A 54341-nucleotide genomic window follows, 5' to 3' on the forward strand; every position below is an offset into this window, starting at 1 on the left:
GCAGGTCGCCGGGGAGCGAGTCGTCGGTCACCACGGCGACGACGCGCAGCGGCACCCGCTCCCCGTCGGCGAAGACCACCGGGAAGGGCCGGGCGGGCAGCGCCGTCGCCCCGGCCGCCGAGGCGGTGAGCACCACGGCGTCGTCGCCGCGCAGATCCGCCAGCGAGCCGGCGAGGACGGTGAGCGCCCGGTTCGCCGCGGTGAACGCCGCCGGTTCGACGCCGAGCGCGGTCAGCGGGCGGAACGCGTCCGACGGCGGGTCGGCGGCGACGAACACGGTGGTCGGCAGGACGGACGCACCGCCAGCCGCGGCGACCGCCGGGTCGGCGAGGCCGGGCGCCCGGTCGGGAAGGAGCACCCAGCCGGCGTTCACGGCGCTCATCCGGCCGGCCGCGTACACCGCGGTGGAGGTCTGCACCATCCCGGAGACCAGCACGGCGAAGGCGACGGTGAGCAGCACCGGCGCGGCGGTCGACGCGGTCCGCCGGGTGGCGGTCGCGGCGCCGGCGCGTACCAGCAGCCCGATGGCGCCGCCGCACCGCCGCACCGGCGGGTGGAGCAACCGGACGAGCGGCCCGACGAACACCGGCGCGAGCGCCGCGGCGCCGGTGACCAGCGCCATCACCGCGACCAGGGCGAACGAGGCCCCCTCCTGGGCGTCGGCGGAGGTGGCGGTGGCGAGCCCGAGGGCCGCGCCGGCGGCGACGAGCAGTGCGCCCGCCGTCGCCCGCGGCCGCCCGATCGGCCGCTGCTCCACGGCCGCCTCGCGCAGCGCCTCCAGCGGCCGTACCCGCGCGGCCCGCCGGGACGCCGCCCACACGGCCAGGAGCGCGATCACCGGCCCGGCCAGGAGCGCGGCCGCGACCGGCCAGCCGGTGTACCGGACCCGGAACGTCGCCGGCTCGAAGCCGACGTCGATCAGCAGCGGGCCCACGGCGGGGGCGAGCGCGGCCCCGGCCAGCAGCCCGACGACCGCCCCGCTGGCACCCACCACGAGAGCGTGCCGGTACAGCAGCCGACGGACCTGCCGGGGCGTGGCGCCGACGGCACGCAGCAACGCCAGTTCCCGGCGGCGCTGGGCGACGGTGTAGGCGAACGCCGCGGCGACCACGAAGACCGTGACGAAACCGGCGAGCGCGGCGGTGGCGGTGAGCACCTGCATCCCGATCCAGCGGGTCCGCGCGTCCGCCCGGGGCTCCAGCCGGCCCCGCTCGGCGCCGGTGAGGACCCGGCCGTCCGTGCCCACCACGGCACGGGCGGCGGCGGCGACCCGGTCGGGATCGGCGCCCGGTGCCAACACCAGACCGATGACGCCGACCCCGGGGGCCAGGGTGGCGGCGACCTCGTCCGCGACGTGCACGCCGGGCGCGTCGAGCAGGCCGGTGACCCGGTACGCCCGCGGCCCGCTCGCGGTCAGCAGGCTCACCGGGTCACCGGGGCGCAGGCTGAGCGCGGCGTCGACGACCACCTCCCCCGGCTGCCGGGGTGGTTCACCCGCCGTCAACCCCGGCCCGCCGAGGCGGGTGCTGGACCAGCCGTGCCCCTCGTGGGCGTCCTGCCGCTGACCGTCGGTGGCCGGCGGACGCCCGCCCACCAGCGGCTGGGCGTAGAACGTCCGGTCCGGCACGGCCGCCGCGACCCCGGGCAGCCCGGCCAACCGGGCGACGAGTTCGCTCGTCCGCGCCGACGACCAGGGCCGGCTGGGCGGGAAGGGGTCGGCCGGCGAGGACGCCTCCGGGCCGGCGACCACCACGCCGGCCCCGGCCAGCCGCTCCGGCGTCCGCGGCCGCCCGGACGCGAGCAGCAGCGTGCTCGCGAAGACCAGCGCGACACCGATCGCGACGGCCACGAACGCGCCGGCCGAGCGGCGGGCGGTCAGCACGACGGCTCCGGGGTGGCGTCCGCGATCCGGGCGGCGACGGACGCGGCGGTGAGCGGGCCGGCCAGTTCGTCGGCGAGGCGGCCGTCGGCGAGCAGCAGCACCCGGTCGGCGTACGCGGCCGCGGCGGGGTCGTGCGTCACCATGACGACGGTCTGCCCGTGCTCGTCGACCAGCGCCCGCAGCAGCCGCAGCACCTGCCGGGACGCGGCGCTGTCCAGCGCGCCGGTGGGCTCGTCGGCGAAGACCACCGCCGGCCGGGTGACGAGGGCCCGGGCGATGGCCACCCGCTGCTGCTCGCCCCCGGAGAGTTCGCTGGGCCGGTGCCGGGCCCGGTCGGCGAGCCCGACGGCGGCGAGCGCGGCGGCGACCTCCCGGTCGGCCGGCCGCCGGCCGGCCAGCCGCAGCGGCAGTTCGACGTTCTGCGCGGCGGTCAGCGAGGAGATCAGGTTGAACGCCTGGAACACGAAGCCGATCCGGTCCCGACGCAGCCGGGTCAGGTCGTCCTCGGCCAGCTCGTCGAGGCGGATCCCGTCGACGGTGACCACCCCCGCCACCGGTCGGTCCAGCCCGGCCGCGCAGTGCAGGAGCGTCGACTTGCCGGAACCGGACGGCCCCATCACCGCCGTGAACGTGCCGCCCGCGAAGCTGGTCGTCACCCCGTCCAGCGCCGTCACCCGCCGGCTGCCCGAGCCGTACACCGCCCGCAGGCCGGTCAGCGTCACCGTGTCTGTCGTCATGCGGCCACCGTGCCGGCTCGGCCGGGCCGCGCGCGTCGTGCCGGGGCCGGCACTTTCCGCCCCTTCCCCGGCCGTAGCCGGGCGCCGTCGCCGGCGCCGCCTCATCCCCGAGAATGACCTGCCCCGGGTGGACGCGCCACCGTCGACCGGCGGTTACCGTCTGACCGTGGGTTCCCTGCTTGCCCGGCGACTGCGGCCGGTGGACCTGTACCTGGTGGACGGTGCGCTGGCCGTGGTGGTCGGCGCGGCGCTCTGCGCGTACGCGGCCCTGGAGTCCCCGCTGCACGGTGGGGTCCGGGAACCGGTGTGGGCGTCGGTGCTCACCGGGCTGGTCATCGGACTGCCGGTGGCGGTGCGGCGGCGCTGGCCGGTCGCGGTAGCCGTGCTGGTGAGCCTGGCCGCCGCGGCGGCGCTGGTCACCGGCGTGATCCCCAACTTCGCGGCCGCCGCCCCGGCGTTCGCCATCGGACTGGCCTTCTACACGCTGGCCGTCGCCACGCCCCCGCTGCGGTCACTGGTGTGCGCCGTGGCCTGCCTGGCGGTGGTGAGCGTCGCGTTGGCGCTGACCGGCGGCGACCTCTGGTCCCGTACCGGCGCGGTCGGCTACGGCGCCGTCATGATCGCGCCGGGGTGGCTGGCGGGCTGGTCGGTCCGGGAGCGGCGGGCGCTCGCCGCCCGGCAGGGCGAGCAACGGGTGGTGCAGGCGGTCACCGAGGAACGGCTGCGCGTCGCCCGGGAGCTGCACGACGTGGTGGCCCACACGATGAGCCTGATCGTGGTGAAGGCGGCCGTGGCCAACCACGTCGCCGACGCCGAGCCGGGCGAGACCCGGGCCGCGCTGCGGGTGATCGAGGAGGCCGGCCGGGCCGCCCTGACCGACATCCGCCGGGTGCTCGGCGCGCTGCGCGAGGGCGCCGGGTACGCCCCGGCGCCCGGCCTCGACGAGTTGCCCCGGCTCGCCGAGCGCGCGGCGATCGGCGGGGTGGACGTGCACGTCGACGTGCGGCGCGACGTGCCGGACGCCGGCGCGGTGCCGGAGTCGGTGGGCCTGGCGGCGTACCGGATCGTGCAGGAGGCGGTCACCAACGTGGTGAAGCACGCCGCGCCGGCCGCCTGCCGGGCCACCGTCGTCGTCGCTCCCGACGAGGTACGCGTCGAGGTGGTCGACGACGGCCGGCGGCCGGTGCGGATGAGCGGGCACGGCCACGGGCTGACCGGCATGCGGGAGCGGGTGACGCTGCACGGCGGCGAGTTCTCCGCCGGCCCGCGCTCCGGTGGCGGGTTCGCGGTCAGCGCCCGCCTGCCGTACCGGGCGGTCGCGTGATCCGGGTCCTCATCGCCGACGACCAGGCACTGCTGCGCGGCAGCTTCCGGGTCCTGGTCGACCTCGACCCGGGCTGCACCACCGTGGCCGAGGCGGGCACCGGCGCCGAGGCGGTGGCGCTGACCGCCCGGCACCGCCCGGACGTGGTGCTGATGGACGTCCGGATGCCGGAGATGGACGGCATCGAGGCGACCCGGCGGATCTGCGCCGATCCCGCGACGGCCGGCAGCCGGGTGCTCATCCTGACCACGTTCGACCTGGACGAGTACGTGTACGGCGCGCTGCGCGCCGGGGCGAGCGGGTTCCTGCTCAAGGACACCCCGCCGGCCGAGCTGCTGGCCGGCATCCGGGTCGTGGCGGCGGGCGAGGGGTTGCTCGCGCCGACGGTCACCCGCCGGCTAATCGGCGAGTTCGCCCGCCGCGCCGAGCCGTCCCGGCCGCTGCCCCGCCGGCTCGACGGGGTGACCGACCGGGAGCGCGAGGTGCTCACCCTGATCGCCCGCGGTCTGTCCAACGTGGAGCTGGCCGCGCACCTGCACCTGAGCCTCGCGACCGTCAAGACGCACGTGGGCCGGCTGCTCACCAAACTCGCCGTACGCGACCGGGCCCAGCTGGTCATCGTCGCCTACGAGACCGGGCTGATCGCCCCGACCGGACGGGATCCCGGCTGACCGTACGGGTGGGCGGCACGGGTGCTTCCGACGGGCGGTCGGCTGCGTGGCCGGTCAAGCGACGACGGCGACGAGCAGCGGTACGGCGACGAGCGCCGAGCCGGCGAGGCTGGCCAGCCGCTTCCGGGGTGGCGCGCCGGAGATCGTCGGCAGTTCCCGCCAGCGGTACGCGGCCGCGACCAGCCCGGCGGCCGACAGCCCGACGCCGAACGGCCAGAGCCAGCCGGGCACCACCGACCAGTCTCCCAGCCGGTGACCGACGCCGAGGTAGAGCAGCGCCCATGCGGCGGTGGGCGCGAGGCTGAGCCGGTCGGGCATCCGGCGCACCGTCCGCAGCAGGCTCACCCCGCCGAGGAACGAGAAGCCGAGCGCCAGGGCGGCCCCGACCCAGCCGTCGAGCGGAATCCCCTCGTCGTCCACGGCGTCGCCGTCGATGCCGAGCAGGCGCAGCCCGATCGGGTCGACATCACGATCGGTGTTGCCGAGCACCACCACGCCCCGGCCGGTGGCCCGTTCGAAGCCCACGTACGCCCGGAACCCGCCGGTGCCGCCGTTGTGCCAGACGACCTCGTGGTCGCCGTACCGGGTGGTGAACCAGCCGTAGCCGACCCGGTTGCGGTCGTCCTCGGTGAACCGGGCGGTGGTGGCCTCGGCGCCCGGTGCGGTGCCGGCGAGCAGCGCCCCGACCAGCCGGGCCAGGTCCTCGGCGGTCGACCACACGCCGATGCCGGCCGGGGCGTACCCGCTGCCCAGCCAGGGGTCGGCGGCGCGACCGCCCGCCCTGGTGCCCGTCGCCCGACCGGCCGGTAGCCCGTCCGCGTCGGTGGCCACCACCGTCCGGTCCAGTCCCGTCGGGCGCAGCACCTCGCGGTCGAGCAGCGCCGGGTAGCTCGCGCCGGCCTGCGCGGCCAGCGCCTGACCGAGCAGCGCCATCCCGACGTTGGAGTAGTCCACCCGCCCGCGACCGTCTCCCGGCGTCTCGTGCGCGGCGGCGGAGACGATCCGGTCGGCGTCCCACCGGCCGTACGGGTTGCCGGCGGTGAGGTTGGCCCACCACATCCCGGGCAGGTCGGTGGGGCCGAGCGCCAGCCGGGGTAGGCCGGAGCGGTGGCTGGCCAGCTCGTCGAGGGTGACCTCGGCGGTCGGGCCGCCGAGGCGGGGCAGCGTGGCGCTCAGCGGGTCGTCGGCGCGGACCGCGCCGGCGGCGATCCGCCGGGCCAACAGCATGCCGGTGAGGCCCTTGGTGACCGAGCCGATCTCGAAGGGCGTGCCCGGCTCGACGGGCGCGCCACCGGGCTCCCGGTCGCCGAGCCCGGCGGTGCGAACCCGGCCGTCCGCCAGCACGGCCACCGCGAGGCCGCGCAGGCCCGCCGGGTCGGCCACCGCCGCGCGGACGGTGGCGGCCAGCTCGGCGTCGCCGGTGTGCCGCGCGGTCAGCCGCGGTACGGGAGGCCGCACGCCGAACCCGGCGAGGGTGGCGACGAGCCCGACGACGAGGGCGAGGGCGGTCGGCTTACGCATGAGGCTCCTTCGGTCGGGCGCCGGGAGCCGGCCGGCGGCGCCGATGGGGTGGCGGGTATCGCGCCGCGATGCTCAGGTGCGGGCGGCGGTGAGGATGGCGAGCAGTGGCACCACCCGGTCGCCGGGGACGGCGTACTGGCCGCGACCGGTGCTGCGCAGCCAGCCGGCGGCGGTCAACTGGCGCAGATGGTGGTGGAGCTGCCCGGTGGTGCCCAACCCCTCGATCTCGGCCAGTGCGGCGGTGGTGTGCCGGCCGCCGAGAATCTCGCGCAGCAGTCGCAGCCGGACAGGGTGCGCCAGGGCGGTCAGCGCGCCGGCCAGCTCGGTCCAGTCGGCGTCGAGCACGGCGTCGACCGGAAGGCCGTACTGCCAGTCGTGGTGCTGGCCGGCGAGCCGGACCGTGCCGGTGTAGAGCACCGCGCCGGAGCCGTCCGCCGGCACCAGCCGCTTGAGCCCGTGCAGCGCCCAGAAGGTGTCGCCCGAGGGCTCCGCCGGCTCGGCCACCGGTTGGTGCTGGACCAGCGCGGCGACCTGTGCCTCCAGCGCGGTGACCCGCTCCTCCAGATCCGCCATGCCTCGATACTACGAACTTACGTACTTACGTGCAAACGACGCCCCGGCCGAGCCGGCGGCGCGGTGGCGCTCAGCGCGCCACCGGCTCGGCCCACGGGTGGTTCAGGCCGCCGGGCGGCCGCCGGCGTCGGCGCGCAACCGGGCGTCGAGCGCGTCGAGATCGGGGACGAACCACACGTGGTCGGAGCGGTTCGACTCGTGGACGAGCGCGCGCAGGGCCGAGCTGGCCGCCAGGTGCCGCGAGATGTCGCCGACGACGGCCAGCCGCAGCCGGTAGTTGACGAACTTCTGCATGACCTCGCCGGCGAACCGGGTGCCGAGGGTGAAGAAGCTGTCGTCCAGCCGGCTCGCCGGCACGGCCACCACCTGGGCGCCGAGGAAGGCCGCCCCGATCAGGTCCAGCGCGTCCCGCTCGGTGGCGATCACCGGGCCGGCCGGGTCGCACACCAGCACCGGCACCCCGGCCCGCTGCTCGACGACGTCAGGCATCGCCGGCCTCCCCGGCGAGCAGGCCGTTGCCGCCGCCGAGCACGGCGTCGACCAGGCGCAGCAGCTCGGCCGTGGCGGCCGCGCCGCCGAGGATCACGATCTTCATGCGGTTCCGTTCCTCGTCGTGGACGGTCTGGACGCGCAGTGGCGGCCCGGCGTCGCGGCCGGTGTTCACCGCGGCGAGGACGAGCGTGCCGAGCCGGTCGGCCGCCGCCCGGTCGACGCCGTCGACCTGCACGATGCTCGACACCTCCACCGGCCCGACGCCGGCGGCCGGCTGCGGCCGGCCGGTCAGCGCGGCCAGGTCGGCGCGGGCGATCCGGTACTGCTTGCCGATCCGCACGGCCGTGAGCCGGCCGGTGCGGATGTAGCCGCGCACGGTGCGCACGTGCAGCCCGAGCAGGTCGGCCACCTGCTCGACCGAGTACATTTCCTCACTCATCGTTCCCCAACCTACCCGCGATAGGGAAGGAAAGGGAGTATTGAGCGACCCTCATGACCGAGGTCACTGGCGGAGCGGCCGGGACGGTGTGGGCGGCGGCTCCTAGGCTGACGGCACCCGTACTCCGAGGAGGTGCCATGGACCGCTACGTCGCCCTGCTGCGCGGGGTCAACGTGGGCAACGTCCGGATCGCGATGGCCGACCTGCGCCGGCTGGTCACCGATCTCGGGCACCAGGACGTCCGGACGTACCTGCAGAGCGGCAACGTGGTCTTCGGCAGCACCGTGCGCGACGCCGACGAACTGGCCCGGGGCATCGAGCGGGCGATCACCGGCGAGCTGGGGCTGACCGTGCCGGTGCTGGTGCGCAGTGCCCGGGAGCTGGCAGCGGTGGCCGGTGGCAACCCGTACGCCGGGCAGGAGGACGACCCGACGAAGCTGTTGGTGGCCTTCCTGGCGACCGCGCCCGCGCGGTCGGCGGTGGCCGCGCTGACCGTGCCCGGCGGCGAGCGGGTCGCTTACACCGTGACCGGGCGCGAGGTCTACCTGCACTACCCGGAGGGCGGCTACGGCCGCTCGAAGTTCACCAACGCCTACCTGGAGAAGAACCTGGGCGTGGTGGCCACCACCCGCAACTGGCGGTCGGTGCGGACCCTCGCCGAGCTCGCCGCCGGCTGAGCGGCGGGTGGGCGGCGGGTGGGCGGCCCCGTGCCCGCCCACCCGCGGCCGGCTCAGAAGTGGTAGGCGGTGCCGTACTCGGGCACCAGCACCCGGCTACGCGGCGACACCCGCCGGATGGTGGCGATGAACTCGTCGAGGCGCTTGCGGTCGTTCGGCGCCACCGGCACCGGGTTGCGCAGCTCGACCTCGAAGTTGTCGAAGTGCACCGGCACCACGACCTTCGGGTGGTCCAGCGCGGTGAGCAGCCGCTCCGCGTAGTCGGCGGTGGCGGTGCTGCTCGGCAGCGCCACCATGGCCACGTCCGGGGCGAGGCCGGTCAGGTTCCGTTCGACGAAGTCGCTCGCGCCCATGAAGAACACCGCCGGCCCGCCGTCGACCCGCAGCTGGTAGGCGAGGGTGTCGCCCTCGGGCAGGTCGGCGATGGTCGCCGGCTTCGGCGGCGGGCTGACCCGTATGCCCGGGAAGGCCATCGAGTACGACACGTTGCGGCTGTGCAGCGAACCGACCACCTCCACCGTGTGGTCGCCGAAGTCCAGCACCTCCCCACCCTTGACCGGGCTGAGCTGCCCGGACGGCACCCCGTACGCCAACCCGAGGTGGTACGCGGTCAGCGTGCCGAACACCTGCGCCCCGGTGCGGCCGGCGATGTACGGGACGTCCATGTAGTGGTCCCAGTGGGTGTGCGTGACGAACACCGTCGCGGCCCGGTCCACCAGCGCGTCGACCGCCGAGGTGTTGACCTCCAGCGACTTCGACTGGTTGAAGGCGCCCGTGAACAGCCCGGTGTCGAGGCGGCTCAGGTAGGGGTCGATCAGGACGGTCCGGTCGCCGATGTCGACCCGCCAGCCCGACGTACCCCACCAGCGGAAGCTGACCGGGCCGCGGCGCCGGCCGGCCGGGGCGGCGCCGACCGGCGCGGCGGCCGGCGGTGCGGCCTGCGCCGGTGCGGCCAGGGTGGCGCCGGCGAGCCCGGCGGTGGTGACCAGGGCGGTGCCGGCGGCGGCGTCGCGCAGGAAGCGGCGGCGGTCCAGGTTGGGCATGCGGAACTCTCCCCGTCGTGGTGCTGATCGGTCGGCCCCGAGCCAACCAGCGCCACCCGGGCCAGGTCCAAGATCGACGGCCGAAAGGCTCGATATCCGTCCGGATATCAGCCCAGGTCAGCGCCGGGGCAGCAAGGCGTTGCGGGCCGGAAAATCACTCCCCGCGCAGCGCCTCGACCGCCGTCCGGGCGGCCTCCCCCATGGCCAGGTCCACGTCGATCCGGCGGGTGGCGAGATCGGCCATCCGGGCGAAGACGGCGATCGCGTACCGGCCGCCGTCGGGGTACTCGGCGACGCCCGCCTCCAGGTGCAGCCCGGGCAGGGTGCCGGTCTTGCCGGCGACCCGGACGCCCGGCGGAAAGCCCGAGGCCAGCCGGGTCCAGAACAGCTGCCGCGACATCCACTCCCGGACCATCGCGCACGCCTGGGCCGGGCCGGCCTCGTCCCGCCAGATCAGGCCCAGCAGCCGGGTGATCTCCCGCGCCGTGCTGGCGGTGGTCTGCGCGGGATCGAAGACCCGCATCGCCCGGACCCGCTCGACCGGCAGGGTCGGGAAGATCCGGGCGAACTCCGCCTCGGTCCGCGCACCGACGTCGGCCAGCATCGACTCGGCGAGCTGCCGGGGGCCGCCGACGATCCGGGTGCGGGACAGCCCCAGCTCGGCGGCGAGCATCGGCAGCAGGTCCGGGCCGACCCGGCGCAGCAGCAGGTCGGCGGCGGTGTTGTCGCTCACCGACATGGCGAAGTAGGCCAGGTCGCGCAGCGAGACCTCGGCGTCGTCGGCACAGCCGGCGATCCCCCAGCCACCGAGCCGGTCCTCGGCGGTCACCAGCACCCGCTCGCGCGGGTCGAGCTGACCGGCGACCACCTGCCGGGCGAACTCCAGCACCAGCAGGATCTTGAAGATCGAGGCGATCACCACCTGCTCGTCGGCCCGGACCGCCACCTCCCGGCCGCCGTCGACCCGGGCGGACCCGCCCGGCCGGCCCCCGGCCAGCTCCACCACGTGCAGGTTGGCGGTGATGCCGAGCCGGTCGAAGATCCCGTCTATCCGCTCCCGCACCGTCACCCCTGGCACGGTAGTGGCCGTCCGGGCCGGGACGGGGCGGCGGGTGCGCTGCCGCCCCTGGCGTAGCCTGCGGCGGTGGACCTGCTCCGACACCTGCGGCACTTCGTGGTGGTCGCCGAGGAGCTGCACTTCGGGCGCGCGGCCGAGCTGCTGGGCATGGCACAGCCGCCGCTGAGCCAGTCGATCCAGCGGCTGGAACGGGAGCTGGGGGTCGAGCTGTTCGACCGGTCCCGCCGGCAGGTGCGGCTGACCACCGCGGGCGAGCTGCTGCTCGCCGAGGCCGAGGAGCTGCTGGCCGGCGAGCGCCGGCTGCGCAACGTGCTGCGCCAGGCGCGCGACGGCGTACTGGGCGTGCTGCGGGCCGGCGTGCCGCCGGAGACCCCGGCGGTCAGCCTGCGGGCGCTGCTGGACCGGCTGGCCGGCCGGGCGCCCGGGCTGGACGTCGAGCTGCACGAGCTGACCAGCGGCGAACAGGAGCGGATGCTCGCCGAGGGGCGGCTGGACGTGGGGTTGCTGCACCACCCGGTCGCCGCCGACGGGCTGCGCTTCGGCGCGGCGGTGGACGTACCGCTGGGGGTCCTGCTGCCGCGGACCTCGCCGCTGGCCCGCGCCCGGGAGGTGGAGCTGGCCGCGCTGGCCGGCCTGGACCTGGTGGCCGCGCCCCGGGCCACCGCGCCCGGCTGGCACGACCACCTGCTCGACGTCTGCCGCCGGCACGGATTCGCGCCGGCGCGGGTGCGCCCGGCCCGTAACCCGGAGTTCCTCTTCGGGCTGGTGCTGGCCGGCGGCGGGGTGGCCGTGGAGCCGGCCGCGCTGGGCCGCCGGGAGCCGCGGATCGCCTGGCGGCCGGTGGCCGGCGCCCCGCTGGTCAAGCGGACCTCGGCGGCGTGGCCGCGGCGGGCCGCGCACCCGGCCGCGCCGATGGTCGGGCAGCTCGCGGCCGAGGTGCTGGCCGCCGCCGACCCGCCGGCCCCACCGGCGGCGCCGGCGCCACGGCCCTGGCGGGTGCTCTTCGACGCCGCCGGCTGAGGCGCGGATCACCGGTGAGAAACGCCTGTCCCCGGGTACGCGGACAGGCGGCAGACGGTACGTGGAGGCGCATCCGCTACCCGGCGACGACCGGCGAAGGAGCCGCAATGGCGAACACCATCCCCGACATCACCCTGAACGACGGCAACACCATCCCCCAGTTCGGCTTCGGCGTGTTCCAGATCGAGCCGAAGGACACCGTGGCGGCGGTCCGCACCGCCCTCGAGGTCGGCTACCGGCACATCGACACCGCCGAGATGTACGGCAACGAGGCCGAGGTGGGGCAGGCGATCCGGGAGAGCGGGCTGGACCGGGGCGAGGTCTTCGTGACCAGCAAGCTGAGCAACGCCTTCCACCGCCCGGACGACGCCCGCAGGGCGTTCGAGTCGACGCTGGCCGCGCTGAAGACGGACTACATCGACCTGTTCCTGATCCACTGGCCGCTGCCCACCCGCTACGACGGCGACTTCGTCTCGACCTGGCGGACGCTGGAGGAGTTCCAGCGCGACGGGCGGGCCCGCTCGATCGGGGTGTCGAACTTCCAGGTGCCGCACCTGGAGCGGCTGGCCGCCGAGGCCCGGGTGGTGCCGGCGGTGAACCAGATCGAGGTGCACCCGTACTTCGGCAACGAGCAGGTGCGCGAGTACGACCGGACGCACAACGTCATCACCGAGGCGTGGTCGCCGATCGCGCAGGGCAAGGTGCTGGACGACCCGACGGTGGTCGACATCGCCCAGGAGGTCGGCCGGACCCCGGCCCAGGTGGTGCTCCGCTGGCACGTGCAGCGCGGCGACGTCGTCTTCCCGAAGTCGACCACGCCGGCCCGGATCGAGGAGAACTTCCGGATCTTCGACTTCGAGCTGGACGACGTGGCGATGGAGCGGATCACCGCGCTGGACAAGGGCCCGGCGGGACGGCAGGGGCCGGATCCGGACACCTTCGACTACCTCCCCGCGTAACGGGGCGGATCACGGCGGCGCTGATGGCAGGGGGGCCCGGACGGGCCCCCCTTTGTCGCTTTCATCCCCTGGGCGACCCGCGCGGTCGAGGAACGCCGGCGAGTCTGCGCCCAGCAACCGAAAGGATCGCGCCCCCGCGATGATGCGCCGCCGTACCCCGCTGCTGCTCCTGTCGATGCTAGCCCTGCTCGCCCCGACCGCGTGCGGGCCGGCCGAAGCCGAGACACCCCGCTGGTCCGCACCGGCGGAGTCGGCCTCGCCGAGCGCGCCGGCGCCGCGTCCCGCGCCGACCTCCACCGCCGAGGTCCGCAGCCGGGTGAAGGCGGCGATGTTGGACCTGGACAGCACGTTCCACCCGGAGACGGCGGAGTTCACCGAGGAGAACAGCGAGGCGTGGAAGCTGATCTCGCTGTGCCGGGACAGCCTGCCCTCCGACCGCAAGCGCACCGCCTACCGGGAGCGGGTCTGGGACGGCGAGACGGTCTGGATCCGGCAGTACGTGGTCGGCTACCTGAAGGTGCCCGGGCGCAAGCTCGCCGACGAACTGCGGTCCGTGCTCAAGACCTGCAAGAAGTACGAGGTGCCCAACGACGGGCGCACCTCGGAGATCGTCCGGCCGACGCCCCCGCCGGTGGCCGAGGGCCCGGACACCATCACCTTCTGCGAGAAGCTGATCGGCGAGGCCACCCGGCACCAGTGCACCCTGATGCTGGTCCGGGGCAACTTCGTGCTCCAGGTGGACGCCTCGGCGGACGAGGGCGACCTGGCCGCCGGCAGGGACCTGCTGGCCAAGCTGGCGCCGCTGGCCACCGCCGCCCTGGAGCGGGCCACCTGAGCCCCAGCCGCGCGGCGGTCGCCGAAGGCCGCCGCGCCCGCCGCGCGGTGTCGTTGAAGCGAAGTGGCGGCGGCGTGACCGGTCGCGCGGGGCCCGCCGGGGTGCGGCGTCCCATCGCGGGCCCGGCTCCGGTCAGGCGAGCCGCGCGGCCCGGCCGAGCAGGTACGTCCGCTCCACCGTGTTGTCCGTCAGCACGGCCGCCTCGCGGTACAGCGCGGCGGCACCGACCGCGTCGCCGGTCAGGTCGAGCAGGTGGGCGCGTACTGCCCGTTCCCGCTGCCGGGTCAGCTGCTCCTCGTCGAGCCGGTAGCGCCGGTTCAGGTCGTCGAGCAGCGCCAGCCCCCGGGCCGGCCCGTACGCCTGGGCGACCGCCACCACCCGGCTCAGCCGCACCGGCGCGGTCGGATTGAGCCGTTCCAGCCACAGGTACAGCGCCGCGATCTGCGGCCAGTCCGTCTGCTCCGGGGTCGCGGCCGCGGCGTGCACCGCGGCGATCGCCGCCTGCAACTGGTAGGGGCCGGTCTCGCGCCGGCGCCAGACGCTGTCGATCAGCTCGGTGCCCTCGCGGATCAACGCCCGGTCCCACCGCGTGCGGTCCTGCCGTTCCAGCGGCACCAGCTCGTGGTCGCCGCCGGTGCGGGCGGCCCGGCGCGACTCGGTGAGCAGCATCAACGCCAACAGGCCGGTCACCTCGGCGTCGTCCGGCAGCAGGCCACGGAGCATCCGGGTCAGCCGGATCGCCTCCCGGGTCAGGTCGACGCGGGCCAGGGCGTCCCCCGACGTGGCGGTGTAGCCCTCGTTGAAGACGAGGTAGAGCACCTGCGTCACGGCGGCCATCCGGCCGTCCCGGTCGGCGGCGGTCGGCAGGGTGAACCGGGCGCCGGCCCGGGCCAGTTGCTGCTTGGCCCGGCTGATCCGGGTGCCCATGGTGGCCTCGGTCGTGCCGTACGCGTGGGCGATCTCGGCGGTGGTCAGGCCACCCACCGCGCGCAGCGTGAGCGCCACCTGCGAGGTGGTGCTCAGCGCCGGGTGGCAGCAGAGCAGCAGCAGGGTGAGGCTGTCGTCGGTCTCCGGCCGGCCGTACGCCTGGCGGTCCGATTCCCGCATGGCCAGCTCGGTGATCCCCACGTCCCGTTCGCGCCGGCGCCGAGCCTGCTCGGCGCGGAGCAGGTCGACCATCCGCCGGTAGCCGACCCGGATCAACCAGCTGCGCGGATTCTCCGGCACGCCCTCGGCCGGCCAGATCCGGCTGGCGGCGAGCAGCGCCTCCTGCACCGCGTCCTCGGCGGTGTCGAAGTGGCCGAAGCGGCGCACCAGCGCGCCGAGCACCTGTGGCGCCTCGGTGCGCAACAGGTGCTCGACGTCCGGGGTCATGCCGGCTCCGCCGTCCGGCCGCCGCGCCAGCGCTCGGCATCGGGCCGGCGGCGTCGGTAGTGGTCGGTCATGCCGCGAAGTCCTCGCCCATGATCGGCCGGATCTCGATCGGCTCGCCGAGCGCCTCGACGATCCGGCTGGCGATCTCGACGGCGCGGTCATGACTGGCCACGTCGATCACGGCGAAGCTGGCCAGCACCTCCTTGAGTTCGGCGAACGGTCCGTCGGTCGCCACCACGCCGGTCGGCGTCCGGCGCACCGTGATGCTGACCGCCGGGTGCCCCAGCCCCTCGCTGGAGACAAACTCGCCGCTATCGATCAGCTCCTGCTCGAACCGTTGGTACGCGGCGAACGCGGCCATCGCCTCCTCGGACGGGTTCCCGGCGGTCGCGGCGTCCCAGGCGACCGCCGGGGTGTAGCCGAGCAGCAGGTACTTCATGTTGATCTCCTCTTCGACTGCCTGACAACGGTACGTAGGGTCAGCCGGCCCGGCGCAGCGACAGCGCGATCGCGGTCGTCCAGGCGAACGCGACCAGGCCGTTCACGGCGATCTGGATGCTCATGTGCTCCGGCGACACGGGCAGCAGCAGGACCACCGCGACGAGGCCGCTCAGCCCGGCCGCCCACCCGGCCCGACGCCGTACGCAGCGGACGGCCAGCACGATGGCGGCGACCGCCAGCGCGGTGAAGGCGGTCGCCGCCGCGGCCGAGTGCACCACGCTGTGCCAGGACATCCGGGCGACCGGCCCGTCCGGGGTGCCTACCGGGAATCCGTGCTCCGGATCCATGGTGAACACGCCGGCGACGACCAGCCCGGCACCGAAGATCCCGACGAGGATCGGCAGCAGGCGCCGGCCGATGCCCTCGGTGATGGTGCGGCGGATGCCGGCGGCCAGCGCCAGTCCACCGAGGCCGGCGAGTACGAAGGTGGCGATCTGGATCCAGCCGAGGCTGCCGGTGGCGAGTTGGCTGATCGGGTGCCGGGTGATGTCGAAGCCCTCGCGGGTGACCATCTGGGCGATCGCCGAGGCGAGGAAGAGCGGCCCGGCGAGGGCGCCGGCGAGCAGCAGACGACCGGACGGCTGGCGGACGGCGGGTACGGCGAGAACGGCCATGACTTTCCTCCCTGGTGGGTTCCTGCCGCTACCTCGGGGCCGGACCGGCGATCTCGACACCCCCTCGATGTGATCCAGGTCACCGTCGGTCGATGTCGAGAGGCGAAGGTGGCCGCCGAGGTACCGGCAAGCACTCACCAAGGAGGACGAGATGTCTGAGACCATCCAGCCGAGCGCCGAGCTGAAGGCCCTGGACCGCCTGGTCGGCACCTGGTCGGTGACCGGCGGCGCCGAGGGGACCGTGCGGTACGAGTGGATGCCGGGTGGCTTCTTCCTGTTCCAGCACGTCGAACTCACCCAGTTCGGCGAGCGGATCAGCGGCTTGGAGGTGATCGGGAACCTGCGCCCGTTCGGCGAGCCGGTCGGCGAGGACGTGGTGTCCCGGTTCTACGACTCGACCGGTAACACCCTCGACTACGTCTACGAACTCACCGGCGACACGCTGACCATCTGGGCCGGCGCGAAGGGCAGCCCGGCGTACTACGAGGGCCGGTTCGACGCCGCGGGGACCACGGTCACCGGCGCCTGGGTCTACCCCGGCGGGGGCGGATACAACTCGACCATGACCCGGGTCTGAGGCGTCGCCGCCCGGAGCCGGGCGGTGACGAACCGGAGCGGCCGGAGCGTGCGGACCCGCCCAGCGGGCCCCGCGCGCCGGCCGTTCCCGGCGTTCGGGCGCTCAGCCGGACACGTCGACGCGCTGGGCGAGCCGGTGGAAGGTCACCGCCGTGGGTGAGCCCGGTTCGGGGACGTAGACGATCAACCGCTGGTCGGTCTCCGGCACGTGCAGCACCCGGCACTCGAACTCCAGCAGCCCGAGGTCGGGGTGCGGCACCCGCTTGACGATCAGGCGGCGTTCCGCCACGTCGTGCTCGGCCCAGAGCCGCGCGAACCGGGGTGAGGTGCCGAGCAGCTCGGTGACCAGCTCGGCGAGGCCCCGGTCGCGGGGGTAGCGGCCGTAGGCGGCGCGCAGGTCGGCGATCGTGGTGCGGGCGAAGTGCACCACCTCCGGGTCGGCCCAGTGCGCGTCGTCGGACATCCGGAACATCCAGCGGACCATGTTGCGGTCGGCGGCGGGCACCGCCGCGAGATCCCCGACGAAGTACGTGGCCAGCCGGTTCCAGGCCAGGATCTGGTAGCTGGCGTCGACCAGGTACGCCGGGGTCTCGGTCATCGCGTCCATCAGGTGCCGCAGGCCGGCGGGAACCTCCCGGCTCGGCCCGGCGGCCGGGGGCGGAGCCACGCCGGCCACCCGGAACAGGTACTCGCGCTCGTCCCGGGTGAGCAGCAGCGCCCGGGCCAGCGCGGACAGCACCTGCCGGGACGGGTGCGGGCCGCGGCCCTGCTCCAGCCGGATGTAGTAGTCGACCGACATGCCGGCCAGCTGGGCCACCTCCTGCCGGCGCAGCCCCGGGGTGCGGCGGCGTACCCCGTCGGGGAGACCGACCTCGGCGGGGCGCAGCCGCTCCCGGCGGCTACGCAGGAACGCCGCCAGTTCCTCCCGGCGCAGGCAGTTTCTGGTCATGCCGTCAAGCTTGCCTCGGCCGGCGCCGCCGAGGGTGGTACCGCCGGTCCCAGCCTCGGCCGGTCTCTCCCGCCGGGCGGGCCGGGCCGGCACCGTCGAGGACATGACGAACATGATCGCCCTGGTCACCGGGGCCAACAAGGGAATCGGCTTCGAGACCGCCCGGCAGCTCGGTGCGCGCGGGATGACAGTGCTGGTGGGCGCGCGGGACGCCGAGCGGGGCCGGGCCGCGGAGCGGCGGCTGCGCGACGGCGGCGCGCAGGCCCGCTTCCTCTCGCTGGACGTGACCGACGAGGAGTCCGTGGCGACCGCCGCGAAGCTGGTGGCCGAGGAGTACGGCAAGCTCGACGTGCTGGTCAACAACGCCGGCATCGTGCTCGGCGACGGCGAGCGGGCGCTGCCCAGCGAGACCACCCTGGCGACGCTGCGCCGGGTGTACGAGACGAACGTCTTCGGCGTGGTGGCGGTCACCAACGCGCTGCTGCCGCTGCTGCTGCGGGCCCCCGCGGCGCGGATCGTCAACGTCTCCAGCGAGGTCGGCTCGATCGGCACCATCACCGACCCGGAGAGCTTCATCTGGCGGTTGACCTCGGTGCCGTACCCGTCGTCGAAGGCGGCGCTGAACATGGTCACCGCGATGTACGCCAAGGAGCTGCGGGACACCCCGGTCAAGGTGAACGCGGCCAACCCCGGCTACTGCGCCACCGACTTCAACGGGCACACCGGCTTCCGCAGCGCCGAGCAGGGCGCGGAGGTGAGCGTGCACCTGGCGACGCTGCCGGCGGACGGCCCGTCCGGCCAGCTCTGGGGGCACCTCGCCGACGGCGGCGGCGGGTACGGCGTTCTGCCCTGGTGAGGGGTTGACTTCGAGTGCGCTCCAGCAGCCAGGCTCGTCCCCGAGCGCCCGGAGGACGGGCCGCGTGAGAGGGGACTCCCGTGAGGTACCGCACCATCGGCACCGACCCGAACACCCGCCGCGAGGTGAGCGTGCTGAGCCTCGGCGCCATGCTGTTCGGCACCGCCACCGACGAGGCGACGTCGTTCGCCATCCTGGACCGGTACGTCGAGGCCGGCGGCACCTTCATCGACACCTCGAACAACTACGCCTTCTGGATGAACGGCGGGCAGGGCGGGGAGAGCGAGGAGCTGCTCGGCAGGTGGCGGCGCAGCCGCGGGGTCGGCGACGAGATCGTCGTCGCCACCAAGCTCGGTGCCCGGCCACTCGCCCCCGGCACCAGCTACGTCGACAACCCGGAGGGGCTGTCGGCCGCGGTGATCCGGGAGGCCGCGGAGCGCAGCCGGGAGCGGCTCGGCATGGCGAAGCTGGACCTGCTGTACGCGCACATCGAGGACCACCGGGTGCCGCTGCGGGAGACCGTGACGGCCTTCGCCGAGCTGGTCGCCGAGGGCACGGTCGGTTTGCTCGGGGTGAGCAACCACCGGGCGTGGCGGGTGGAGCGGGCCCGTAACCTAACCGCCGCGGCGGGGCTGCCCGGCTACGAGGTGCTCCAGTACCACCACACCTACCTGCAGCGGCGCGCCGATCTGCCGAGCGAGCTGGACCGGGACGGCGATGTGGGCGCGGTCGGTCCGGACCTGCTCTCCTACCTGCGGGCCGAGCCGGGGCTGGCCCTGGTGGCGTACTCGCCGCTGGTGCGGGGCGCCTACACCCGCCCGGACAAGCCGCTCGGCGCCGGGTACGACCTGCCGAGCGTTCCCGACCGGCTGGCGGCGCTGGAGGCGGTGGCGAAGGAGACCGGTGCGACGGTGAACCAGGTGGTGCTGGCCTGGCTGATCGACGCCGAGGTGCCGGCGATCCCGCTGGTCGGGGCGTCCTCGGTGGCCCAGCTGGACGAGTCGCTGGCCGCGGTGGACCTGGCGCTGAGCGCCGAGCAGCGGGCCCGCCTGGACGCGGCCCGGTAGCCGCCCCCGAGTGCCAGCCCGTTCGGTGATGTGGCATCATAGTGAGGCATACTCACTATGAAGGCAGGTAACGGTGTCGGACGGGGGCCGGTTGATCACCGCGCTGGACCGGGTGCTCGAACTGGTCGTGGTGCTCAGCGACGACATGAGCCGGGGGCTGGCCCGGGAGGGGTTGACCACCTCCCGGGCCACCCTGCTGTGGCAGTTGCGCCGCAGCGGCCCGGTCACCCAGCGCGACCTGGCCGACGCGCTCGGGGTCAGCCCCCGTACCGTCACCGGGTTGGTCGACGGCCTGGTCAGCACCGGCTTCGTCACCCGCGAGCCGCATCCCACCGACCGGCGCGCGTTCCTGGTCACCTTCACCGAGCACGGCGCCCGCACCATCGAGGCGATGGAGCGTGACCAGCGGGGCTTCGCCGACCTGCTCTTCGGCGGGATGCCCGCCGAGCGGCTGGACTGCTTCGTCGCCGGGCTGGACGACGTCCTCGGGCGGCTGCGCGAGCAGGGCCTCTCCCCCGAGATCCGCGAGGAGGACCAGTGATCGCCACGACGTGGAAGCTGCTGCGCTTCGCCGTCCGCTACGAGATCGGCATGTGGCGCAGCCTCTACCGGTGGATCTTCCGGCGGCCGGAGCGGCTGCGTCCCGGCGACCGGACGTTCGGCTACAGCGGCGCGGTGATGACGCTGATGTGGATCTTCATCATCCTCTCCGCGGTGGAGGTCCCGATCTTCGAGATGATCCTGCCCTGGGAACTCGTCAGCAACATCGTGCTCGGCCTCGGCATCTACGGCCTGTTCTGGATGTTCGGCCTGCTGGCCAGCCTCAAGGTGCACCCGCACGTGGTCGGCGCGGCGGGCATCCGGATCCGCAACGGGATCACCCTCGACCTGACAGTGCCCTGGTCGGCCATCGAGCGGCTACGGGTCAACCGGCGCTCGCTGCCACCGGAGGGCAGCGTCCAGGTGGAGCGCAGCGGCGACGACGTCACGGTGAGCCTCGGGATGGCCAACCAGACCAGCGTCGACCTGCTGCTGCGCGAGCCGATCACGGTGCCGACCCGCAAGGCGCGCGGCGAGCGGGTCACCGAACTGCGCTTCCACGCCGACGACCCGGAGGCGCTGGTCGAGGCGGCCACCGCCCACCTGGTGGCCGCCCGCCCCGACCCGTCGGGCCGGGCGGCGGCCTGAGGCGATGCCTTCCGGCGCGGGGGCCTGGACCGGTCCGCGCGCGCTCTCCCCGCCCGACGGGCGCTGGCGCGGGTCAGGCGGCCAGGTCGAGCCGCCAGTCGTTGGAGCGCATCAGGTGCCCGGGCGGGTACTCGAACTCGGTCTCGCCGAGCAGGGTGAAGCCGGCCTTGCGGCAGACCGCGTTCGACGGGGCGTTGTCGACCGACGGATAGGCGTGCGCCCAGCGGTGGGTGCGGCGGTCGCGGGCCACCGCCACCGCCGCGCGTACCGCCGCGGTCGCCAGCCCGCGCCCCTGGTGCCCGGGCAGGATCGCCCAGCCCAGCTCGTAGACCTGCTGGCCGTGCCATTCGCGTTCCCAGTAGCCGACGCTGCCCACCGTGGCGCCGTCGGGCAGCCCCACCGTGTACATGCAGCCCTTGCCGGTGTCGCCGAAGCGCACGTAGCGCTCGTGCCGGGCGAGGACCTGCTCGTCGGTCTCCGGGCCGCCGGTGTGCGCCCGGACCTCCGGCGCGTTGAGCCGCCGCAGCAGGTCGAGGTCGTCCTCGCGCCACGGCTCGATGCGGACATCGGTCATGGTGTCCCCCCGTTCCTCCGGGGAGCATTCAAACAGCCACCACCGACACCGCGGCGCCGGAACGCGGCGGCCGCGCGGGCCGCTAGATCGGATCTAGCGGGCGCCGGTCGCCCTCTCGCGCCTGACGGGTGGGACCGGAGCGGCCGGGAGGAGGAACCATGAGCCCACTGCGACTCGCCGTGATCATCGGCAGCACCCGCGAGGGGCGGGCGGGCGACCGGATCGCCCGCTGGTTCGTCGACCAGGCGGACCGGCACGACGGGCTGGCGGTCACCGTGGTCGACCTCGCCGACTTCGACTTTCCCGCCGGCTACCCGGCCGAGCCGACCCCGGCCATGCGGGCGTTCGCCGAGCAGGTCGGCCGGGCGGACGCGTTCGTCGTGGTCACCCCGGAGTACAACCACAGCTTCCCGGCCTCGTTGAAACAGGCGATCGACTACGCGTACGACGAGTGGCAGGCCAAGCCGGTCGGTTTCGTGTCGTACGGCTGTGGTTCCGTCGGCCTGCACGCGGTCGACCAGCTCCGGACGGTCTTCACCGCCCTGCACGCGGTCACGGTGCGCGACGTCGTCGGCGTCGACCTGCTCTGCGGCGAGCCGCCGCCGCTGGCCACCGACGAGCTGCGCCGCACCGCCCGGGTCCTGCTCGACCAGCTCTGCTGGTGGGGCCTGGCACTGCGCGACGGCCGCGCCGCGCGCCCGTACGTCTCCTGAAGAGTTCGCGAAGGAAGGTAGGGATCATGAGTAGACGCAGCACCGGCCCGGCCATCGAGGCCGAAGGGCTGGCCAAGTCGTTCGGGGACACCCGGGCGCTGGACGGGCTCGACCTGACAGTGCCCGCCGGCACCGTCTACGGGGTGCTCGGCCCGAACGGCGCCGGCAAGACCACCGCGGTACGGGTGCTGGCGACGCTGCTCCGCCCGGACGGCGGGCGGGCGCGGGTGTTCGGTCACGACGTCATCGCCGAGGCCGACGCGGTCCGGGCCCGGGTCAGCCTGACCGGCCAGTACGCCTCGGTGGACGAGGACCTGACCGGGCTGGAGAACCTGATCCTGCTCGGCCGGCTGCTCGGCCACCGGAAGCCGGCCGCCCGGCAGCGGGCGGAGAGCCTGCTCGCCGCGTTCGGGCTGACCGAGGCGGCCGACCGGCAGGTGAAGAAGTACTCCGGCGGCATGCGGCGGCGCATCGACATCGCCGCCAGCATCCTCAACACCCCGGATCTGCTCTTCCTCGACGAGCCGACCACCGGGCTGGACCCGCGCAGCCGCAACCAGGTGTGGGAGATCGTCCGGGCGGTGGTGGCGCACGGCACCACCGTGCTGCTGACCACGCAGTACCTCGACGAGGCCGACCAGCTGGCCGGCCGGATCGCGGTGGTCGACCACGGCCGGGTGATCGCGGAGGGCACCCCGGGCGAGCTGAAGGCGTCGGTCGGTTCCGGCACCGTCCACCTGCGACTGCGCGACGCGCACCAGCGGCCCGAGGCCGAGCGGCTGCTGCGGACGGCGCTCGACGTGCCGGTGCAGCTCGAACCGGACCCGGTGGCGCTGACCGCCCGGGTCGGTGGCGACGGCAGCGACCTCGACGCCAGTGAGCAGGCCGCGCGGGTCCTCGGCGACCTGGCTCGCGCCGGCATCGTGGTGGACAACTTCTCCCTCGGCCAGCCGAGCCTGGACGAGGTCTTCCTGGCCCTGACCGACCACCCCGCCGTGCCGGCCGACGAGCGGGACGAGCAGCTGGAGGCAGCCCGATGAGCAGCAACGCCACCACCACGACCGGGCCGGCCCCGACGGTCTACGTACCGTCGGCGGAGGCGCTGTCGACAGTCCTCGCGCCCGGCGCGCGGCCACCGCGACCGAGCCCGCTGTCGGCGTCCCTGACGTTCGGCTGGCGGGCGATGCTGAAGATCAAGCACGTGCCGGAGCAGCTGTTCGACGTGACGGCGTTCCCGATCATCATGGTGCTGATGTTCACCTACCTGTTCGGCGGCGCGCTCGCCGACAGCCCGCGGGACTACCTCCAGTTCTTCCTGCCCGGCATCATGGTGACCAGCGTCGTGATGATCACCATGTACACCGGGATCGGACTGAACACCGACATCGAGAAGGGCGTCTTCGACCGGTTCCGGACGCTGCCGGTCTGGCGGCCGGCCGCGCTGGTCGGCATGATCTTCGGTGATGTGCTGCGCTACGTGCTGGCCGCCGTGGTGATCCTCGGCGTCGGGCTGGTGCTGGGCTTCCGTCCCGACGGCGGGCTGCTCGGCGTGCTGGGCGGCATCGGCCTGCTGGTGGTCTTCTCGTTCGCGTTCTCCTGGGTGTGGACGTTCTTCGGGCTGGTCCTGCGCAGCGAGAAGTCGGTGATGGGGGTCAGCATGATGGTGCTGTTCCCGCTGACCTTCCTGAGCAACGTCTTCGTCGAGCCGGCCACCATGCCCGGCTGGTTGCAGGCGTTCGTGAAGGTCAACCCGATCACCCAGCTGGTCGCCTCGGTGCGCGCCGTGATGTCGGGGGCGTCGGACCCGTCGAGCACGATGTGGACGCTGGTGTGGAGCGCCGCGTTCGTGGTCGTCTTCGGCACCCTGACCATGTACCGGTACAACCGCCGCTGAGCAGCGCGTCGCCGACGGGCCCCGCCACCACCGTGGCGGGGCCCGTCGGCGGACGGCTACGAACCGACCGGGACGGTGGCGGTCTCGCCGTCGGGGGCGGTGACGCGTACCTCGGTGGCACCGGCGGGGAGCAGCGCCGCGTTCCGCCCGGCGTCCTGCCACCGCCCGGCGCCGACCCGGTAGCTCAGCGCCGCGCCCTCGGCGGCAATGAGGATCCCCTGCCCGTCGGGCAGCCGCAGCCGCACCGGCAGCGGCGCGGTCCAGTCGGCGAACCCGCTGGCCGCCGCTTGGAAGGGTGCGTCGCCGCGGGCGAGCAGGGCGATGACCCGAGCTGGGTCGTCGTCGTACTGGATGGTCCGCAGCAGCAGCCGCCGGCCGTCGGGGGTGGCCCCGTACACGGTCAGCACGGGCGAACTCCCGCCTCGGTGAGTGCCGCCGGCGTCGATGTACGCGGCGAGCGGGTCCCCCTCGTGCACCGTGTCGGCCTGCCCGGCGGGGTCGGGGCCCCACGCCCGGTCCGCGCCGGGCAACGTGTGGGTGAGCTGCGGCGGTTGCGGCCCGTCCTGCCCGTCGGGAAAGAGGCCGGTCGCCGCTCAGCAGGTAGGCGACCCGCAACAGCGTCACCGACCGGCTCCGGACGAAGTCGTCGAACTCCTCGCCCCGCGCGTCTCGCATCTGACCCCGTGGTCTCGTCAGTCAGCAAGACACCGCGCGGGTCCGCGAGGTTTACCCGTCCGCCGGATCGGCGATCGAGCGGACGCCGGCGACCCGGTCCTGCGCCTGGCTGCCGGAGATCCGGCTCCCTCGGGCAGCCGCACCTCCTGCCCGCCCCAGGCTGCCGCGAATCCTGCCGCCGGGGCAGCCGCGGATCCCGCCGGCTGGGTCAGAGGCGCCAGGGCACCGGTTCGGGTGGCAGGTAGCGGCAGGTGCCGCCGGTGGAGACGGTGTCGCGCAGGTGGGCGGCGAGCGCCGGGTGCCGGTCGTCGAGCTTGCGCAGCACGTCCCGGATCCGGGCGGTCACCGTCTTGCGGGCCCGCTCGGCCTCGTCGCCCAGGCGGCGGCTGCGCCCGGCCAGCCCGGCGGCGGCCCGCAACTCGGCGAGCAGCGCCGCCCGCTCGGCGTCGAGGGCGGCTACCTTCGGCTGGTCACCCCGCTCGGCGGCCCGGTCGATCTCGTCGTCGAGCCGGGCCAGGTGGCGCCGGTAGCGGGCCTTCGCCTCGTCGTCGAGGACCGGGTCGCCGCCCATCCGGCGGGCGGCGACCAGTTCCGGCCCGGCGGCCGGGTCCAGCAGTTCCACCGCGGGCACGTCGACGCCGGGCCGGCTCAGCAGCAGGTGCAGGTCGTGCAGGCCCTTGGCGTCGGGCAGGTGCACCACCGTGCCGGCGTAGCCGAGCTGCCAGACCGGGCCGTCGCGGCGGAACTCGTACGCCTCGACCGCCGGCGGCCCGACCGCGGACCCGGCCGGATCTGGACCCGGAGCCGGGGTGGAGGCGCCGGGCGAGGTGGAGGGCGCGCCGAACAGCGGGCCGCCCGGGGGAGACGACGCGCGGGCCGACGGCGCGGCCGGCGCGAGCGAGGCACCGGTCGTCGCCGTGACCGGTGCGCCGATCGGCCCGGCCACCTGGTGCATGCCGAGCGCGGCGGCGTCGTGGGCGGCCGCGGCGCGCAGCTCGCGGGCGGCCGCCGCGTCGCCGGGGCGGTCGCGCCCGGCCAGCGCGTCGGCCAGCGCGGCGCGGGCCAGCACGGACCACGGTCGGGCGCCCATCCGGTCGGCGGCGTCGCGGGCCGCGGCGAACCCGGCGACGGCGTCGTCCCACCGCTGCTGCGCGGCGTCGAGCAGGGCCAGCCAGTGGTCCACCGGGCCGCTGAGGTCGCAACCGAACAGGGCGGCCAGCCACTGCCCACGGTGCGGCGCCAGCGCCTCGCGCGCCTCGGCGCAGCGGCGCGGGTCGCCGGTCGCGGCCGCGACCTGCGCGCGCAGCCGCAGCCACAGCGGCGACACCGCCCGGGGGTAGGTGGTACCGGCCTCCTCGATGGTGGCGGTCAGCCGGAGCGCGGTCGCCGGGTCGCCGCGCTCGGCCGCGGTGATGGCCCGCACCAGTCGCAGGTAGGGGTGGCCGCCCGGGTCCAGCCCGTCGAGCAGGGCGTCGGCCTCGTCGAACCGCCCCTGCAACAGCAGCCACGACCAGCGGATGTGCTCGCCCATGAACGCGAAGTCGGCGTGCTCCCACTCGCTGAGGTCACCCAGCTCGGCGAAGTGTTCACCGGCCCGGGCGAAGTCGCCCCGGAACGCGGCGACGATGCCGCCGTCGATGTTGGCGGCGAACCGGTGCCGGGCGTCGCCCTCGCGGGCTCCGGTGACGAAGGCGGTGAGTTCGGTGTGGTAGCGCGGGTCGCCGAGTTCCAGCAGGGCGACCCAGCGCAGCGACGTCGCCCAGAGTTCGGTCTCCCGGTCGCCGGTGCGGCGGGCCACCTCGCGGATCTCGGCGGTGATCGGCGCCCGGGCGGCGGCCGTGCCCGGCCCCCAGCTGGTGTCGTGCCGGGCCCAGAGGCTGAAGGTGAGCGCCTCGTCGTCGTGGCCGAGCCGGGCGCGTGACTCGGTGGCGGTGATCAGATCGGTCACCAGCGTGCCGACCGGGAGGCCGTCCCCGGACTCGCCGATCAGCCGCCGGTACGCCTCCCGCAGCAGCGCCTCCGGGTCGGGCACCCGCTTGGTGCCGGCCAGGCAGGCGCGGTGGACGGTGAGGGCGACGCGGGCCAGCACCACCGGGTCGTCGACCGCCAGGGCCAGCTCGGCGGCCTCGGCGAAGAGGCGCAGGGCCTCGACGCCGTCACCGCCGTGGTGCTGCAACTCCCCCAGCTCGATCATGGTCTTCACCCGCTGCGCCGGGTCGGTGGCGACGTCCAGCGCCCGGCGGAAGTGGATGAGCGCCTCGTCCACGGCGAGCCGGCGGCCGGCGTCCCGGGCCGCGGCAACCAGCAACTCGGCGGCCCGGAACGGGTCGAGCCGGTCACCGGCGAGGTGGGCGTGCCGGGCCAGGTCGGCCGGGATCAGCCGCTCGGCGAGCGCCGCCGACCCGTCGACCGCCCGGACCACGGCGGCGTGCCGGGCCCGCCGGTCGTCGTCGGCGAGGCCGTCGTAGAGGGTCTCCCGGACCAGGTCGTGGGCGAAGGCGAACCGGCCCCCGCCCCGGGCCAGCACCAGCCGGGCGGTCACCGCCCGGTCGAGCAGCCGGTCGACCTGGGCGGCCGGGGTGGCGCCGCTGGCGGCCAGCACCTGCCGGTGGAACTCGCGGCCCAGCACGGCGGCGACGGTGAGCACCTCGACCACCGGGGCGGGCAGTTGGGCCAGCCGCCGCCGCACCGCCTCCCGTACGCCGGGGGCGATGGTGCTCGCCTGGCCGTCGGCGCGCCAGAGCCGGGCGGTCTGCTCGACGAAGAACGGGTTGCCGCCGGTGCGCCGGTGCACCTCGTCGACCAGGGCGGCGTCCGGCTCGCGGCCCGCGGTGCGGGTCATCAGCGCGCTGACCTCGTCGCGGGACAGGCCGGTGAGGGTGACAGTGGTGGCCTTCGCCACCAGCGGCATCAGCAGCGGGCGCAGCGGATGGTCGGCGGCCTCCACCTCGGCGTCGCGGTAGGTGCCGATCAGCAGCAGCCGTTCGAACCAGGTGTGCTGGGCGGCGAACTGGAGCAGCCGCATCGAGGCCGGGTCGGCCCAGTGCAGGTCGTCGAGGACGACCACCACGGGCCGGCGCTGGGAGACCGCGACCAGCGCGGTGGTGACCGCGTCGTGCAGGTCGAACTCGTCCCGGTCGCCGCGCCCGTCGCCGGCCACCTCGGCCAGCGCGCTGCCGCCGGCGCGCTCGATCGCCTCGCGGATCGCCCGGTCGGTCGTCTCGCCGAGCAGCGGGGCCAGCCCCCGCTCGGCCGCCTCGCGGGCCGCCGCCCAGTCGTCGGGCGAGCGGCGCAATCCGCGCAGCACCTGCACCCAGGGCCAGTAGCCGGGCGCGCTGTCGGAATCCCAGCAGGCGGCGCCGAGCACCAGCGCGCCGCGCTGGCGCGCCTCCTTCGCCGTCGCGGTGACCAGGGTCGTCTTGCCGATGCCCGGCTCGCCGGCGACCAGCACCAGACCGCCGTGGCTGGCGGCCGCCCGGTCGACCTCGGCGCGCAACAGACCCGCGGGGTGCTCCCGCCCGATGACGACCTCGCCGAACCGCGGCTCCATGACGCCCCGACGGTAGCCGAACCGTCGGACATCCCGCCGCTCTCCGACCGCGCTCCCCGCTGACCGGCAGCCGGTCGACCGGCACCGGCGCCACCGCGGCTCGGCTCGGCTACGCCCGTACCGCCGGCTGACCGGGCGGTGCGGGGGCGGCGGCCGGCTCCGAGCGCTCGGCCAGCGCGGCGCCGATCGCGGCGAGGACCGCGCAGCCGGCCGCCAGCAGGTACGCCGGTGCCGGCAGCCACGCCGCCGGCGTCATCCGCTCGCCCACCGCCTGCCCGGCCAGGATCGCGACGTTGACCAGGTGGAACGCCGTGAAGGCGAGCAGCAGCGCCACCACGACGCCGTGGTAGACCTGGCGCAGCCCGAGCGCCAGCGTGCCGGCGGCTGCCAGCAGCAGCACCGCCAGTGCGACGGTCACCAGCGCGAACAGCCGGTAGCGGCGCACCTCGGCCGGCTCCCAGTAGTCCGCCACGCCGGCGAGCAGCGCGGCCGCCGACGCCGCGGTCAGCGCGGCGGCCAGGACGACGATTACCACCGCGACGATCCGCGCCCACCGCCGCCGCACCGCCACGGTGAACGCGAGCAGCAGCCCGACGTACGCCGGCAGCGGCGCCAGTTCGAGGAAGTACTGGGTCAACGGATTCGGCGTGCCGGGCACCTCGGGCCCGACGTAGGTCAGGTCGAGGCCGATGACCACCTCGCCACGGTCGCCACGGAACCACGGCAGCAGGAACATCCCGAACGCCACGAGGGCGAACAGCACCAGACCCAGCCGACCGGCACGGCGCACACTGATCCCCGTCACGGCACAGACAGTAGTGAAACACGACGGATCGCGTGGACCCGTGCGGAGCGGCGGCGGCAGTCCGTGTCGGAGCTGTCGCTCGCCGTCGGCGGGCCGCGCCGGCGGATGCGTAGCGGGCGGCGTACCGGGTACGCGCCGCCCATGGGTAGCCACAAGGAGAACAAGCACGATCCGGGCGGCGAGTCGGCGCGCGGGCGGCGGCATCCGGGCAGCGGCGCGCGGGGCCACCAGGGTTCACCGGTGGAGCACTCCCCGAAGGCGCGGCACCTGCGCACCGCCACCGGGTCGGCCGGCAGCGAACGCGACCAGGGGCGCGCCAAGGTCGAGGGCCCGGACCGGGTCCAGCGCCAGGGCACGGGCTGAGCCCCGGGCGATCGATGCGCGGGGAGGTGATGGCGGGTGGCGATGTTCCTACTGAAGTCGACCTACACGGTCGAGGGGATCAAAGGGCTGACCGTCGACGGTGGCACCAAACGTGTCGAGGTCGTCCGGAAGATGATCGAAGGCGTCGGCGGGCGCATGGAGTCGATGTACTTCGGGTTCGGCGCGGACGACACCTATGTGGTGTGCGACCTGCCGGACACAAGACCGCCGCCGCGCTGGCCATCGACATCCGTGCGGCGGGCGGCGTGGACACCCGGGTCACCCCGATCCTGACCGCCGACGAGATCGACGAGGCGACCCGGGAACGGCTCGAATACCGGCCCCCGGGCCGGTGACCGGGTCCATCGCGATGTGCCGGCGGCTCGCCCCGCGACGGCGTCCAGCGCCGGGGCGATGACGGCGAAGGCCCGGTCGGTGAGGTCGGCGGGCTCTTCGGCGCCGTCGCTGTCGCTCCAGCGCTGCAGCACGGCGTCGAAGGCGCTCAGCGCCATCCCGACGGCCAGCTGCGGGTACAGGTCGCTGGCCGGGTCGCGCCCCAGCCGGCCGTCCAATGAAATCCGGCGGCCCGGTCACGCGCTGCTGCCGCTCCGGCCGGCCGGGTCACACCATGACGTTCCTCCCGCCGCCCCGCCCACCCGGCGGCTCGCCCACCGCGCTGCCGGGCGCCGGCACTGATCAGCCTGGGTACGCCTGCCACCTGGGGACGAGACAGAGCAACGGGTCCAGCTCGAACGGGGCACGCGCCAGCGAGATGCCCGGCCCACGGTGCGCGAACGTCAGACCGCCGAACTCGGCGAGGAAGCGTTCGGCCGCCTGGTGCATGACGAACCCGCCTGCCTCCAGCCGCGTCCGCCACGCCGTGATGTCCACCCGCCGACCTGGGCGCCACCCAGCGGCGAGCAGGACGCGCCGTGTCGCCCTTCGGTGGTCCACCATCAGCGTTGGTGAGAGGCAGGCAGGTCCGCGGACACGACGGTCTTCACACCCTCCCTGAGGCGACAGCGCGGACCCGGGCGGTCCGTCCCTACGGAAAACAGATCGGCATGCGTGCCGTGACGGCAGTCCGGGCCAGATCGACGAGGCGTTCCAGCAGGAACTCGCCGTCGACGTCGACGAAGGATTCGAGGAGTGATCGCGGCTGGTTCCCGTTGCGCCGTACGACGTCGGCCTGCCATCCGGACGCGACATCGACCGGAGGGAGCCGGGCGAACTCGTCCGCTATGCACAGCAACTCCTGCTCAAGCTGTGCCGCCTCCTCCGGGCCCCACGTCCCGTCGGAATCGTCATGGCCCATGAGCACCGGAAAGCGGCTTCCCCACGCACCGCCCTCGAGGTGGTCGGCGACGGTCTGACGGAGCCGGTTGAAATCCGCGTACGACCCGACCTCGACGCCGTCGGTCTCGTCGTCCACCCGGTCGTCGGCGAAGACGCAGAGGTACAGGCCCACTACGAGTCGACCCTCTCGATCCGCACGTACCGCCGGTGCTGCCGGACGAATTCCCGGAGGTCGTCGGAGGTCGTCGCCTGCCGCGGGACGCGGATGACCAGGCGTTCGCCGGACTCCTCGGCCATGAACGTGAGCAGCCGGATCTGATAGGTGAGGCGCAGATGAGAGACGCGCTTCAGCAGGTACGCCGTTCCGTCAACAGCAACATCGGGCCGCGATCCTCGCGCTACCTGACGCTTCGTGTACCGGACATCCACGACGTCAGCGCAGATCCCAGCTCAACCGATCGCCGGCGGCTTCCCGCACGCGTTCGAGCCGGTCAGGATCCTCCTCGATGATCGTCAGGATCTCGTAGGCGTAGCTTGACGAGCCCACGGACGCCCCGGCGAAGACCTCGGAGTACAGCAGCCACAGCCCGGTTGCGGCGGCCGAGCGGCATTCGCCGGGAAGGTCCCTGCCGAGCAGCGCGAGTTCGGCCGACTGGCTCTCCGCCGACACGATGAGCAGCAGCATCTCGAGGAACTTCAGGCGGGCCGGCGGTGCGACCCTGTCCGCCAGTGCCGCCAGCGCCACGGAGACCACCGGAAGCGCCGGCTCCAGCAGCACCTCGGGGGTCATGACGTGCCCCTCGAGCACCTCGAAGCGTGCGTCGTCCTCGGCCCGGGCCAACGCCAAGAGTTCCTCCGCGACGTGGGCGGCGCTCCCGCCGCAGCCGCACCGCAGAGCGTCCCAGTCGTTCCGTGCGATCTCGAGTTCAACGATCTCCGTCGACACTGCCGCCACGCCTCTCTTCGACACTGGTCGGCATCCTCGCACGACCCGACCGTCGACGGCCCGCCCTGCACGGCCCGCAGCCGTCAGCGTTTCCTGTGGTCTTCACCGCCGTGGCGGCGGCCCCTCCGGCCGCCTCCGACTCGGCGCCGGAGGGACCGGGCAGGGGCCGCCGCCGCGGCTCACCGGCTACTGCTCGATACCGTCAGTCTCCCCAGGACCCGCCGGGGGCACCGCGGGCCCCGGGCAGGAAGTTGGACCTCGGATAGTCGAGCTGGCACTTCACGCAGACGGGCATCGGTACCGCCTCCAGCGCGCCCTGCGCGCTCCTCCGGACGGTGACGGCTCCGGTGAAGAGGACCTCACTCGGGTTCCCGCCCAGCGCCAACAGGGCGTTTCCTTCGGCGCAGTAGGCGGCACACCCCGGCATCCCGCCCGAGGAGGCGAGGGCGGTCTGCCCGGTCCGGGTGTTCAGCGCACCCACGTAGGTCCGGCTGGACGTGGCTGCCGTCCGGCTGAACAGCGCGAAGGCGGGCAGCCGGCGTTCCAACTGGGCGAGGCTCTCGGCCTGGGTCAGACCGGGAGAGGGCGGCTGCACCTCGACCACGGGAGGCTTGTTACCCCCGGTGCCCCGTGACGACGGGACGCCGCCCGGCCGGGCCGCCACCGGCCGCGCCGAGCGGAGACGGGGGGTGAGGCCGCAGCGCCACCCGCGACCGGCCGGTGGGCGCGGCTCGCCCCCACCGGCCAGCTCCCCGGCTACCCGATCACGGTCAGGCGGTCGCGCAGATGGCGTACGCGGTGTTCGTCCAGTTGCCGGCGAACGCGTCCTCCTCGTACGCGCCGGAGAAGACGGAGGCCGGCGCGGCGGCCGGGCCGCCGCCGGGGCGGAAGTCGTCCACCACCGCCTCGCCGGTGACGCCGTTCAACTCGTAGCCGGCGCCGGTGAGCACCTTGCCGGCCGGGCAGGTGGCGGTGACGCTGTGGAAGTCGGTCGAGTTGCTGGCGCCGACCGCCGAGTTGCGCACCAGGCCGGCGAGCGGGTTGGCGCAGATCGCGTACGCCGTCGCGGACCAGTTGCCGGCGAACGCCTCCGCCTCGTACGCCCCCACGGTGACCGACGTCGGCGCGGTGACCGTGCCGCCGTTGGGCCGGAAGTCGTCCACCACTCCCTCGCCGGTGACGCCGGTCAGTTCGTAGCCGGTGCCGGTGAGCACCTTGCCGACCGGGCAGGTCGCGGTGACGCTGCGGAAGTCGGTGGAGTTGCTGGCGCTGGTCGCCGACACCCGCACCAGGCCGGCGACCGGGTTGGCGCAGATGGCGTACGCGGTCACCGACCAGTTGCCGGCGAACGCCTCCGCCTCGTACGCCCCGACCGTGACGGCCGTCGGCGCGGTGGCCGCGCCGCCGTTTGGTCGGAAGTCGTCGACGACCGCTTCGCCGGTCGCCCCGTTGATCTCGTAGCCCGCGCCGGTGAGCACCTTGCCGGCCGGACAGGTGGCGGTGACGCTGCGGAAGTCGGTGGAGTTGCTGGCACTGGTCGCGGAGATCCGGACCAGGCCGGGGACCGCGGCGGAGGCCGGGGCGGCCGGGAGGACCGCGGTGGCGACGGCGAGGCCGACGGTGAGGCTGAGGGCACGGGGGCCGAACCGGCGGGAGGCTCGCTGAGCGGACATGGGACTCTCCTGTCTGTCACGCCCCGCGGCGGTGCCCTGTGTCGGGCCGACCACCGCGGAGCTTCGTTGATGAGGCGCTCACGCTAGGTAGTCGCCCGACCAGGCATTATCTCCAAGCTGACTACGTCAAGTAGTCGACTGAGTGCTGCGGCTCCCGCGCGGGTGGCCGGAACCGCGACGGCGAGGCGGGGGTCAGGAGAAGTGCGTCTTCGGCCGGCTGAGCCGCTCGCCGTCCACGATCAGGTCGACCTTCTCGTTGTAGAAGGCGACCAGGCCGGCGATCGGCAGGAGCGCGCCGGTGGGGAAGGTGTACGACCAGGCCAGGTCCGGGTGGACGGTACCGCCGACGCGGACGGCCCAGTAGTCGCTGGTCCGACCCTTGTACGGGCAGGCGGTCGTCGTCGCCGACGGCACGAGGTGGCTGAAGTCCACGTCGGTGCGGTTGAGGTAGTAGCGGGTCGGCAGGCCGGTCTCGAAGACCAACACCGGCGAGGCCGACTCGGCCAGCACCACCCCGTCCAGTTCCACCCGTACGCCGCGGGTGGAGCGCAGCGCGTCCACCCGGGCGTACGGGTTGCGGGGGTGGACGAAGACCTCCTCGTCCTCCTCGAACCAGCTGTCCATCGCGGTCCAGTCGAACCGGATAGTGTCGGCGAGCACCGGCGGCGCGTCGTCGCCGTACCAGCGCGCGCACGAACGGCGGATCGTCTCGCCCACCCGCAGCCCGTGCAGCCGCGCCGTGCCGCGCGACGACTGCTCCGTGCGCTGCTCGTCGACCAGCAGGCTGCGATCCACGTCGGCGGTCGGGATGTAGTACTGGGGGTAGAGCGGCCACTCCCACACGTACCGGGCCAGCGTGGTGTCCAGCACCTTCTGCCCGGCGGCGAAGGCGCGGATCCGGCGCGGCACCGGCTCGACATGGTCGACCGGAACGTTCGCCTGCGGATAACCCGGCACGTGTCCTCCTGCGCTGAAGATCGGGCACTGGTTCAACGATCAGCGCGGCGGCTCCGAATCGACGGCGTCCTCGGTGGTTGCGCAGGGGCCGTCGTGGTCGTCGCGCCGCCGGCAGCGGCCGGGCCCGTCGAGCCTGGCGTCACACCAGATCCGGGTACGCAGGAACTGCCGGTCCTCTTCGCTGAGCGTGGTCTCGCCGAAGTCGACGGCGGTGACGTGGCCGAGCGAGTCGCGCAGCGCGACGGCCAGCTCGACGGCGGCGTCGAGGCTGGTCAGGGTGGTGGGCAGGTGGATGACCCAGCGGGGCGGGGTCACGTTGGCCACCTGCTCATGTTGTGGTGGCGGGACTGCCATTGCCGCAGCGCCTGACGGATGCGCTCGGCCTCGGTGTTGGCGGTGGCCAGGTCGCGGTGCAGTTGGTCGAGTTCGTCGGCGAGCCGGTTGAGGTAGGCGTGGACCTGGTCGGGGTCGAGGCCGCGCCAGCGGGTGTCGAAGGCGGCGGCGCGGACGTGGTGCGGCAGCAGTCGCTCGCCGGTCAGGTAGATCATCGGTGCGGTGCCTCCTGTTCGGCGATCAGCGTCTGGATCTGCCGGTCGGTGAGGCCGCGCTGGTCGAGGACCCGCCGGCCCCATCGGTGCAGCCGGCACGGGTGCGGGGCGCGGTCATTGCGGCAACGCGGGCCGTCCGGCCACTGCTCGGCGGCGTGCACCGTCAGTGCCTTGATGGCGAAGCCGACGTCCTCGGCGGTGACGTACGGCGGCAGCGGCAACTCGCCGAGCACCTCGTCGATCGAGTCCATGTCCCTCCCTGGCTCTTCTGTGGCACCGGGGCGGGGGGTGGCGCTCGTCGTTCGGGTCGACGCGGCCGGAGCCCAGCACCCGCCCCGGGTCTCCATGGCAGGGTTGTGGATCAGTGCGGCGGGCCGTATGACGTGCGCGAGGTAGCCGATATGCACAGCTCGTATGCGGCAGCTCTACCGACTGTTGGTGCGCTCCCGATGGGCCCGCCACTGACGCGCGGCATCGAGCAGTGGCCCGTGGTGAGGACCGGGCGCGGCCTGCTGCTTGCGTTCCCAGAGCCGCACCAGGCCGTCGGCGAAGGCCTTCAGCGCCTCATCGGACGCCCGCGCCCACGCCGGGACCTGTCGGGCCCATGCCTCGGCGGCGGCCGGTTCGTGGCCGGCGCGGATGAGGCGTACCAGCATGAAGGCGGTGTCGACCCACGCGGCGCCGCGCGCCGGGCTGGACCAGTCGACGAGCCGCAGCTGGTCGCCGAGCAGGAAGTTCCGCGGCGTCATGTCGGTGTGCAGGAGAGTCTCGCCGGCGACCAGCTCGGGTGCGATGAGGTCCCGCCAACGGTCGGCGAATCGCTGCATCGGAATGGGCGGTGCCGGGGTCAGCTGATGGTTCAGTGAGCTCAGCAGTTGCACCACCGGGAGCAGGTCGGGTGATTCCGGGCTCAGATCGGGGTGGCGCCCCGCTGCGAACTCGAACCCGAGGAGTAGCCAGCCCTGTTCCTCCATGGTCCATCGGAGGCGAGGGGCGGCCTCGGGCAGGTAGGGATTGACACGAGCCTCGTTCCGGTAGAGCCAGGCGGTTGGGCCGTCGATCTCCCCGCCCTTGCAGAAAATGCGGCCAGTGTCGGTGTCGAGGACAGCCGCCAGGGCGCAGGAGGCGCCGGTCGGTACCGAGTACGCCGCGTGGACAGCCCCGGTGTGGTGTTCGACGTGGCGGCGTACCTCGTCGGGAAGCTCGTGCCAGTGGCGGCGACGCGGCATGCGGTGGTCTCCCCGACGGCGAGCGGTCCCGGGCAGTGTATGCCCGGGACCGCCGACGGGCCCGCTATCGCGTGGGGCTGTCGGTGCAACCGGCGTGGCACTGGGTGCACTTCGAGTTGCAGTCGGCGGCCGGGCCGCTCCACAGCTCCTGGTCGAGCGCGAAGCCAGCGGCGGTGATGGCGGCAGTCGCCCGGGAGATTGGAGCGCCAATCGGCTCGGGTCGGGACGGCGGGTCGTCGGGTGTGGGCTCGGGCTGGTGGTGGATGAACCGACCGGCGATGCGCTGACAGAAGTCGGCGTACTCGCGGGTGTGCAGGATGAAGGTGTGCCAGCCGATGTCGACCAGGTCGCTCGGGCCGAGCGGATCGGTGGCGGTGGCGCAGGCGGCGAGGAAGGCGAGCGCCTGATCCATGATCCGGGCCGGCAGGCGAGAGTCCAGCTCGGGGTGGTCGTGGGCGATGCGGGCGGTCAGCTGGGCGAACAGCTCATTGGAGACGAGCGCTCGGCCGGTGCTGACCCGGTCGATGGTGAGCATCCTGCTCCTTCCGTCGGCGTGGGTTGCCTCGAATGCAGGCTCTAGCGGGCCGACATCTTCTGACATGACGCCACGAGAATCGTCGATATACGTGGCGCGTATACCGCGAGCCCGCGAAGCGGTTTGAATGGTTACGCTCGACAGAGCGCAATGGACACAGCCACCCGCGAACGGCGAGGTTGCCGGTGACACCTGCGAACTGCCCCCGCTGCGGAGGACGCCTGGCCCGCGACAACGACAGCGGACGCTGCACACCCTGCCAGGCCGCCGAACGCGACCGGCTGAGCGCTCCGCCGGAGGTTCCGACGTCGTTCTGGGCGCACGAGCCGGTACGGCGTGCACTGGCAGAACGGCATCTCGGGCGGGTGATCCGGGCGTACCGACACCACCCGTACCACGGGCGAGCGGCGTTGCCGCAGGCCGTCGTAGCGGGCTGGCTGGGCATCACACAGGCACAGCTCAGTCGTGTGGAGAACGGGCCGCCCATGGTGCATCTCGACCGGCTCGTCCACTGGGCGCAGCTCCTGCACATCCCACCGTCAGCACTCTGGTTCGCTCTCCCAGGCAGTCACACCCAGGCGGTTGACGGGACGATCGAGCCAGCACGAGGGGCTCCCGAAGAAGGTGCCACTACGAGCCGCCGGCAATTCCATGCCCTCGCCGCCCTTGCTGGTCTTGAGGCGAGCGGCTGTATCGACCTGCTCATGCCACGGTCCGCCGTGCCCAGCAGCATCGGCATGGAGCAGGTGCGCCACGCCGCGACGCTCGTCGAGGAGTTCCGCAGAGCAGACGCGCATGTGGGCGCCGATGCGCTGTGCGATCTAGCGATCCACGTGCACAACCAGTTGTCGGCATGGGCTGCGAAAGCGTCCTACAGTCGGTCCGTCGGCGACGCTCTTCAGAGTGCACTGGCTGATCTGGCAATCCAGGCAGCCTGGCTCGCCATCGATGCGAACCGCCGAACAGAAGCTCGTCCGTACCTCCATGAGGCCATCGCCCGTGCGCGGATCGCCGACGACTCACGCGTCGAGGTACGAGCATTGGCCTGCATGTCCTTGCTCTTTCGGCAGGACCGGCCGAGTGAAGCGGTGCACTGTGCAGAGGCGGCACTGCGCGCATCTGCTGGCTGGGCAACGCCCAGGTTGAGGACGTTACTGCACCTACGTTCCGCATACGCGCATGCCACGCTTCAGGACAGCCTCAGCTTCGAACACGAGATGACCCGAGCACGGCGGTCCTTCGACAGCGGCGACCACGAGGACGACCTTCCGTTCATCTCCTTTGTGACGCATCAGGAAGTGACAGGCATTCAAGGGCTTTCCTATCTCGCCCTCGGCCGCGCCAGCCGCGCCGCCGCCTGCTTCCGATCCATTACGGCTGTGCCGGGTGGGAGGTTTCGGCGGAACAAGGTCTACTACACCGTCCAGCTCGCGCGAGCAGCAAGACTGCAGGGCGACTTCGTGGGTACAGCCCAGGCTGGCCTGAAGGCGTTGCCGGACATAGGGCCAGTGCGATCTGGACGGGTGAGCGCGCTGCTGGCTGGGGTGCGGTCCAGCCTTGAGGGCGCCCCCACCTCGCTTCCGCAGGTCCGCGAGTTCGCGGACGCCTACGACGGAACGTTTGCGTGATGCAGGAAGACTGGCGCCTGCGGCGCCATACGGCCGAGGAAGCTCGAGCGCTAGTCGGCCAACTCGTTGACGTCTACCTCGATGCTCACGCCGGTGACGGACCGCTGTACAACGCCGATCGGTACCGGCAGCAACTCGCCGCGCACATGCCACGACGCGGGTGGGAACTGGTGACAGCGATGGTCGACGGCGAATTGGTGGGATACATCTATGGATTCCCATTAGCAGCGGATACTCGCTGGTGGGACGGCATCCAGGAGCCCGTCGCGGCCGGCTTCACGGAGGAGAACGGCCGGCGCACCTTCGCCATCAGCGAGTTGCTGGTATGCCGCGCCTGGCAGCGACGCGGCATAGCGCGGGCCTTGCATGACGAGCTGGTAAAGAGCCGTACCGAGGAACGGGCCACGCTGCTCGTCCGTCCCGACAACACCGTTGCTCGGCGTGCCTACGCCTCCTGGGGATGGGGAGACGTTGCACGGCTCAGGCCGCGGTGGGAGGGCGCGCCGACGTACCTGGTTCTGACAAGACCCATTGGCAGGTAGGCCGACCCCGTTACGCACCGATCTCGCAACCCGGCTACATCACGGCGTTGACAATCATCTGGCTTGGTGCAGCAAGCTCGCAGATCTGGCCGAGCCGGTGAGCATCGCCAGAATCGTCTGGTTCGCCTCCCAGCCGTCCGGAAACTTCACCGGTACGTCGAGGTGCACGGACTCGGTCGACGGATGCGCGTCGAGCAGCTCACCGATCCCCGCCCGGGCCACCACGATGCACGCGTGGCGATGCCGCGACGTCAGTACGCACAGCCGCCCCGACTCCAGGTGGAACGCGGTCGCGTCCCGCCGCCCCGACAGCGGATGCAGCACGATCGTCACGTCGTACTCCCGCCCCTGGAGCCGGTTGGCGGTGTCGACGGTGATCCCGGCCCCCGCCGTGCCCAGGTGCGCGCGAATGGCCGCGGCCTGGTCGCGGTGCGCGGCCCCGATGGCGATCCGGTCCGCCGTGACCGGCGCGCCCGCCGGCGCGTGCTCGGAGACGGCGACCGCTCCCCGCTGCAACACGCGCAGCGCCAGGTCCGCGCAGGCCGCGGCCGCCTCGCCATCGGTACGGATGGTCTGCCGAGCCGGCAGCTCATACAGCGCCCAGCCACTGGACGCGGCGATGTCCACCACCTGATCCAACGCGTCTCCGCGTCCCGGATCGCTGAACGACAGCGCCCGGTCAGACGCCGACGTACCGGCACGGAACCCGGTGAACGGGTAGAACGCCGCCGCCACCACCGGCGCCGCCGACGCCGGCAGCCGCCAGGAAACCGGCAGCCGGTGCACCGGCAACTCCGGGTTGTGCCGCAGCAGCACGGCCACCGCCGACTGCATCGGGTCCCAGGTCAGCCCCGTCCAGCGCCCGGTCTCGACCGTCGAGAACGGGTCCAGCTGACCAGGGTCACCCACGAACAACGCCCGCTCGAACCGGCCAGCCACGCGCAGCAGGGCGTCCGAGCGCATCTGGTACGCCTCGTCCACGATCGCCCACGGCCAGGAGCCCTCGCTGACCGTCGCCCACTTGGCGGCCGTACCGATGATGACGCCCGGACCACCCAGGTCGGCGACCTTGGCCGCGACGCGGACCGTAGCGTGGCCCCGGACCCGCTCCGACGGCTTGTAGTCGGCGGCGGAGAGCCGGCCGATGCGCAGCTCGGGCGCCTTCCGCGCCAGACGGTCGATGAGGTCGTCGACCTGTTCGTTGGTCTGCGCGATGATGATCAGCGGCTCGCCGGCGGCGGCCAGTTCGACGGCGGCGCGGACCACCAGGGTCGACTTGCCGGCTCCGGGCGGCGAGTCGACCACCACGCCACGATGGTCGCCGGATCGCAGGTCGGCCAACACGGCCGTGATGACCCGCTCCGCTTCGACCGCCGGCAGGACCTCCAGCCCAGTGCACATATACCCACCTCTCCGCGGGCCTTAATGTCAAACAGTACCGTTCAGACCCTCGATCACAACGAGACTACTCATGAGTCTCGTCGGGTCGGCCGAGCTAACGAAGACGTGGCGGCCGGGGCCTGCATGCGCGCGGTGTGAGGTGACCGGCAGCCCAGCATTACATTAAGGGCAAGCACCGCTCAGTGCAGGTCAACCACCGGCCCGATGTTCCGCACCCGACGTCCTGCAACGATTGCCTGTCTCACATTCTTAGGGCAGGAGTAACGGCCACGCCGCCTGCGGAACTCTGCCGCAACAGAAAGACACTGACGTTGCACGTAGAGCTAGCTCCATTCATGTGGCCACTCTAACGACGCGTATATCAAGATGTGGTTAAGATCGCGAATAAGTCCTGAACTATTGAAGTAGCCGAGGCTCCACGGCGCGCGGCCCGCGGACATTTCTTAGATCCGGAAGAAATGCCAGGATGGACTGCTCGCCCAGCCGATACCAGTCGGACTCGTCCGCTAGATCCCTATAGTGAAAGAAATAGCTCTTACCACCGTGCTTGACGAACGCGAAGTATCGATCCCATATTATAGTAGAAATAACTCCGATGCGACGCTCCAAAAGAGACGCGTCGACAGCCCTGATACGATCGCGCAACCGCCCCTCAAAAGACTTCACCTTCGCCAGGGCAAAATCTTCGTCAAGATCGGACGATAACTGCCGAGCCAAAGACGCCAATTCCAGCAATCTGTCACACGATTCGCCCGGTAGCGACTCTACCGGCGCAGCCTCCGACAACTCCAGGCCAGCTTCGACATACTCGACGGACAAATACAAGTTGCCGCCAGCTTGAGCCTCCTTTGCCCCATGATTAGCCGCGCGCATCCCAAGGACCGCCGCCTGGGAGGCGGTCGGAAGATGTGCAAAGCCCACGTTAAACATATGGGATGCAGCTTCGAGGCACGTACGATAGTCTCGAAGGATTAAATGTGCACGAACAATCTCAAGTAGTACCGCCATTTCATCAGGATCAGTCAAAGCGCTCGCTTGAAGGAGGCGTAGACCGTTGATGGGATCTCCACCATCCTCAAGGAGATACTTGCCAAAGAAGTACATCAGGGTAGAGGAATCAGGAGCGAGCTCCAGCGCCCGCTCATAGGCGGCTAGGGCAGCGCTCACATCGGGACGGAGAGCTTGGATGTATGCCTCAACCCGCCATGCCTCGTGATACGAAGGCGAGAGCAGTTGCGCCTCGCGGCAAAACTCCAAAGCATCAGCTATTTGGCCAGAATTCCCGGCCTTGATTGCGTCTCTAAGAAGTCTGGCCACGTGAAAATCTGCAGTTCCCCGGATGTCAACAGTTTCGGCGGAGTAGGGATCACTCGTGCCAGCAGCACGGAGTCCTGCGCCCAGCTCGTGCAGTTTTTGGCTCCGGGCAACTAGCCACTGTCGTTCCTTGGCATCGACTGGCCGTTGCTTATCCAGATACTGCTTCGCGAACTCGCTAATCTGATACGTCGTGTCTAAGGCTTGAGCGTTTGACTGACTTCTCATCGAGACGAAGTTCGTTGTCATGAGGTCGAGCAACGCCGCCTGAACAGCAATCGCCGAAATGTTGTTAATGTAAGCCCACTCTGCCTGGCTACGTGCCCCTGGAAAAACCTGCATAGATCGGAGGACCTGTCTAGCCCCCTCGCCAAGCCGCTCATATACATTAGACATGCAGAAGTCTAGAAGCAGAGTGTTGTTCCGGACCAAGTCGCTGGGTCGTCGCCCAGCCTGTACGCCAGCCACCAACCAACGGATATAAGCAGGATGGCCGTTAAGTTTCGAAACTAAGCGATTGATTGCCGCCTCATCCATTGTCTGTATGACGGAAACGTTTCTGATTCGTCCAAGCGCTCTGATCAGCCTAGCTGAATCATCGTCAGACAAGGGCTCCAAGTTGATTGGATTTTCGATACCTAGACCGACTCGGCTAGTTATCAAGACCTTGCTTCCTAGCGGAAGCTCCAGCAGGAACGAGCGCAGCCGCGCATCTAGTACAGTTTCCAGATTATCAAGAATAAGCAGGATCTTGAAGTTCTCGAGATAGTCGAGCACCTCACGTATAGGGTCCGTGTCTTGCGTTAAGACAACTCCGAGCTCTTCGGCGGCCGCAGCAAATAGTCCCAGCGAGTCCTGAATAGCATCGCCAATGTGTTGGATCTCGTTCACGGTCAGGATCGTAGCTTTAGCCGAGACCCAGACAACCGCATCAAAGCCAGCTCTTCTATCGTCTAGGAATTCGTACGCCGCCTTCAATGCAATCGATGTTTTGCCGATTCCCCCATCACCGAGAATGGAGACTACGGGGTAGGGCCCACTGATGGCCTTTTTAATCCTGGCCAGTTCCTGCTTTCGCCCGAAGAACCCGGTCTCGTCAAAGTCCGGTACCGGGAGGTTGTGCTGTGGCGCTGTATCGGGATCGGCCGGTAGATTGACAGTTAATCCCAGGACATGGGCCGGCTCAGCAGTTAGTCTCGACATCGTCTCCCGTAGCGTCGGCCATCGCGAACCCGATTGCGCCAGCAGATCCTGTGCAAGGTCAAGCACACTTGGGAGGTCATCAATCTCCATTGGCCGTGTGTGCGCCACACGATTTCGGATTGCTGCCAACCGCACCAGCCGGCTGCCCAGATTGGACAGTTGCGCCTCCAGGTCGCTGGGCAGATGACCCTTCTCTCTTAGTAGGATCTCGTAGCTATCTGCAAAATCGAAGTAGGGCAGAAGAGACCCAATGGAAGAACTGGGATGCGCTCCGTGATCCCTCGCCCGTCGAAGTTGTATCTTCGTCAGTCGATCAGAGTTGAAGAACTCCCCCGCATCGCGCTCCTCTACTTGCGTCTCGATCTCAAACCGCAAGTCCTCCTCGATCGCCGACAGAAGCGCAAAACAGGTTAAACGGGTAGCGCTAAAAGTCACCTTGCGTCTCCGATTCCTCGATAGCATACGGGACAGGCAGTTCCCGCCTAACCGGCCCGAAACTAGGAAGTTGATCGCTAGACAACAACCACTATCGAAGCCGGCCCTGAATCTCAAGGGGTTGTAAGAACATACTGATGCCGGCAGCAAGCCTCGCCCATATCGGTCTTTACGGATGGCTCGCTGGTCGAGCCGGGTATGACTCTGCCTGCCGGCGATCACCAGATAACCCTGGGGCAACTCGGACGGATGCCGCAATAGCGGTTGAGCTGCACGCGTGATCGGGGGTTGACGACGTGGCCCTGACTGCCGGAAACCTCGCGCATACAACCAACAGCCCACCCACCTCCTCACAAGGCGTTCCTAGCAGGTTACCGAACGAAGTCCACTGAGCGGCAGCTCGAGTGTTCAACTGTTCAGGCGGTCCAAAACGTCCTAGCATACGGTTGTCAATAACCTGCTAAAGGCAGTAGCAACTCGGGTCGCGATCACCGAGGCACCATGCTTGCGAGGTCAAGCAGGGCCCGTCACCTCCGTCGCGGACAGTCAGTCGCACCGAGCCGCGAGGAGAGTCCCTGGATACCTCTCCCTATATCTGGCCAGAGGTTTGAACCGGTTCTCGATTCATGGGCCGCTTGACTACTCGGCGTCGGATTGCTTCAGGCAGGTGTCGACGTCCGTCGCATGGTAAACCCGCTCGCTCGCCTCGATCCCGGCCAGGAACATCGCGTACACCGCCGCCAGCCGCAGCGCCGCCACCGGCCGCAACAGCTCCACGGCCCGCTCCGGCGCACACCCCGGCACGTCGGCCCGCCACCGCGCGCACCACTCGGAGAGGACCGAGGCCGCGGCGGCGTCGGGAAGCCCTTCGGACAACCGCAGCACGTCGAACGCCGGGTGCCCGACGAACGCGTCCCCCCAGTCGATCACCACCCGCTGGTCCCCGCACACTCGCACGTTCCCCGGGTGCAGGTCCCCGTGCACCAGCGTCTCCGGCAGCCCGCACCGCCGCACCTCGTCCAGTCGCCCCTCCAAGCCGGCCAGCAGTGAATCCACCGACGCGGTGTCGTGAGCGGCAAGGTGACCGCGGATCCAGGCAGCCAAAACGGCCCCACGCAGATCCGGCACCCCCGCCGCCACCAGCTCCGCCACGTCCGGCACCGACCGCACCTGCACCTGGTGGTAGTCGGCCGCCATCGCCAACCGTTCCTCGATCGGCGCCCCGTACCGGTCCTCGCCGGGCACGTGTTCCAGCAGCATCCGCCCGTCGCCGTCGCCGGCGAGCAGCGTCGAGGTGCGTCCCGGCACGGCCCGGCCGAGCCAGCGCAGTACCGCTGCCTCGTGCCGGAAGAACACCGGCACCTGCTTCAGCCACGCCGTCCCGCCCGCGCCGTCGAGCCGCCAGATCGCCGACAGGTTCCAGGTGCGCTGCTGGGTGACGGTCCGCACCGGCCGGCCGAGCCGTCGCAGCTGCGCCGTCGCCCACGCCAGGCTGCGGGCCGGGCCGCCGGGCTCGGCGTAGGCGGCGCGCAGCGGGTCCGCCGTCAGCTCCACCGCCGCCGGCCGCAGCGGCGTGGTCGGCGGGTCACTCACCTGTCCGAGGTACGTCACCGCGCCGCCGATGGTGCCGGTGTCGTCCCCGCCGAGCAGGCGGAGCACCTGTACGTCGACCGCGTAGCGCTCACGGGCCGCCTCGACGACCGGGGCGATGTCCTGCCACCAGGGCGTGGGCACCTCGAACGGCGGCAGGGCGCCCAGCGGCGCGCCAGCGGCGTCGAGCAGGACGAGGGTCACGGTGCGGCTCACGCCGGGACGCTACCGCCGGGCCACCGCCGCCGCGAGCGCATAATCCGCCACCAGCCGCCCGCGCGTTACGCGTCGCCGGCTCACCGACCGGCATCCGGGACACCCGTCGCGGTGTACGCATCGTCACCCGACGGGCCACTACGGTAGTCGATACGCCACAAGGGAGGGTGGGTCCTGGGTGTTGCGGATCAGCGTGCTCGGCCCGGTGCAGGTGACGCACGGCGGCCGGCCCGTCCGGCTGGGGCCGAAGCTGGTGGAACTGCTGGCGATCCTCCTGGTCGAGGCGGTACCGGCGTCCCGGGTCGTCCAGCTGCTGTGGGACGCGGCGCCGCCGGCCGGCGCCCGGGCCACCCTCCGCAGCCACATCTCCCACCTCCGCCGAGCCCTCGAAGCGGACCCCGCCGAGCACCACCCGCCGCAAGCGGAACGGGATCCGCACCCCGCGCTAAGAGCGGAGAGCGGCGAGCACCACCCGCCGCAAGCGAAACCCGGCGAGCCCTCCGCCCAGGAAACGGCGCTCGACGAACCCTCCGAGCCGAAAGCGGCACTCCGCGAGCCCTTCGCGCCGGAATCGGCGCTCGGCGAGCGGTCTGCGCGGAAGGCGGAGCGTGGTCCGCGCCTGACAGAAGCGGACCGGAGGGCGCGCCGCGCGTTGAAGACCGGATCTGGCGTGGCACCTGCGTCGGGCCCGGCAGCCGACACACCGGTCATCAGGACGGTCGGCTCCGGCGCAGGGGCCGCCTACTGCCTCGACGTGCCACCCGAGACCCTTGACGCGGACCGCTTCGAGCGCTGGTGCGCCGACGGCCGCCGGCTGGTCACCGCCGGCGAGCCCGCGCTGGTCGAGCGCGGGGTGGCGCTGCTGCACGACGCGCTGGCGTTGTGGCGCGGTCCGGCCTTCGCCGACCTGGCCGACCGCCCGTTCGTCCGGCCGCGGGCCGCGCGGCTGGAGGCGGGACGCCGGGCGGCCCGGCGCGGCTACGCCGAGGGGCTGGCCGCGCTGGCCCGGCACGCCGAGGCGGTCGCCCAACTCGCCACCGCCCTCGCCGACGACCCCTACGACGAGGCGGTACGGCGGCTGCTCGCGCTGTCGCTCTACGCCGAGCAGCGGGTGGACGAGGCGGCCGAGGTGTGCCGGGAGGGCGTCGTCCTGCTCGGCGAACGCGGGCTGGACGCCCCGGAACTCCAGGAACTCCAGCGGGACATCCTCCGCCGGCTCGTACCGTCGCCACGCGAGGCCGCCGACTCGGTGAAGCTGGCGCGGCCCTGCCTGCTGCCGCCCGATCCGCCGCAGTTCGTGGGCCGCGCCGAGGATCTCGCCGCCGCCCGCCGGCTGCTGCTCTCCCCCGCCGACGGCTCCCCCACCGTGCTGGTCAGCGGCTTGGCCGGGGTCGGCAAGACGCTCTTCGCGGTACGCCTGGCCCACGCGCTGCGCGGCGACTTCCCGGACGGCCAGTTGTACGTGGACATGCGCGGCTACGACCCGGACGGCACCCCGCTCGGCGCGGGTACGGCGGTGCGCGGCTTCCTGGACGCGCTGGCCGTGCCGCCCGACCGGGTGCCGGCGACCCTGGAGGCGCAGACCGGGCTCTACCGGAGCCTGCTCGCCGACCGGCGGGTGCTGGTGGTGGTGGACAACGTCCGCGACGCCGACCAGGTCCGCCCGCTGCTGCCGGGCGCGGCGGGCTGCGCCACGGTGGTGGTCAGCCGCAACCAGCTGCCCGGCCTGGTGGTCGCCGAGGGCGCCCGGCCGCTGCGGCTCGACCTGCTCACCGACGGCGAGTCGCGGGAGCTGGTCGGCCGCCGGCTGGGGGCCGCCCGGCTGGCCGGCGAACCGGACGCGGTCCGGCAGATCGTCCACGCGTGCGGACGACTGCCGCTGGCGCTGGCCATCGTGGCGGCCCGGGCGGCGAGCCATCCCGAGTTCACCCTCGACGCGCTCGCCCGGGAGCTGCGCGGCGGCGGTGGCGGGCTCGACGCGTTCGCGGTTGGCGGCGCCGACGTCCGGGCGGTCTTCTCCTGGTCGTACCACGGGCTGACGCCATCGGCGGCGGGGTTGTTCCGGCTGCTGGCGGCCCACCCGGGCCCGGAGGTCACGGTCGCGGCGGCGGCGAGCCTCGCCGCCGCGCCCCCCGAGGAGGTACGCGCCGCGGTGCGCGAGCTGGCGGCGGCGCACCTGCTCGTCGAGCACCTGCCCGGCCGGTACGCGCTGCACGACCTGCTGCGCGCGTACGCCGGTGAGTTGGCGGACGACGGCGGGCGACGGGCGGCGCTGCGCCGGGTGCTCGACCACTACCTGCACACCGCGCTCGCCGCGGACCGGCTGCTCTGGCCGCACCGGGACCCGCTGGCGCCCGCCGCGACCGCGCCCGGGGTGCGACCGGAGGTGTTCGCGGACCGCGACGCCGCACTGGCCTGGTTCACCGCCGAGCACCCGGTGCTGCTCGCCGCGCTGGACCGGGCCGAGCGGGCCGGCCTGGACGGGCACGTGTGGCGGCTGGCCTGGGCCGCGGCGAACTTCCTCGCCCGGCGTGGGCACTGGCGGGACTGGGTGCGGGTGGGGCAGGCGGCGGTGGCCGCGGCGCGCCGGCAGGACGACCGGGCGGCCGAGGCCGAGGCGCACCGGATCCTGGGCGGCGCGCACGTGCGGCTGCGCGACTTCGCCGCCGCGCGGGAGCACTACGGGTGGGCGCTGGAGCTGTTCGGCGGGCTGGGTGACCTGGTCGGGCAGGGGTTCACCCGGCGCAGCCTGGGCTGGTTGTGCGAGCAGCAGGGTGACGTCCGTGCGGCGCTGGGGCACGACCTGGCGGCGCTGGAGCTGTTCGAGCGCGCCGGGCACGAGCGCGGGGTGGCCAACACACACAACTCGGTGGGCTGGTGCCACGCGCTGCTGGGTGACCACGCGGCGGCGGTCGCGCACTGCCGCCGCTCGCTGGCGCTGCTGGAGCGGCTCGGCGACCCGGTGGGCATGGCCGGCGCCTGGGACAGCCTCGGGTACGCCTACCGGCAGGTCGACCCGGGCGAGGCGCTGGCCTGCTACCGGCAGGCGCTGGGGCTCTACCGGCAGCTCGGCGACCGGATGAACGAGGCGGTCACCCTGCGCCAGTTGGGCGAGACCCAGCACGCCGGCGGGGACAGCGCCGCCGCCCGGGAGTCCTGGCGGCAGGCGCTGGACATCCTCACCGACCTCGACCATCCGGACGCCGACCGGGTCCGCGCCCTGCTGGCCGGTGCGACCGCAGCCTGAGCACCGGACCGAGCGGATCGGGCTCGCTGCCGGCCCGGGCGACCACGGCCTGAGCACCGGACCGAGCGGGTCGACTCGCCTCGCTACGGCCGGGCGACCACCTGCTGAGCGCCCGGAGGGCCGGCCGCAGCCGGGCCGGCCCTCCGGTAGCGGACTACTCAGCCGGCGTCCTCGGCCGAGGCGGTGCCGGTGGTGCCGGCCGGCGGTGTCCACCGCAGGCAGGTGCTGTGGTGCTGCTCGAAGCGCTGCTGGAACGGCGCGGCGAGCGGGTGGTTGCGCAGCGCCAGGATGTTCTCGTCGTTCTGCCGCAGCGCCCGGTAGGTGAGGTTGTGGCTGCCGGTGTAGAGGGTCGACTGGCTGCCCCGACGGATGATCATGAACTTCTCGTGCATCGGGACGCCCCCGGCCGCGGTGTAGCCGCACAGGTGCACCGGCATCGCGCGGGCCAGGTCGACCAGGGCCTTCATCGGGGCGCCCGCGTCGTGCGGCCGGCCGGATTTGGCGCCGGTGACGATCCGCACCTGGCAACCGCGGTTGCGCGCCGCCTTCAGCTCCCGTACCACGGCGCTTCGCTGGATGCGGAAGTTGGCCAGGTCGATGCGCGTCCCGCCGGAGCAGTCGGTGGAGCGCAGCAGGCTGGCGATCGGGTCGTTGCTCGCGCTGCCCGGCGTACGCCCGGCGGCCTCGCGGCGCGGGAAGGTGTAGAGCCGGTGCGCGCCGACGGTGGTCGTCCGGCCGTAGTTCGGGTTGTTCCGCCCGGAGGCGCCGTAGCTCATCAGGTCGTTGAAGTAGCTCAGGTAGGCGTTGTACAGGCCGGCGTGGCTGATGGTGATGGCGTTCTCGTACGCCCGGTAGTGGTCGAGGTTCGCCGAGGAGACGTAGAGGACGTTGCTCGCCGTGCCGCCGCCGGCCAGTTGCACCCGGGAGATGGTCATGAACTTGTCGTGCAGCAGCGGCGGGTTGTGCAGCGGCGACGCCCCGGTCCGGCGGGTGACGCAGCCGCGGGTGGACTGCCCGTCGGATCGCCGCTGCCCGCAGGCGACCACCCGGGCGGTCGGGATCGCCTTCAGCGCGTTGTAGTGGGCGCTGCCGACCTGGCTGCCGTTGATGACGATCCGCACCCGTACGCCCCGGGCGGCCGCCGAGCGCAGCGCGTCGACGATCTCCTGGCGGTTGAAGAAGTAGAGGGTGAGCGAGAGCGTCGCCCCGGGCGCGGCGGCGTTGATCAGCCGGGTGACGTGCGCGGCGACTCCGGCGTGCATGTCGCTCTCGGTCTTCTGGTTGAACCAGGCGTAGTTGCGTACCTCCGACGCGGCGATCGGCACCGCCGCCGCGGCGGCGGCCGGCGTCTCCGCGGCGGGTTCGGCCGCGCTGGCCGGGGTGATCGGCAGGGACAGCGCCGTCGTCGCGACCAGCGCCAGGGCGAGGCCGCGCCGGCCCATTCGTCGGGTCACCCGGCGCACACCTCCCCGATCGGGGTTCACCAGCGGTTCGATCTGCATTCCGATGCCTCTCCGTTGGCCAGCGGCTGGCCCCCGTCGGTGCCGGCGCCCATCCCCCGAAGGTCGGCACGAGCCGTTCGGCGCCACGATCCAGCCGCTGGTCGATGGCCGGGACCGGTGCGTTGCGGTGCACCCGTCCCGGATTGATGTCGACGAGGCGAGGTGGGGCGCCGGCAGGCCGCCAGGTCCGCGAGGGCTTCGTGCGCTCTGGGTGCAGTTGTTGTCGCTGGGACGACAACAACTGCACCCGAACGCCCCGGTGGCCCACTCCCCTCGTCTGCCGGGAGGGTCGCGCCGCAGCTGGGGTTGCGACGCGCCCCTTCCGGATCGACATCCACGATTGCAGCGCCGCGTGGAAGCACCGTGGAAACAGCGTGCAAACAGCGTGGCGGGCTGCGGCCGCGGTGCCAGCGCTGCTCGCGAGCGTTCGTGTGGTCGCGGCTGAATCGGTTGGCAGCCTCCCGGAGGGTAACCGGGGTCACGGACGGCGGCGGCAGGCGGCGGTCGCCGATCGCTGCGGGCAGGGCACCGATATAAGGGTTATCCGCCCTCTTGGGATAACACTTATCAGCCCTTGCGGCCGGTCCCGTCGGAGAGTTCTCCTGCGACGGTCGTCAGCGTCGGGAGCGCGGGCGGGCCAGGGTGAGGACGGTGGTGAGCGAGGCGACCGCCGCGCCGGCGATCACCACGGCCATCGGCAGCGCGCTGCCCTCGCCACCCAGCCCGACCAGCGGCGCGGCCAGCGCCCCGACCACCGACTGGATCGCGCCGAGCAGCGCGGCGGCCGTGCCGGCGTGGGCGGCGTGCCGGTCCAGGGCGAGCGCGGTGCCGTTCGGCGTGACCATGCCGAGCGACCCGACGAAGGCGAACAGCGCCACCGCCACCAGCGGCAGGCTGTCCAGCAGCGCGCCGGCGAGCACCGCGGCGGCGGCCAGCACGCTCACACCCAACGCGCGCATCAGCAGCGGGCGGAGTTCGAAGCGGTCGAGCAGCCGGGCGTTGAGCTGGCCGACCGCGACCAGGGCGAGCGCGTTCAGGCCGAAGATCGCGCTGAACCCGGCGGCGGAGACGCCGAAGACGTCCTGAAAGACGAAGGACGACCCGGAGATGTAGGCGAACAGCCCGGCGAAGGCGAGTCCCTGGGTCAGCGCGTACCCGAGGAAGATCCGGTCGGTGAAGAGGGCGCGGCCGGCGGCGGCCGTGGCGGCAAGACCGCCGGTGCTGCGCCGCGCGGCGGGCAGCGTCTCGGGCAGCCGCCAGGCGACGGCGGCGGCGAGCAGCGCGCCGATCACCGCGAGCGCGACGAAGATCGTACGCCAGTCGCCGAAGCGCAGCACCAGGCTGCCGAAGGCGGGGGCGGCCATCGGGGCGATGCCGAAGATCAGGGTGAGCCGGGAGAAGTACTTCGCGGCGTCCCGGCCGGCGTAGAGGTCCCGGACGACGGCGCGGGCGACCACCACCCCCATCCCACCGGCGAAGCCCTGCGCGAACCGCGTCGCAGCCAGGATCTCCGCGGTCGGCGCGGCCGCGCAGGCCAGCGAGAGCAGGGCGTACGCGCCGACGCCGGCGAGCACCGGGCGGCGGCGCCCCCAGCGGTCGCTGAGCGGGCCGGTGACCAGTTGGCCGAGGGCCATGCCGACCAGGCAGGTGGTCAGCGAGAGCTGGATCCGGGCCTGGTTGGCGGCCAGGTCGCGGGTCATCTCGGGGAACGCCGGCAGGTAGGTGTCCAGGGAGAGCGGCCCGAACGCGGTGAGCGTGCCGAGCAGCACCAGCAGCACGGCGGCGGCCCGGCCGGTCGGCGCGGCGACGCGCTCGTCCGGGCGTACGGGCGGCGCGGTGGTCTGCGACATGACTGTCCTCTCCCCGGTGGCTCAGCCCGGCTACGATAGCTCTGATTCCAGAGCTATCGCAGCGTGGAGAGGGCGGACTGTGACCGACGAGATGGTCGATCGCCTCGGCGGGGCCGTCGGCGAGCTGCACCGGGCGCTGCGCCGGCGGGCCATCCAGCGGGCCGGTCGGGTGGCCCTGCCGGACGCCCAGGTGGAGGTGCTCCGGCTGGTGCAGCGCCAACCCGGGGTCAGCGTCCGGGAGGCCGCCGAGCGGCTGGGCACCGCGCCGAACACGGTCAGCACGCTGGTCGGCGAGCTGACCGGGGCCGGCCTGCTGCACCGGGAACGGGATCCGGCCGACCGGCGCAGCGTCCGGCTGGAGCTGACCGACGCGGCCCGGGAGCGGATCGCCGCGTACGGGCGGCACCGGCGGGAGCTGCTCGCCGCCGCACTGTCCGAGCTGGACGAGGCGGACCGGGCGGCGGTGCTCGCCGCCGTACCGGCGCTGGACCGGCTCGCCGACCGGATGGCCGGCCAGCACTGAGCCGGCGGCGGGCGTCCGTCGGCCGCCCGGGTCCGGGCCGGCGTCCGTCGGCAGCGGTCGGGGGTCAGCGGGGCGGGCCGGCCAGGATGCGTTCCCGGGCGGCGTCCACGCCGCCGCGCCACCACCCCATCGCCTCGACCCACCAGGTCAGCCCGGCGTCGACGTACGGCGCGACGACCCGTTCGGCGTTCTGCGGCGTGGTCCAGCCTTCGAGGACGACGTCGAACCCGTCCAGCGATCCCCGCTCGGCGGCGACGAACCGTACCGCGTCGGCGAAGTCCTCGACCGGCACCGGGACGTCCCGGCCGGCGTCGCGGAAGGTCGCCATGAACCCGTCCCACCGTGCTGAGCGACGGAAGCCGGGACGGTTGGGCCAGCGGCCGGCGCACCAGACGGGGATGCGGGGGCGCTGCACCGGGGTCGGCAGCATCCGCACCCGCTCGCCCGACGGCAGCGGCACCTCCTGACCCGACCAGAGCGCCGCGAGCTGCTCCAGTGACTCGTCGAGCCGCCTGCCGCGGCCCCGCAGGTCGGGATCCTCGCCGAAGGCCGCGTACTCGAGGTCCATCGACCCGATGCCGGCCCCGAAGACGAGCCGGCCGGCGGAGAGCGTGTCCAGCGTGGCGGTCTCCCGCGCCACGATCTGCACCCGCCGCCGGGGCAGCGCGGTCACCAGCACCCCGAGCCTGATCCGGGTCGTGCGGGCGGCGATCGCGGACGTCACCACGACCGGGTTCACCACCGGCCAGTCCGGCTCGTGGTAGAGCACGTGGTCCCAGAGGAAGACGCCGTCCCAGCCCCGCTCCTCGGCCGCGACGGCCAGCTCGACCAGGGTCGCGGCGTCGGCGAAGGGCCCGACGTTGGGTAGACCGACAGCGAAGCGGGGCATCGCCCCACCCTAGTCAGCGGTCGCCGGCCGTGGGGGCGTCGGCGGACGGGTGGCTCGACGGTTCGGAAGCCTGGCGGCACGAACCGGACCCCGCCCGCTGTGGACGGTGCGGTGACCTGGTCCGTGTCGCACCCCGGCGCTAGCGTGCCAGCGACGCCGGTTGCGAAGGAGCTGTGATGATCGACCATCTGTCCGTCCAGGTCCGCGACGTGGCCGCCAGCGCGGCCTTCTACGACGCGGTGCTCGCCCCGCTGGGTGGCCGGCGGCTGCTGGAGTTCCCCAACGTCATCGGCTACGGCGTCGAGCGGCCCGAGTTCTGGCTCGGCCCGACGACCACCGCCGGCGCCGCCCGGGAGGTGCACCTGGCGTTCACCGCGCCCGACCGCGCCACCGTGCGGGCGTTCCACGACGCCGCCGTCGCGGCCGGCGCCGAGGTGCTGCACGCGCCCCGGGTGTGGCCGGAATACCACCCCACCTACTACGGCGCGTTCGTCCGCGATCCGGACGGCAACAACGTCGAGGCGGTCTGCCACGCGGCGCAGTGATCCCGGTTAGGTTGGCGGCATGGAGCAGCGGATCAGCCTGGTCACCCTCGGGGTCGCCGACGTGACCCGGGCCCGGGCCTTCTACGAGCGGCTCGGCTGGCGCGGCCAGGAGGTCGAGGAGACGGTCTTCTTCCAGGCCGGCGGGCTGGCGCTGGTGCTGTGGGGCCGGGCGAAGCTGGCCGACGACGCGGGCGTCGACGACCCGGGCGGCGGCGGGTTCGGCGGGATGACGCTGGCGCAGAACGTCCGCTCCCGCGCCGAGGTCGACGACCTGATCGCCGCGGCGGCGGCCGCCGGTGCCGAGGTGACCCGCCCGGCCCGGGAGACCTTCTACGGTGGCTACGCCGGCTGCTTCGCCGACCCGGACGGCCACGTCTGGGAGATCGCCTGGAATCCCGGCTTCCCGCTCGGCACGGACGGCACCATCACCGTCCCCGACTTCGGCGCCTGACCCACGGGTCAGGATCTGGGCGACGGGCAGAGCAGCGGATCCAGCAGCGGCAGTTGGAGCGGGTCCAGGCAGAGCGTGAGCAGCGAGCCGGGATCCGACGACGCCGGGGCGGTGGTCGGCGGCGTGCTCGGGCGCGTGGTCGGGGCCACCGGCGGGGCGGTGGTCGGGGCGGGCGCGCTCGTCGGCGGCGGCGCGACCGTGGGCGGCGCCGGGGCGGGCGCGGCGATCGCCGGCGGGACGGACGGCCGCCGGCTCGCCGGGGCCGTGGGCCGGGTCGACCGGTGCCGTCCGGCGCCGCCGGTGGCCCGGGGCGCGGGCTCGCCGGTCACCGGCGCGGCCGCGCCGCCGTCCGCCGGCTCGCCGGGGATCGGCGGAGCGACGAGTTCGAGCGGCGTCGACGCCGCGTCCGCGGCGGCGGAGCCGCCCACCTGCGCCCGGTACGTCGGGCCGGGCTGCTCGGCGTCGAAGCCACCGGCGGTCAGCGTGCCGAACGCCAACGTGGCCAGGACGGTGGCGGCGGCCACCCGGCGGTCGGGACGCCGCGCGGTCAGCGGGGCGTGGGCCGGCTCGGCCACCGGCGGCGGCACCGGCCGCGCCCGCCGGTGGGCGTCGAGCAGGTCGTCGACCTCGGCGGCAAGGGTGGCACGCCGCCCGCCGGCGGTGGCGAAGGCCAGGGTGAGGTAGAAGCGGAAGTTCACCGCCGCGGTGGCCGGCACCAGCAGCCCGGCGAGCCGCCCGCCGTCGGTGCGGTGCAGCAGGGTGAGCGGGGCGTCCGGGTGGTGCGCCGGTCCCACCAGGTCCGGGTACGTCCACTCGCGCCGGTGCGCCCGCCCGGCGAAGGCGACCCGGTGGTTGGTCACCACCGCCATGC

General features: G+C 73.0%; 56 protein-coding genes and 2 pseudogenes (2 of these 58 running past the window's edge). 22 read left to right on the forward strand and 36 right to left on the reverse strand.

The window, feature by feature from the left end; genetic code table 11:
• Window positions 1–1882, reverse strand: the 5' portion of a protein-coding gene (locus Q3W71_RS04425) for an ABC transporter permease (RefSeq protein ID WP_302917975.1). It extends 560 nt beyond the left edge of the window; only the first 1882 of its 2442 coding nucleotides appear in the window; it begins with the start codon at window positions 1880–1882; its stop codon lies beyond the left edge, outside the window.
• Window positions 1876–2619, reverse strand: coding sequence for an ABC transporter ATP-binding protein (locus Q3W71_RS04430; protein WP_302917976.1), 744 nt, complete (start codon window positions 2617–2619; stop codon window positions 1876–1878). The genes Q3W71_RS04425 and Q3W71_RS04430 overlap by 7 nt, the downstream gene beginning before the upstream one ends.
• A gap of 166 nt (window positions 2620–2785) precedes the next feature.
• Between Q3W71_RS04430 and Q3W71_RS04435 the strand changes: the two genes are divergently transcribed.
• Both Q3W71_RS04435 and Q3W71_RS04440 read left to right on the forward strand, forming a co-directional pair.
• Window positions 2786–3943 (forward strand): sensor histidine kinase, encoded by a 1158-nt coding sequence (locus Q3W71_RS04435; RefSeq protein WP_302917977.1) that lies wholly within the window; start codon window positions 2786–2788, stop codon window positions 3941–3943.
• Window positions 3940–4614 (forward strand): response regulator transcription factor, encoded by a 675-nt coding sequence (locus tag Q3W71_RS04440; protein WP_302917978.1) that lies wholly within the window; start codon window positions 3940–3942, stop codon window positions 4612–4614. Before Q3W71_RS04435 ends, Q3W71_RS04440 begins: the two co-directional genes overlap by 4 nt.
• A gap of 54 nt (window positions 4615–4668) precedes the next feature.
• Here Q3W71_RS04440 and Q3W71_RS04445 read toward each other — a convergent pair whose 3' ends face one another.
• The 4 genes from Q3W71_RS04445 to Q3W71_RS04460 form a co-directional block, all read right to left on the reverse strand.
• A complete protein-coding gene (locus Q3W71_RS04445; RefSeq protein WP_302917979.1) occupies window positions 4669–6135 on the reverse strand; it encodes a serine hydrolase in 1467 nt (488 codons plus the stop codon).
• A gap of 72 nt (window positions 6136–6207) precedes the next feature.
• Window positions 6208–6708 (reverse strand): helix-turn-helix transcriptional regulator, encoded by a 501-nt coding sequence (locus Q3W71_RS04450; RefSeq protein WP_302917980.1) that lies wholly within the window; start codon window positions 6706–6708, stop codon window positions 6208–6210.
• A 102-nt stretch (window positions 6709–6810) separates the two neighbouring features.
• Window positions 6811–7197, reverse strand: a complete 387-nt coding sequence (locus tag Q3W71_RS04455) for a DUF4180 domain-containing protein (RefSeq protein WP_302917981.1) — start codon at window positions 7195–7197, stop codon at window positions 6811–6813.
• Window positions 7190–7639: a helix-turn-helix domain-containing protein gene (locus Q3W71_RS04460; protein WP_302917982.1), complete on the reverse strand. Its 450-nt coding sequence runs from the start codon at window positions 7637–7639 to the stop codon at window positions 7190–7192. The genes Q3W71_RS04455 and Q3W71_RS04460 overlap by 8 nt, the downstream gene beginning before the upstream one ends.
• Window positions 7640–7776: 137 nt before the next feature.
• On the opposite strand from Q3W71_RS04460, the gene Q3W71_RS04465 reads away from it, so the two are divergent.
• Complete coding sequence (locus tag Q3W71_RS04465) at window positions 7777–8316, forward strand: DUF1697 domain-containing protein (RefSeq protein ID WP_302917983.1); 540 nt, start codon at window positions 7777–7779, stop codon at window positions 8314–8316.
• 53 nt (window positions 8317–8369) lie between these two features.
• Here Q3W71_RS04465 and Q3W71_RS04470 read toward each other — a convergent pair whose 3' ends face one another.
• Together Q3W71_RS04470 and Q3W71_RS04475 are read right to left on the reverse strand one after the other, a co-directional pair.
• Complete coding sequence (locus Q3W71_RS04470; protein WP_302917984.1) at window positions 8370–9359, reverse strand: MBL fold metallo-hydrolase; 990 nt, start codon at window positions 9357–9359, stop codon at window positions 8370–8372.
• A gap of 154 nt (window positions 9360–9513) precedes the next feature.
• Complete coding sequence (locus tag Q3W71_RS04475; RefSeq protein ID WP_302917985.1) at window positions 9514–10428, reverse strand: serine hydrolase; 915 nt, start codon at window positions 10426–10428, stop codon at window positions 9514–9516.
• Window positions 10429–10503: 75 nt separating this feature from the next.
• Between Q3W71_RS04475 and Q3W71_RS04480 the strand changes: the two genes are divergently transcribed.
• The 3 genes from Q3W71_RS04480 to Q3W71_RS04490 all read left to right on the forward strand — a co-directional run bounded on the left by Q3W71_RS04480 (window position 10504) and on the right by Q3W71_RS04490 (window position 13251).
• The gene (locus tag Q3W71_RS04480; RefSeq protein ID WP_302917986.1) at window positions 10504–11457 is read left to right on the forward strand and encodes a LysR family transcriptional regulator; all 954 of its coding nucleotides are present in this window, start codon (window positions 10504–10506) and stop codon (window positions 11455–11457) included.
• A 107-nt stretch (window positions 11458–11564) separates the two neighbouring features.
• Complete coding sequence (locus Q3W71_RS04485; protein ID WP_302917987.1) at window positions 11565–12416, forward strand: aldo/keto reductase; 852 nt, start codon at window positions 11565–11567, stop codon at window positions 12414–12416.
• A gap of 139 nt (window positions 12417–12555) precedes the next feature.
• On the forward strand, window positions 12556–13251 hold the full coding sequence (locus tag Q3W71_RS04490; protein ID WP_302917988.1) for a hypothetical protein: 696 nt from the start codon (window positions 12556–12558) through the stop codon (window positions 13249–13251).
• A 132-nt stretch (window positions 13252–13383) separates the two neighbouring features.
• Here the strand turns inward: Q3W71_RS04490 and Q3W71_RS04495 are convergent, their stop codons facing one another.
• The 3 genes from Q3W71_RS04495 to Q3W71_RS04505 form a co-directional block, all read right to left on the reverse strand.
• A complete protein-coding gene (locus tag Q3W71_RS04495; protein ID WP_302917989.1) occupies window positions 13384–14625 on the reverse strand; it encodes an RNA polymerase sigma factor in 1242 nt (413 codons plus the stop codon).
• 67 nt (window positions 14626–14692) lie between these two features.
• On the reverse strand, window positions 14693–15064 hold the full coding sequence (locus Q3W71_RS04500) for a YciI family protein (protein WP_302917990.1): 372 nt from the start codon (window positions 15062–15064) through the stop codon (window positions 14693–14695).
• Between the two features lie 40 nt (window positions 15065–15104).
• Window positions 15105–15740, reverse strand: a complete 636-nt coding sequence (locus tag Q3W71_RS04505) for a DUF998 domain-containing protein (protein ID WP_302917991.1) — start codon at window positions 15738–15740, stop codon at window positions 15105–15107.
• A 151-nt stretch (window positions 15741–15891) separates the two neighbouring features.
• On the opposite strand from Q3W71_RS04505, the gene Q3W71_RS04510 reads away from it, so the two are divergent.
• Window positions 15892–16317, forward strand: a complete 426-nt coding sequence (locus Q3W71_RS04510) for a hypothetical protein (RefSeq protein WP_302917992.1) — start codon at window positions 15892–15894, stop codon at window positions 16315–16317.
• 102 nt (window positions 16318–16419) lie between these two features.
• Here Q3W71_RS04510 and Q3W71_RS04515 read toward each other — a convergent pair whose 3' ends face one another.
• A complete protein-coding gene (locus Q3W71_RS04515) occupies window positions 16420–17265 on the reverse strand; it encodes a helix-turn-helix transcriptional regulator (RefSeq protein ID WP_302917993.1) in 846 nt (281 codons plus the stop codon).
• A 103-nt stretch (window positions 17266–17368) separates the two neighbouring features.
• On the opposite strand from Q3W71_RS04515, the gene Q3W71_RS04520 reads away from it, so the two are divergent.
• The 4 genes from Q3W71_RS04520 to Q3W71_RS04535 all read left to right on the forward strand — a co-directional run bounded on the left by Q3W71_RS04520 (window position 17369) and on the right by Q3W71_RS04535 (window position 20376).
• Entirely contained in the window at window positions 17369–18121 is a 753-nt protein-coding gene (locus tag Q3W71_RS04520; RefSeq protein WP_302917994.1) for an SDR family oxidoreductase, read from the forward strand.
• Between the two features lie 80 nt (window positions 18122–18201).
• Window positions 18202–19188, forward strand: coding sequence for an aldo/keto reductase (locus Q3W71_RS04525; protein ID WP_302917995.1), 987 nt, complete (start codon window positions 18202–18204; stop codon window positions 19186–19188).
• Window positions 19189–19261: 73 nt separating this feature from the next.
• A complete protein-coding gene (locus tag Q3W71_RS04530; protein WP_302917996.1) occupies window positions 19262–19729 on the forward strand; it encodes a MarR family winged helix-turn-helix transcriptional regulator in 468 nt (155 codons plus the stop codon).
• Window positions 19726–20376: a hypothetical protein gene (locus tag Q3W71_RS04535; protein WP_302917997.1), complete on the forward strand. Its 651-nt coding sequence runs from the start codon at window positions 19726–19728 to the stop codon at window positions 20374–20376. The genes Q3W71_RS04530 and Q3W71_RS04535 overlap by 4 nt, the downstream gene beginning before the upstream one ends.
• 73 nt (window positions 20377–20449) lie before the next feature.
• On the opposite strand, the gene Q3W71_RS04540 is transcribed toward Q3W71_RS04535, so the two are convergent.
• Window positions 20450–20950, reverse strand: coding sequence for a GNAT family N-acetyltransferase (locus Q3W71_RS04540; protein WP_302917998.1), 501 nt, complete (start codon window positions 20948–20950; stop codon window positions 20450–20452).
• A gap of 158 nt (window positions 20951–21108) precedes the next feature.
• On the opposite strand from Q3W71_RS04540, the gene Q3W71_RS04545 reads away from it, so the two are divergent.
• Genes Q3W71_RS04545 through Q3W71_RS04555 form a run of 3 tightly spaced genes read left to right on the forward strand, consistent with a single transcriptional unit; the run spans window position 21109 to window position 23557 of the window.
• Window positions 21109–21663, forward strand: coding sequence for an NADPH-dependent FMN reductase (locus Q3W71_RS04545; protein ID WP_302917999.1), 555 nt, complete (start codon window positions 21109–21111; stop codon window positions 21661–21663).
• Between the two features lie 26 nt (window positions 21664–21689).
• Entirely contained in the window at window positions 21690–22703 is a 1014-nt protein-coding gene (locus tag Q3W71_RS04550) for an ATP-binding cassette domain-containing protein (protein ID WP_302918000.1), read from the forward strand.
• A complete protein-coding gene (locus Q3W71_RS04555) occupies window positions 22700–23557 on the forward strand; it encodes an ABC transporter permease (RefSeq protein WP_302918001.1) in 858 nt (285 codons plus the stop codon). Before Q3W71_RS04550 ends, Q3W71_RS04555 begins: the two co-directional genes overlap by 4 nt.
• Before the next feature lie 56 nt (window positions 23558–23613).
• On the opposite strand, the gene Q3W71_RS04560 is transcribed toward Q3W71_RS04555, so the two are convergent.
• The 3 genes from Q3W71_RS04560 to Q3W71_RS04570 form a co-directional block, all read right to left on the reverse strand.
• Window positions 23614–23964: a hypothetical protein gene (locus tag Q3W71_RS04560; RefSeq protein WP_302918002.1), complete on the reverse strand. Its 351-nt coding sequence runs from the start codon at window positions 23962–23964 to the stop codon at window positions 23614–23616.
• A gap of 476 nt (window positions 23965–24440) precedes the next feature.
• Complete coding sequence (locus Q3W71_RS04565; RefSeq protein WP_302918003.1) at window positions 24441–27782, reverse strand: AAA family ATPase; 3342 nt, start codon at window positions 27780–27782, stop codon at window positions 24441–24443.
• 109 nt (window positions 27783–27891) lie between these two features.
• Window positions 27892–28587 carry a hypothetical protein gene (locus Q3W71_RS04570; RefSeq protein ID WP_302918004.1) on the reverse strand — a complete coding sequence of 232 codons (696 nt, stop codon included), beginning with the start codon at window positions 28585–28587 and terminating at the stop codon, window positions 27892–27894.
• 141 nt (window positions 28588–28728) lie between these two features.
• On the opposite strand from Q3W71_RS04570, the gene Q3W71_RS04575 reads away from it, so the two are divergent.
• Complete coding sequence (locus Q3W71_RS04575; protein ID WP_302918005.1) at window positions 28729–28950, forward strand: hypothetical protein; 222 nt, start codon at window positions 28729–28731, stop codon at window positions 28948–28950.
• Between the two features lie 42 nt (window positions 28951–28992).
• Window positions 28993–29306: pseudogene (locus tag Q3W71_RS04580) on the forward strand (GYD domain-containing protein).
• 57 nt (window positions 29307–29363) lie between these two features.
• Here Q3W71_RS04580 and Q3W71_RS04585 read toward each other — a convergent pair.
• The 13 genes and pseudogenes from Q3W71_RS04585 to Q3W71_RS04645 all read right to left on the reverse strand — a co-directional run.
• Window positions 29364–29522, reverse strand: a pseudogene (locus tag Q3W71_RS04585) (TetR family transcriptional regulator); the annotation flags it as partial.
• A gap of 124 nt (window positions 29523–29646) precedes the next feature.
• Window positions 29647–29907, reverse strand: coding sequence for an SUKH-3 domain-containing protein (locus tag Q3W71_RS04590; protein WP_302918006.1), 261 nt, complete (start codon window positions 29905–29907; stop codon window positions 29647–29649).
• A gap of 88 nt (window positions 29908–29995) precedes the next feature.
• Window positions 29996–30418, reverse strand: a complete 423-nt coding sequence (locus Q3W71_RS04595; RefSeq protein ID WP_302918007.1) for an Imm70 family immunity protein — start codon at window positions 30416–30418, stop codon at window positions 29996–29998.
• Complete coding sequence (locus Q3W71_RS04600) at window positions 30418–30675, reverse strand: hypothetical protein (protein WP_302918008.1); 258 nt, start codon at window positions 30673–30675, stop codon at window positions 30418–30420. The genes Q3W71_RS04595 and Q3W71_RS04600 overlap by 1 nt, the downstream gene beginning before the upstream one ends.
• A gap of 4 nt (window positions 30676–30679) precedes the next feature.
• On the reverse strand, window positions 30680–31192 hold the full coding sequence (locus tag Q3W71_RS04605) for a hypothetical protein (RefSeq protein ID WP_302918009.1): 513 nt from the start codon (window positions 31190–31192) through the stop codon (window positions 30680–30682).
• Window positions 31193–31394: 202 nt separating this feature from the next.
• On the reverse strand, window positions 31395–31796 hold the full coding sequence (locus Q3W71_RS04610) for a hypothetical protein (RefSeq protein WP_302918010.1): 402 nt from the start codon (window positions 31794–31796) through the stop codon (window positions 31395–31397).
• 166 nt (window positions 31797–31962) lie between these two features.
• Entirely contained in the window at window positions 31963–32865 is a 903-nt protein-coding gene (locus tag Q3W71_RS04615; protein WP_302918011.1) for a hypothetical protein, read from the reverse strand.
• Window positions 32866–33057: 192 nt separating this feature from the next.
• Window positions 33058–33822 (reverse strand): DUF427 domain-containing protein, encoded by a 765-nt coding sequence (locus Q3W71_RS04620; protein WP_302918012.1) that lies wholly within the window; start codon window positions 33820–33822, stop codon window positions 33058–33060.
• 39 nt (window positions 33823–33861) lie between these two features.
• A complete protein-coding gene (locus tag Q3W71_RS04625; RefSeq protein ID WP_302918013.1) occupies window positions 33862–34146 on the reverse strand; it encodes a hypothetical protein in 285 nt (94 codons plus the stop codon).
• Entirely contained in the window at window positions 34134–34370 is a 237-nt protein-coding gene (locus Q3W71_RS04630; RefSeq protein WP_302918014.1) for a DivIVA domain-containing protein, read from the reverse strand. Before Q3W71_RS04630 ends, Q3W71_RS04625 begins: the two co-directional genes overlap by 13 nt.
• On the reverse strand, window positions 34367–34621 hold the full coding sequence (locus Q3W71_RS04635; protein WP_302918015.1) for a hypothetical protein: 255 nt from the start codon (window positions 34619–34621) through the stop codon (window positions 34367–34369). Before Q3W71_RS04635 ends, Q3W71_RS04630 begins: the two co-directional genes overlap by 4 nt.
• A 174-nt stretch (window positions 34622–34795) precedes the next feature.
• Entirely contained in the window at window positions 34796–35599 is an 804-nt protein-coding gene (locus Q3W71_RS04640; protein ID WP_302918016.1) for a hypothetical protein, read from the reverse strand.
• Window positions 35600–35663: 64 nt separating this feature from the next.
• The gene (locus Q3W71_RS04645; protein ID WP_302918017.1) at window positions 35664–36134 is read right to left on the reverse strand and encodes a hypothetical protein; all 471 of its coding nucleotides are present in this window, start codon (window positions 36132–36134) and stop codon (window positions 35664–35666) included.
• A gap of 485 nt (window positions 36135–36619) precedes the next feature.
• On the opposite strand from Q3W71_RS04645, the gene Q3W71_RS04650 reads away from it, so the two are divergent.
• Both Q3W71_RS04650 and Q3W71_RS04655 read left to right on the forward strand, forming a co-directional pair.
• Window positions 36620–37762 (forward strand): hypothetical protein, encoded by a 1143-nt coding sequence (locus Q3W71_RS04650; RefSeq protein ID WP_302918018.1) that lies wholly within the window; start codon window positions 36620–36622, stop codon window positions 37760–37762.
• Window positions 37762–38304: a GNAT family N-acetyltransferase gene (locus tag Q3W71_RS04655; RefSeq protein WP_302918019.1), complete on the forward strand. Its 543-nt coding sequence runs from the start codon at window positions 37762–37764 to the stop codon at window positions 38302–38304. The genes Q3W71_RS04650 and Q3W71_RS04655 overlap by 1 nt, the downstream gene beginning before the upstream one ends.
• A gap of 54 nt (window positions 38305–38358) precedes the next feature.
• Here Q3W71_RS04655 and Q3W71_RS04660 read toward each other — a convergent pair whose 3' ends face one another.
• The 3 genes from Q3W71_RS04660 to Q3W71_RS04670 all read right to left on the reverse strand — a co-directional run bounded on the left by Q3W71_RS04660 (window position 38359) and on the right by Q3W71_RS04670 (window position 44463).
• Complete coding sequence (locus tag Q3W71_RS04660; protein WP_302918020.1) at window positions 38359–39705, reverse strand: AAA family ATPase; 1347 nt, start codon at window positions 39703–39705, stop codon at window positions 38359–38361.
• A 396-nt stretch (window positions 39706–40101) separates the two neighbouring features.
• Entirely contained in the window at window positions 40102–42657 is a 2556-nt protein-coding gene (locus Q3W71_RS04665; RefSeq protein ID WP_302918021.1) for an NB-ARC domain-containing protein, read from the reverse strand.
• A 639-nt stretch (window positions 42658–43296) separates the two neighbouring features.
• Window positions 43297–44463: an aminoglycoside phosphotransferase family protein gene (locus Q3W71_RS04670; protein ID WP_302918022.1), complete on the reverse strand. Its 1167-nt coding sequence runs from the start codon at window positions 44461–44463 to the stop codon at window positions 43297–43299.
• A 754-nt stretch (window positions 44464–45217) separates the two neighbouring features.
• Here Q3W71_RS04670 and Q3W71_RS04675 point away from each other — a divergent pair.
• Complete coding sequence (locus Q3W71_RS04675; RefSeq protein WP_302918023.1) at window positions 45218–47710, forward strand: BTAD domain-containing putative transcriptional regulator; 2493 nt, start codon at window positions 45218–45220, stop codon at window positions 47708–47710.
• A gap of 158 nt (window positions 47711–47868) precedes the next feature.
• On the opposite strand, the gene Q3W71_RS04680 is transcribed toward Q3W71_RS04675, so the two are convergent.
• Together Q3W71_RS04680 and Q3W71_RS04685 are read right to left on the reverse strand one after the other, a co-directional pair.
• Window positions 47869–49164, reverse strand: a complete 1296-nt coding sequence (locus tag Q3W71_RS04680) for a phospholipase D-like domain-containing protein (protein WP_302918024.1) — start codon at window positions 49162–49164, stop codon at window positions 47869–47871.
• A gap of 662 nt (window positions 49165–49826) precedes the next feature.
• Complete coding sequence (locus Q3W71_RS04685) at window positions 49827–51062, reverse strand: multidrug effflux MFS transporter (protein ID WP_302918025.1); 1236 nt, start codon at window positions 51060–51062, stop codon at window positions 49827–49829.
• Between the two features lie 91 nt (window positions 51063–51153).
• Between Q3W71_RS04685 and Q3W71_RS04690 the strand changes: the two genes are divergently transcribed.
• A complete protein-coding gene (locus tag Q3W71_RS04690; protein ID WP_302918722.1) occupies window positions 51154–51585 on the forward strand; it encodes a MarR family winged helix-turn-helix transcriptional regulator in 432 nt (143 codons plus the stop codon).
• Between the two features lie 64 nt (window positions 51586–51649).
• Here Q3W71_RS04690 and Q3W71_RS04695 read toward each other — a convergent pair whose 3' ends face one another.
• Window positions 51650–52474 carry an LLM class flavin-dependent oxidoreductase gene (locus Q3W71_RS04695; RefSeq protein ID WP_302918026.1) on the reverse strand — a complete coding sequence of 275 codons (825 nt, stop codon included), beginning with the start codon at window positions 52472–52474 and terminating at the stop codon, window positions 51650–51652.
• 176 nt (window positions 52475–52650) lie between these two features.
• Between Q3W71_RS04695 and Q3W71_RS04700 the strand changes: the two genes are divergently transcribed.
• Window positions 52651–53019, forward strand: coding sequence for a VOC family protein (locus Q3W71_RS04700; RefSeq protein WP_302918027.1), 369 nt, complete (start codon window positions 52651–52653; stop codon window positions 53017–53019).
• Window positions 53020–53038: 19 nt separating this feature from the next.
• Window positions 53039–53470 (forward strand): VOC family protein, encoded by a 432-nt coding sequence (locus Q3W71_RS04705; RefSeq protein ID WP_302918028.1) that lies wholly within the window; start codon window positions 53039–53041, stop codon window positions 53468–53470.
• Window positions 53471–53478: 8 nt separating this feature from the next.
• Here the strand turns inward: Q3W71_RS04705 and Q3W71_RS04710 are convergent, their stop codons facing one another.
• Window positions 53479–54341, reverse strand: partial view of a hypothetical protein gene (locus Q3W71_RS04710; protein ID WP_302918029.1) — the 3' portion only. It continues 382 nt past the right edge of the window; 863 of the gene's 1245 nt are visible here — the last part of the coding sequence; its start codon lies beyond the right edge, outside the window — the gene reads right to left on this strand; the stop codon is at window positions 53479–53481.

The organism is Micromonospora sp. C28SCA-DRY-2 (assembly GCF_030519475.1).
In the GTDB taxonomy this organism is placed as follows: Bacteria; Actinomycetota; Actinomycetes; order Mycobacteriales; family Micromonosporaceae; genus Micromonospora.

Bases quoted from the DNA above. Each gene is read 5' to 3' on its own strand.
- Q3W71_RS04430 (WP_302917976.1), bottom strand. From the start codon at position 2,619: ATGACGACAGACACGGTGACGCTGACCGGCCTGCGGGCGGTGTACGGC.
- Q3W71_RS04445 (WP_302917979.1), bottom strand. From the start codon at position 6,135: ATGCGTAAGCCGACCGCCCTCGCCCTCGTCGTCGGGCTCGTCGCCACC.
- Q3W71_RS04450 (WP_302917980.1), bottom strand. From the start codon at position 6,708: ATGGCGGATCTGGAGGAGCGGGTCACCGCGCTGGAGGCACAGGTCGCC.
- Q3W71_RS04455 (WP_302917981.1), bottom strand. From the start codon at position 7,197: ATGCCTGACGTCGTCGAGCAGCGGGCCGGGGTGCCGGTGCTGGTGTGC.
- Q3W71_RS04460 (WP_302917982.1), bottom strand. From the start codon at position 7,639: ATGAGTGAGGAAATGTACTCGGTCGAGCAGGTGGCCGACCTGCTCGGG.
- Q3W71_RS04465 (WP_302917983.1), top strand. From the start codon at position 7,777: ATGGACCGCTACGTCGCCCTGCTGCGCGGGGTCAACGTGGGCAACGTC.
- Q3W71_RS04470 (WP_302917984.1), bottom strand. From the start codon at position 9,359: ATGCCCAACCTGGACCGCCGCCGCTTCCTGCGCGACGCCGCCGCCGGC.
- Q3W71_RS04485 (WP_302917987.1), top strand. From the start codon at position 11,565: ATGGCGAACACCATCCCCGACATCACCCTGAACGACGGCAACACCATC.
- Q3W71_RS04490 (WP_302917988.1), top strand. From the start codon at position 12,556: ATGATGCGCCGCCGTACCCCGCTGCTGCTCCTGTCGATGCTAGCCCTG.
- Q3W71_RS04495 (WP_302917989.1), bottom strand. From the start codon at position 14,625: ATGACCCCGGACGTCGAGCACCTGTTGCGCACCGAGGCGCCACAGGTG.
- Q3W71_RS04500 (WP_302917990.1), bottom strand. From the start codon at position 15,064: ATGAAGTACCTGCTGCTCGGCTACACCCCGGCGGTCGCCTGGGACGCC.
- Q3W71_RS04505 (WP_302917991.1), bottom strand. From the start codon at position 15,740: ATGGCCGTTCTCGCCGTACCCGCCGTCCGCCAGCCGTCCGGTCGTCTG.
- Q3W71_RS04510 (WP_302917992.1), top strand. From the start codon at position 15,892: ATGTCTGAGACCATCCAGCCGAGCGCCGAGCTGAAGGCCCTGGACCGC.
- Q3W71_RS04515 (WP_302917993.1), bottom strand. From the start codon at position 17,265: ATGACCAGAAACTGCCTGCGCCGGGAGGAACTGGCGGCGTTCCTGCGT.
- Q3W71_RS04520 (WP_302917994.1), top strand. From the start codon at position 17,369: ATGACGAACATGATCGCCCTGGTCACCGGGGCCAACAAGGGAATCGGC.
- Q3W71_RS04540 (WP_302917998.1), bottom strand. From the start codon at position 20,950: ATGACCGATGTCCGCATCGAGCCGTGGCGCGAGGACGACCTCGACCTG.
- Q3W71_RS04545 (WP_302917999.1), top strand. From the start codon at position 21,109: ATGAGCCCACTGCGACTCGCCGTGATCATCGGCAGCACCCGCGAGGGG.
- Q3W71_RS04550 (WP_302918000.1), top strand. From the start codon at position 21,690: ATGAGTAGACGCAGCACCGGCCCGGCCATCGAGGCCGAAGGGCTGGCC.
- Q3W71_RS04555 (WP_302918001.1), top strand. From the start codon at position 22,700: ATGAGCAGCAACGCCACCACCACGACCGGGCCGGCCCCGACGGTCTAC.
- Q3W71_RS04565 (WP_302918003.1), bottom strand. From the start codon at position 27,782: ATGGAGCCGCGGTTCGGCGAGGTCGTCATCGGGCGGGAGCACCCCGCG.
- Q3W71_RS04575 (WP_302918005.1), top strand. From the start codon at position 28,729: ATGGGTAGCCACAAGGAGAACAAGCACGATCCGGGCGGCGAGTCGGCG.
- Q3W71_RS04590 (WP_302918006.1), bottom strand. From the start codon at position 29,907: ATGGTGGACCACCGAAGGGCGACACGGCGCGTCCTGCTCGCCGCTGGG.
- Q3W71_RS04615 (WP_302918011.1), bottom strand. From the start codon at position 32,865: ATGTCCGCTCAGCGAGCCTCCCGCCGGTTCGGCCCCCGTGCCCTCAGC.
- Q3W71_RS04630 (WP_302918014.1), bottom strand. From the start codon at position 34,370: ATGATCTACCTGACCGGCGAGCGACTGCTGCCGCACCACGTCCGCGCC.
- Q3W71_RS04635 (WP_302918015.1), bottom strand. From the start codon at position 34,621: ATGGACTCGATCGACGAGGTGCTCGGCGAGTTGCCGCTGCCGCCGTAC.
- Q3W71_RS04640 (WP_302918016.1), bottom strand. From the start codon at position 35,599: ATGCCGCGTCGCCGCCACTGGCACGAGCTTCCCGACGAGGTACGCCGC.
- Q3W71_RS04645 (WP_302918017.1), bottom strand. From the start codon at position 36,134: ATGCTCACCATCGACCGGGTCAGCACCGGCCGAGCGCTCGTCTCCAAT.
- Q3W71_RS04650 (WP_302918018.1), top strand. From the start codon at position 36,620: ATGGTGCATCTCGACCGGCTCGTCCACTGGGCGCAGCTCCTGCACATC.
- Q3W71_RS04655 (WP_302918019.1), top strand. From the start codon at position 37,762: ATGCAGGAAGACTGGCGCCTGCGGCGCCATACGGCCGAGGAAGCTCGA.
- Q3W71_RS04660 (WP_302918020.1), bottom strand. From the start codon at position 39,705: ATGTGCACTGGGCTGGAGGTCCTGCCGGCGGTCGAAGCGGAGCGGGTC.
- Q3W71_RS04685 (WP_302918025.1), bottom strand. From the start codon at position 51,062: ATGTCGCAGACCACCGCGCCGCCCGTACGCCCGGACGAGCGCGTCGCC.
- Q3W71_RS04690 (WP_302918722.1), top strand. From the start codon at position 51,154: ATGGTCGATCGCCTCGGCGGGGCCGTCGGCGAGCTGCACCGGGCGCTG.
- Q3W71_RS04695 (WP_302918026.1), bottom strand. From the start codon at position 52,474: ATGCCCCGCTTCGCTGTCGGTCTACCCAACGTCGGGCCCTTCGCCGAC.
- Q3W71_RS04700 (WP_302918027.1), top strand. From the start codon at position 52,651: ATGATCGACCATCTGTCCGTCCAGGTCCGCGACGTGGCCGCCAGCGCG.
- Q3W71_RS04705 (WP_302918028.1), top strand. From the start codon at position 53,039: ATGGAGCAGCGGATCAGCCTGGTCACCCTCGGGGTCGCCGACGTGACC.